Genomic DNA, 57,671 nt, shown 5'->3' on the forward strand with positions numbered 1-57,671 from the left:
ATGCTCAGCATCAGGTGGCGCAGGATGAGCAGCACGCCATAGAGCTTGTTACTCATGCCATCGCCGACGAGCGGGGCCAGGAGGTGGCTCGCGTCCGTGCGCGCCCGCCCCGGCGCGTCGATGACCACGTCGAATGTGCGGTTCCACAGGCGGCCGTAGTGCGCGCAGATGTTCCGGACATTGCGGAGGTTGTTAAGCCAGTTACTCAAGGCACCGCGGTCACCCTTGCCGTCAGCGGTGCTGATCTGGAACCGCGCGGCGAGGATCTCCTGGTCGCCCTGGGGCATTAGGTCGTAGAGACCGCTCAGGACACCGAACGACATCGCCTCCGTCGCCACCCAGATCGGCAGGTGCGGACCGTAGGTCTCGCGGAAGTGGACGACGAAGTCGCCCCGTGCACGCTTCTCATGGCGGTCATACTCCTCAAGCCATTCGCGGTAGGCAGTGGTCGGCTCAGGTGACGCGCTCGAATCAGCCGGCCGGAGCGCGCCGAGCTTCTCAGGACGCCGCTGAGCGAACCGGTCGCCCCTTCCGAGTCGGTGGCCGACATGGAACCGGAACGACGTCTCAACCATGCTGATGATGTCGCCCAGACGGGTCCGTAGCTCGTGGTCGAACTCGTATAGGGCGACCACGTGGGCCAGGCTCGTCTCGGGCACGAACGATTCCAGACGGATCTCTCGACCGTCCTTGTCGAAACGATCCGCGGGAGGCTCGGGCCTAGCTCGGTGGAGGTGCCAATATCCCGACAGCCGGTAGTAGCCGTAGCGCTCGAGGACTCCCGAAGCGAATTGATCCGGGCCGCAGTCCAAGCCGCGGGTGCGCAGTCGCCGGATTTGCTCGGGGATCGTCAGGAATGGCTTGGCGCAGGTGCTGTCCGGCGTGCTCATGTGCTTATCGTCCCCGCGTCCCCGGCGCGGGGCAGAAAGAGAACAGGCCCGCGTCTCATCTAGAGAAGCGGACCTGTCGTGTTGGTACAAGCATACGGCCTCGGTGCACGCGGGGCAAACGGATGAAGGAGGAGCACTTCACGATTCGTCGGGCTCTGAACTTGCGCTGAAGGCTGGTCATGCAACTGCAAGCCAGAGACATCTCCGCCCCCTGGGCAGACGACCCGTTCTGGCGTCTGCACCTCGACTGAACCATGGACACATGCGCCCCGACGGGCCTAAGCCTATCGGGGCGCATGTGTGAGACGCTGGAGCTAAATTCGGCCGGAGGTGTCAGCTCCTAGACAGCCTCATATTCGAGGAAATCACTTACTACCGGCAAGTTGGCGAAGCACGTACTGCAGGATGCCACCGTTGCGGTAGTAATCTGCTTCGCCTGGGGTGTCGATGCGCAGGTCGGCGTCGAACTCGGTGACCTTGCCGTCTTCGGCGGTAGCGGTCACCTTCAGGGTCTTCGGGGTGGTGCCGTTGTTCAGCTCGGTCACGCCGGCAATCGAGAAGCTCTCGGTACCGGTCAGACCCAGCGAATCAGCGGACTCGCCCTGTGGGAACTGCAGTGGCAGAACGCCCATGCCGATCAGGTTCGAGCGGTGGATACGCTCGAAGGACTCGGTGATGACGGCCTTGACACCCAGCAGTGCGGTGCCCTTGGCAGCCCAGTCACGCGAGGAGCCCGAACCGTATTCCTTGCCGCCAAGCACGACCAGCGGGGTGCCGGCGCTCTTGTAGTTCTCGGCAGCGTCGTAGACGTAAGCCTGCGGAGCGCCGTCCTGGGTGAAGTCGCGGGTGAAGCCACCCTCGACGCCGTCCAGCAGCTGGTTCTTGATGCGGATGTTCGCGAAGGTACCGCGGATCATGACCTCGTGGTTGCCACGGCGTGAGCCGTAGGAGTTGAAGTCCTTGCGATCCACACCGTTCTCGATCAGGTACTGTCCGGCCGGGGTTTCCGACTTGAACGAACCTGCAGGCGAGATGTGGTCGGTGGTGACCGAGTCGCCCAGCTTCAACAGCACGCGAGCGCCGTCGATGTCGGAAACCGGCTGTGGTTCGGCGGTCATGCCATCGAAGTACGGAGCCTTGCGCGCGTAGGTCGACTTCTCGTCCCACTTGAAGGTTGAACCCTCCGGGGTGTCGAGCGCCTTCCATCGGTCGTCGCCCTCGAAGACGCCTTCGTAGCCCTTGGCGAACATGCCTTCGTCGATCGAGGAATCGATGATTTCCTGAACCTCGACTGGCGATGGCCAGATGTCCTTCAGGAAGACGTCGTTGCCCTCGTTGTCCTTGCCCAGGGAATCGGTTTCGAAGTCGAAGTCCATGGTGCCGGCCAGTGCGTAGGCGATGACCAATGGCGGGGAAGCCAAGTAGTTCATCTTCACATCTGGGTTGATGCGGCCTTCGAAGTTTCGGTTGCCCGAGAGCACCGCGGTGGCTGCGAGGTCGTTGGCGTTGATGGCCTCGGAGATCTCGGCATCCAGCGGGCCGGAGTTACCGATGCAGGTTGCGCAGCCGTAGCCTACGACGAAGAAGCCGAGCTTCTCCAGGTACGGCATGAGGCCGGACTTCTCGTAGTACTCGGTGACGACCTTCGAGCCTGGGGCGACCGAGGTCTTGACCCATGGCTTGGAGGCAAGGCCCTTTTCGGCGGCGTTGCGTGCAAGCACCGCTGCGGCCAGCATGACCGAAGGGTTCGAGGTGTTGGTGCACGAGGTGATCGAAGCGATCGAAACCAGACCGTGGTCGATGGTGAACTTCTCGCCATCTTCCTTGGTCACCTCAACTGCGGTCGATGGACGGCCAACACCCTGGGTGTCTTCCGAGTTCGAAACGTAGTTGTGGATGTCCTTGCGGAACTGTTCCTTCGAGCCCGATAGCTCGATGCGGTCCTGTGGACGCTTCGGGCCGGCGATCGATGGCACCACGGTGGACAGATCCAGCTCGAGGTATTCGCTGAAGCGAATCTCGCGGTTTGGATCGTGCCACATGCCCTGTTCCTTGGCGTATGCCTCGACCAGGTCCACGTTCTCCTGGCTACGGCCGGTCAGGCGCAGGTAGTCCAAGGTGACATCGTCGATTGGGAACATTGCGGCGGTCGAGCCGAACTCTGGGGACATGTTGCCGATGGTTGCACGGTTAGCCAGCGGCACTGCTGCCACGCCTTCGCCGTAGAACTCAACGAACTTGCCAACCACGCCGTGCTTACGCAGCATTTCGGTGATGGTCAGCACCACGTCGGTTGCGGTTGCGCCGGCCGGGATCGAGCCAGCGAGCTTGAAGCCGACAACGCGTGGGATCAGCATGGACACTGGCTGGCCGAGCATTGCTGCCTCGGCCTCGATGCCGCCAACGCCCCAGCCAAGTACGCCCATGCCGTTGACCATGGTGGTGTGCGAGTCGGTGCCGACGCAGGTGTCCGGGTAGGCACGAAGCACGCCGTTGACCTCGCGGGTCATCACGGTGCGAGCCAGGAACTCGATGTTGACCTGGTGCACGATACCGGTGCCCGGTGGGACGACCTTGAAGTCGTCAAATGCGGTCTGGCCCCAACGCAGGAACTGGTAACGCTCGCCATTGCGCTGGTATTCGATTTCCATGTTGCGCTCGACCGCTCCGGCGAAACCGAAGGTGTCGATCTGCACGGAGTGGTCGATGACCATTTCGGCAGGTGCCAGCGGGTTCACACGGGTAGGATCGCCGCCGAGTTCCTGCACGGCTTCACGCATCGTGGCAAGGTCAACGATGCAAGGCACACCGGTGAAGTCCTGCATCAGGACGCGCGCCGGGGTGAACTGGATTTCGGTATTCGGCTGAGCCGATGCATCCCACTGGCCCAGGGCCTTGACGTGATCTGCGGTGATGTTCGCGCCATCTTCGGTGCGAAGCAGGTTCTCCAGAAGAACCTTCAAGCTGTAGGGAAGGCTGTCCGAGCCTTCGACCTTGTTCAGTCGGTAAATTTCGTATTCGGTTCCCTTGACGTCAAGTACGCCCTTGGCACCGAAACTGTCCACTTTACTCATTGGGACTCCTCTCGCCAGACACTCATTCTTCATGCATGTGCAAACATTATTCCAGTTAGGCGTTCCTAACTGAGATTGTCATGCTTGTATCGCTGCAGTGCTAAAAACAGTCTATCCGTTACTGAAAGAAAATGCCGGATCAGCAGAAACAATCCCGCAAATTCGTGTTCCAACGGACGCAAACCATCGTTTAGCGGCGCACGAACAAGCCAATTGACTCCATATGGTGGGTATGCGGGTACAAATCGTGAATCTCCATGTGATCTAATTCGTAGCCACGTGCCATCAAACGAGCCGTATCACGGGCAAAAGCAGCCGGGTCGCAGGAGACGTAACAAATGCGTGGAACGCCGCTTTCCGCCAATTCCGCGGCGGACTGCTTGTCCAATCCGGTGCGCGGCGGATCGAGGACGACCGCACCCAGGTCTGCTTCGCGGGCCAGCTGGCGCATCAGCCGTTCCACGCGTCCGCGGGTCACCGTCACCTGGCGCACCTCGGCCAGGTTCTTCTTCGCATCCGCATGGGTTCCCGGCGCACCTTCGATGCTGAACACTCGTCCGTGCTGCCCCACAGCTTCTGCCAGGGGCAGCGAGAACAAGCCTGCACCGGCGTAGAGGTCGGCAATGACCTCGCCCGGTTCCGGCTGAGTCAGGTCCAGCACCCGTTCGGTCAACAACGTGGCTGCCTGACGGTGCACCTGCCAGAATCCCTCGCCGGTGATCCGGAAAGTCTTGCCGAGCACCTTTTCGGTCAACCAGCTGTTGCCCACAATGGTCTGCAGCTCCCCCTTGCCATCGGCGGCAGAACCACCGATCTGGCTGAACGCCGCAACGTTCACCCCTTCGGGCAGCTGCTGCGCCACCCGCTTGGCCGCGCCCGGACGCAGTTCCGAGAGCAAGACCAGAACAGTTGAGTCATCCTCGCTGGAGACCGCAGCCTCCACCCGGTCGATCCCGGTGAAATCCACGGAATACAGGCCGATGGCCTCGATACCCGGATGCGCCAAGGGCATGTTGTCGATTGCGGTGAGTTCGTTGCTGCGGAATCCGCTCATCGCCAGCCGGCCGTCCTCGGTGACCGAGTAGGACATCCGGGTACGCCACCCCAGACCGGTGGAGTCGCCCGCCACGGCCTGTACCGCCGGGAAATTATAGTCTTCGGCCTTCAAGCCGCCTAAGCGCGTCAGCTGCTCGGCAGCCACCTGGGCTTTTAGCTCGCGCTGGTAGTCCAGGGACATATGGCCGAATTCCGCTCCCCCAACCGGATCGCGGTGCTTCAACGCGTCAGCCTGTTCCCAGACGTGCGCTACGCGGTGCTCGCTCGCTTCGAGGACCTCAACGACATCGGCGCGCCAGAACTTGGCGCTCTCGCCCGCATCGGTCAGGCGCACATTGACCAGTTCGCCGGGGATGCCGTGGCGGACGAAAATTACCCGTCCTTCATGGCGAGCTACGGTGTGTCCACCGTGGGCAATCGAACCTAACCGCAGCTGCAGGGTTTCGGTGGCGTTCATAAAAGTTATCCTTCGTGAGGTGTTGTATGGCGGTGTGCCGAGGATTCCTCGGTCGGACCACCGATCAGTGCTTCGGATGAGCTCAGCAGGCGCCAAGGCACCGAGGCGATGAGCACTCCAGGTTCGTAGTGCAGGCGGTTCTTCACTCGCTGCGCGGTCTGGTTATGCACCAGCTGTTCCCACCAGTGCCCGACCACATATTCGGGAATGTAAACAACGATGAGGTCGCGGGGAGATTCACGCTTAATCGAGCGAATATGTTCGATGAGCGGTCCGGCAATTTCGCGATAGGGCGAAGCAAGCGCGGTAATCGGCACGGGAATGCGCAATCGATCCCAGGCGGCCAACGTCTGCTCGGTCTTCTCCGCTTCGATGTCCACGATGATCGCTTCTAATTTGGAGGGGCGTGAGGCTCGCGCGAAAGCGAGCGCACGCAGCACCGGTTTACGCACCGTGGACACCAGCACCAGGGCATGGACACGGGCTGGCAACGCGGTCGCCGAATGCTCGTCGGAGATCGCCAGTTCGTCGTCAACCTGCTGATAGTGACGCTGCAAGGACTCCATGATCAAGGTCAACGCCACAATGCCAAGCACCGCAAGCCAGGCGCCGTGAACGAATCGGGTGGCGAGCACAATCACCAGCACCAGCAGCGAAAGAATCAACCCAATCAGGTTCAGCAGGCGCTTGCGTTGCTTGGCGGCGCGCACCTTGCGATCGGTGACGGTGATCAACACGCGGGACCAGTGCTTGAGCATCCCGAGCTGGCTGAGCGTGAAGGAAACGAACACGCCAACCACGTAGAGCTGCACCAGAATCGTCACATCACCGCTGAACAGCAAGATCAGCACGATCGCCGCGGCGCCGAGGGAAAGGATGCCGTTGGAGAAGCCCAAGCGGTCGCCACGGGTGCGTAGCTGACGCGGCAGGTAGCCATCCCCAGCCAAATGGCTGGCGAGGTTGGGGAATGAATTAAATGCCTGGTTGCCTGCGAGCAGCAAGACTGCGATGGTCAGCAGGGACACCACCACGGTGCCGAGGAAGAAGTCTCCGAAGACGGCTTGAGCCAACTGCCCCAAGACCGGGACTTGCACATAATCTTGCGCGATTGGCTGGCCGGCGAGCATCAACGAGGCCTGCGGATCGGCCACGACCTTGATTCCCGTGGCTCGGGCGAGCATCAGCGTTCCGAGCGTGAGCACCCCGGAGAGCAGACCCAGCACCAGCAGAATGCGCCCGGCGTTTCGGGCCCGGGGCTTGCGCAGGTGATGCACATTTGAAATGGGCACTTCGATACCGGTCAGCGCCGCCGAACCGGTGGAGAAGGCGCGCAGGATCAGCAAGGCGCCAAAGACGCCGTGCATGCCGGTCTCAAATTCCTGTTCCGGAATAATGTTGAACTCGGCGCTCGGCGCCAGCCCCAGATTTCCGGTCAGCGCCAGGACCCCGCCGATGGCGATCATTGCCAGCATTCCGGCGGCGAACAGGTACACCGGAATGGCCAGGGACCAACGCCCCTGTCCGCGGCCGCGGAGGTTCGCGACGACCAAGAATGCCACAATCGCCGAGGCCACCCAGGCCCGGTGCTCTTCCAAGGCGGGGAAAACGCCCGAGAGGTACTGCGCGGCCGAAGAACTGGACACTGCAACGGTGAGCACGAAGTCAACCAGGAGAGCCGAGGCCACGGTGGTTCCGGAGCGCGGCCCGAGATTTTTCCGGACGATCTCATAGTCGCCGCCGCCCGAGGGGTAGGCCTCCACCGATTGACGGTAGGACAGCACGAGCACTAGCAGCACGACAAGTACCGCCACACCTACCGCCGGCGAGAGCATTGTCGCGGCAATGCCCGCCATGGCTAGGGTCAGCAGAATTTCGTCCGGCGCATAGGCCAAAGACGATAGCGCGCTGGAAGAGAAGATCGGCAGAGCGATCTTAGGTGGGAGCGGCTTGCGTTTGAGCTGTTCGGTGCTAAACGGCCGGCCCACGAGGATCCTTTTAAGACCATCAAATAAAGCAGGCACGAGATAACGTTATCGCAGGGCGCGCCATAGGCAGTACCCTCGTCTCAGGCGCGTGGTTCGCGGCGCGCTATTGTTACTTGCGTGGCTGTGAACTGCGCAGCACACAGAAGTTGCACTGGTGGCAAGAAAACAAGGAGTTGGCGGTGGCGCACTTTGTGATCATGGGTTGCGGACGCGTAGGCGTTGCGCTGGCCCATACGCTAGACGAAGCCGGACATTCGGTGGCGATAATCGACCAAAATCCTGAGGCTTTCCGCCGGCTGGGACAAGAATTTTCGGGAACCAAGGTCGTCGGCTTGGGCTTTGACCGGGATACCCTGGTGGAGGCGAAAATTGCCGAGGCCTACGCCTTTGCGGCCGTTTCCAGCGGTGATAATTCCAACATTCTCGCCACCCGCGTGGCCCGGGAAAGCTACAACGTGCCGCATGTGGTGGCGCGAATCTACGACCCGGGACGCGCCGAAATCTATCAACGCTTGGGAATCCCCACGGTTGCAGCGGTTCGTTGGAGCACCGATCAAGTCCTGCGGCGCATCCTTCCCGAATATTCCATCCGTGGCGATTACCGCGAGCCCTCGGGACGACTGATGCTTACCGAAGTCGCCTTGCATCGAGGCTGGTACGGACACCTGGTCAAGGAGCTCGAAGAAGCTGCCGGTGTTCGGGTCGCCTACCTGACCCGTTTCGGTGAAGGAACCATCCCAGAAAGCCGCACACGCCTCCAAGGCGGCGACTTGGTCCATGTCATGATGCGCCTTGAAAAAAGCAAAGATGTGGAAAAAGTCCTTGCCAATGCGCCGATTCCAGTCAGCGACTGAAGGAGAGAGCTAAACACGTGAAAGTAATGATTGCCGGGGCCGGATCAGTTGGTTCGTCTATCGCCCGCGAGCTTGTATTAAATTCCCATCAGGTGCTCATTGTCGATCCGAAAGCCGAAATGGCTGACCGAGAAGATCTGGAAAACGTCCAGTGGCTCATCGGAGACGCCTGCGAACTGGCGGTCCTGCAGCGAGCCAAGCTCGAAGAATACGATGTGGTCGTCTCGGCCACCGGAGATGACAAAGTTAACCTGGTGGTCTCGCTGCTGGCCAAAAGCGAATTTGGTGTGCGCCGAACCGTGGGACGGGTAAACCACCCAAAGAATGAATGGATGTTCGACGACGCCTGGGGCGTGGATGTGGCGGTGAGCACCCCGCGGCTGATGACTGCCTTGGTCGAAGAGGCAGTAGAAGTTGGAGACCTGGTACGCCTGCTGACGCTCAAAAGCGGTGAGGTGCATATGGTCGAATTCACCGTGCCGCACGATTCAGCGCTGATTGGACGTACCCTGGGCCGTGTCACCTGGCCTCAAGACACCACCATCGTGGCGGTGGTGCGCGATAAGGCGCCGTTCCCGCCCAGCGATGATGACGTGATCGAGGGTGGAGACGAAATCTTCTTCATCACCACTCCCGAGGCTGAAAGCCCGTTGCGACGCACCCTGCGCGGAGCGGCCCGCTAGTTTTACTGCCGAGTCTGCTCCGGCTGGATGTCCTTGGCCGGACGGGATACCAGCCAGGCGAACCAGAGCCCAGCGGCATACAGCGGGGCGCCCATCAACGCGCGGGCAAGGCCCAGGGCCACCACATTGTCGGCGAAGTACATCGGCAACTGCACCGCGAGACGTGCAATGAATACCCCGATAATGATCCACGTCGCGACGCTGTAGCGGCGTAGCCTTGCCGGCTGGGAACGCCAAGCGGTTCCCTCGTTGCGGATGAATCCGAAGAGCACCCCGGCCAGCGGCCACTTGACGATAATCGAAATCAGCATCGCGAGCAGATAGCCGGCGCCGATAAAGAAGCCTGGAACATAGTAGTCCTTGGCTTCACCTGTGGCACGAGCCGCGAAGGCGCAGATCAGAATCCCGATGAGACCGCTGGCGGCCTGCATCAGCGATGACTTCTTCACTAGCCGCACGATCATGAACAGCACCCCGAGCCCGATCGAGGCGATCAACGCCCACGAAAGCTCTAGGCTGAGCGCGTACACCATGACGAACACGAAACCCGGGAGCACCGTCTCAACGATGCCGCGGGGACCGCCAACGCTGGCGATGACATCGATCCCGCCGTTGGCATTCTGCGCCAGCTTTGCATTCTGTCCGAGGCTCGAAGCCAACGAGTGCTCCTTGTGGCGTTGCGGCTCGTTTGGCTGTTCTTCGTTGTTCATGCTTCTCACTTCTGCCTCGGTCGCGGTGCGAGACCTGCTTATACGGCAACTATAGAACCCAAAACTTAGCGGCGGTTGACCGGAACGATCAGGTAGCGCGGGTTGAAGATGCTGGGCACATGATCGACCTGCGCAACCATGCCCGCATATCTGATTTTTACTCCGGGTTTAATCCCGGGTACCTGCTTTTGGCCCATGAACAGCAGCTTTACATGCGGAACGGTGCCACGGCGCCCACCAACTCCAGCCAACCGGTCCACCACTACGGCGGTCAGACGCGGTGGCGTGTTGGGGGCCGAGTAGCTGACCGACTGAATGTACCCGAGGTGCTCAACTCGCCCCTTTACCGGCAACTCGGACAAGGACTCCAGGCGCAGGTGTGCCGGCCTGACTTCCCTGCTGCCAAGATGGGCCTCTAAAGGGCCGGGCTCGCAGGACATGCCATTAGCCGATCTGGGTGATTTCAGGGCCGCGTTCCGGACGGGTGATTTCCGGCTCGGGTGTCTCGACGCGGGTACTGGCATTGCTCGGTACGTTCAATGGAAGTAGCTCAGCCGGCGGCAGTGGCTTATCGCCGCGGTTGATCACGACGCTACGCAGCAGTTCGTCAACGATCTGGGTAGCTTCCTCATCGGCGATTGCGGCACCGCCAACGACCGCGCGCAGGAACCAACGCGGCCCGTCGACGCCCACGAAACGCAGCGCGACGTGTCCGGCACGGCCATCAGGCAGCTGCTGCGGAACCTTGGCGAGAAGCTCTTCGCCATATTCTCCTTCGCGGGTGAAGATCTCACCCTTCTGCCCATGGATATCGCCGGTAATTTTTTCACGGATACCGGGCCATAGGGATGCCGACTTCGAAGAAGCGAAAGCCATCAGTTGGACGCGCGATTCGGCGATCTCCAGCGAAACCGCCACAACCCGCTGATTCGCCTGTTCGATATCCATGCGCACCTTCATGCCAGGGATCGGCTTGACGAGAATCGAACCGAAGTCGAGGTAGCTATCGGTTTCGGGCACGTCGCTGATGTCGAATGGGCCGCTGGTAGGGGTGGGCTCCGGAGTGCTTTCCTCGACGGTTGGCTCTTCGACCGGCTGCTCTACCGACTTCTTACGCTTGAAAAACATGATGTCCTTAAAGTTTTGCGCTCTTACACCAAGGGTACTTAGTTAGCGTTGAATCCGCCTGTTGAACCAAAACCACCGGTACCGCGAGCCGTGTCGTCGAGGGACTCGACCTGCTCAAAATGGGCTAGTTCGACTTTTTGGATAACCAGCTGTGCAATACGATCGCCACGACGTACTTCAAAGTCGTTGGAGTTGTCCGTGTTCAACAGTGTGACCATGATCTCGCCACGGTATCCGGCATCAACAGTACCCGGTGCGTTGACGACGGTAATACCGTGCTTCGCGGCCAGACCACTTCGCGGGTGAACGAGGCCGACATATCCGTGCGGGAGTGCCAAGGCGAGCCCGGTAGGGATCAATGCGCGTTCCCCCGGCTTGAGCACTACGTCACCCCGGGCATGCAGATCAGCACCTGCATCGGACGGGTGGGCGTAGCTGGGGGCCGGGAGCTGCGGATCGAGCATCTTGATTTTGACTGAAATCGTGGGCTCATTCATGAGTTTTTCTAATCTCCCGGTAAATCGATTGGTCGTTTTCTACCTGTCCAACTCTATCGCGCGCCGCCAAAGGGTTGCGCCAGTGAATCCGAGCGGTTATTCAACTCCGAAAAATTGCCTAAACTGGTTGGTATGAGTACTCCCAGCCCAGAGGCTTCAAATGTTCTATTCCGTGAAAAGCTATGGCCTTCGGTCGGCACATGGATTTGGCCTTTACTAATCGCGATCACCGCAGGCGTAGCGGTCGCCCCGATCAGTATCCCTTGGGGTATCGCAATCGGACTCATTGTCCTGGTCGGCATCGCGGTGATCTTCTTGCTTAAGGTCCCTACCCTGGAAGTCACCGAAGAAAGTCTCACCGTGGGCCGCGCTACCATTGAGCGAAAATTCGTCGGCGAGGCCATCGGCTATCGCGGCGAAGAAGCATTCAAGCAGCGTGGCCAGAAGCTGCATGGACTAGCATTCATGAACTTGCGCGGCTGGCTCGATGCGGTAGTTCGCATGGAAGTCACCGATCCGCGCGATGAGACCCCTTATTGGATCACTTCCACGCGCCGCCCCGAAGAGCTCACCGCGGCTCTGGGCGGTGTGATGTATGAATTCACCGAGGAGGCTCAGCGTGATTCCTCAGAACAGGAAGCCAAAGAGGCTATCCAGTTCCGCGCTCCGGAATCTACCGAAGAACAGGGCTAGCCCTTAGCCCCGAAAGTCTGTTTCTTGCATCGAGTGTTGGGGCTTAGCCCTCGCACTCGGTGCAATATTTTTGCCCTTGATCTTCGCGGGCAAGCTGGGAACGGTGGCGCACCATGAAGCACGAGGCACAGGTGAATTCGTCGGCTTGCTCCGGAATGATATCCACATTTGCTTCGTCTTGGCCGGCTTCTCCCCCGGGCAAAACATAGGCTTCGGCAAGCTCAGCTTCGCTTTCATCGACCAGGTTCGCGGACGCGGCGGTGCCCAATTTTTTCGCTGCGGCCAGCTGCTCGGCGCGGGACTGGTCTTGGCTGGTCTCACGTGAGGCAACATTTTCATTGGCCATGATCGTATTTCACTCTTTTCCGCTGGCGATAATCTCGATACTTGGCACTTGTTGGTAAACACCAGTACCGGCCTAAAAGTATAACGTTGAACTGCGCCGAACATTCCCGCCAGTGACACATCAGCCACAAAGTGATATGAACTTGCGAGTATTCTTGCGCCACACCCGGGGCGGTAATAGGAAATCAGGGTCATAGGTGGCAGAGTTTTACTCAGGAAATAGACCGTGTGGAGGGTAGTAATGCGTCAGCTGAGACTGGTAGGAATTCATGAAAATGGTTCCAGCCTGCAGGTCAGCAGCGACGATGGGATGAGCTTTGAGCTTTCCGTCGACGATGCGCTGCGCAGTGCAATGGCCGAAATCGCCCGAGCTCGGGCGCCGCGAAACCGCGATGAGTCTTCGGTTCATTCGCCGCGTGAGATCCAGGCACGAGTACGTGCTGGAGCTTCCGCTTACGATCTGTCCTTGGAATGGAATGTTCCGGTTGAACAGATCGTCAAGTATGAAGGCCCAGTGTTAGCAGAACGTGAGCACATCGCTGAATTGGCTCGTCGGGTAGAGGTTTCCGGGCCTCAAACCGATGCCGAGTACCGCGAGATTTTCGGCGAAGAACCGGCGGACCTTGGTTCAATGGTGACGCATCGTTTGCACCAGCTCAATATCGACGCCGAACACGCACGCTGGAACTCTTGGAAGGATCCTGAGGGCCAGTGGATCGTAACGGTGGAGTTTGATTCTCCGCTGCCATCTGAAAACGTTGAGTCGCTGGACAACGGTTCGGCGGACGGCAAGGAAAATGTCGCCAAGTGGGCTTTCACCCCGGCGCGCAAGTCCTTGAAGAACCTAAATCGTTGGGCGCAAACGTTAAGCGAGCAGCAGGCACCAGAGTATTTTCGTCCCATCGCAGCCGTAGGCCAGGCCGAGCAGCCGGCCGCACCAAGTGCCAGCGCAGACAATAACGATTCCGAGGAATTGGTCAGCCTGCTCAATTCCCGTCGTGGCCAGCGTGCCCCGGAGGATCCTGCGAAGGATGACCGGTTGAACGAGATCATTGAACGCAGCATGAGCAAGTATGAGAACGACGATGAGGAGTCATTCCCCCATCTGTCACAAGGCATCTCATCTCGGACTTCGCAGTTGATGGTAGTCACGGACAAGGAAGATTCCAACGACGCAAGTCAGGAACCCGAACTTTCCGCCGAGGATTCCTCCCCGCGCAAGCCGAAGCGTTCTTCGGTTCCAAGCTGGGATGACATCATGTTTGGAAAGCGCAAGAAGGACACCGACTCCTAAACGAGCCGCTTCCGCGCAAAACTAGAGGCACTGCACAAATGTTTTCAACTTTGTGCAGTGCCTCTTGTTTTACCGGTCTGAAAGCGACTTATCCGCGAATTACTTGGTGTGATGCGTAAATAGCGGAACGAATCGCTCGCCGGCGGTCAGCGAGCCATGCTGGCCAATCATGTCAAAGGCCATCGGAGCCACCCGCCGACCATCGTAGAAAGCGATTGCTTCGGCGGCCATGATGATCAAATCACCCATGCGAGCGGCATGGGCTTCAGAGATATCGCCGAAGTACCCCAGATCGATCGCTTCCTCGCGGCTGAGCACCCAGGCCTTCGAGCCGTAAGCACGTCGCCATGCTTCGCGTACCTGGTGGCGTTGCGCGTCGCTGGTCTTCGCGGCAAAAGATAAATGCACGCCGCGCGGTTCCCCGCTGGTGAGCTCGACTCCCTCGATGAGTTCTGGTTCGAGGCTGAAATCGATGCGCTGTGATTCAGGGACATCGACCATTCCGTGGTCACCGGTGATCAGCACGGTGGTCTCCTCCGGCAATCGGGAGACCAGCGATTTGATGACGTAGTCAATTTCCTCGAGGGTGTCGCGCCATTGGCTGGAATCCACACCGAATTTGTGGCCGACTTTATCTAGTTCATTAAAGTAGGTGTACACCAGTGCGTTGCGGTGGCTGGCAAAAATTTCTTGAGTGGCCCGGGCGCGTGCGGTAATTTGTTTGGCCGCCACAAATTTCGGCCCGCGCAAGGCGGCGCGGGTCAATGCAGAATTCGCAAAGAGGGGCAATGAAACCGAAGCCACATGGATGCCGTGTTCATGGACTCGCTCAAATACCGTGGGAACGGTCTGCCAGGATTCTGGCTTCAGATCCGCGGGCCAGCCGCCAAGTTGGTTAACTACTCGCCGACGCTCGGGATCGATCACGTCATAGCCGAGCATGCCATGCTCGCCAGGTGCCACACCTGTGGCCAGGCTGGTCAGGCTCGTCGCAGTCGTCGAAGGAAAACCGGTGCCCAGCTTCTGTGCTCGCTCAAAGAGCGAACGTAGGAATGGGGCGTGCGCCGCATGGGATTTGAACTGATTCCAACCCAACCCATCAACCATGATCAGGCTGACCCGTTTAGTGGCTTTTAGCCCCAGCGGATTGCGGTAGCCGGGAACGCCGAGTGCGTGGGCGGCGGAAGGGAGAATTTCCGACAGTGTCGTTTTCCCGTAGGCAGGGGCCGCAGGCAGCGCCTGAGGCGGCGTTGGCAACGCGGGATCGCTCAAAATTTGGCTCATACGCAATCAGATAGTTTCTTGTCGCAAACGCACCGCGAACTCGCGTGCCTTGTTGACCGCGCGCTGCCCGTCGGCCTCGGCGCTGACCCGAATCACCAAGTCCTCGGGTTGCGCGGTTCCGTTCAGCCCATGATCTGCATCGCACTGCGGATCGGTGCAGGGAGCAGGGGCGAGGTCGATTCGGCTCGTCCCGTTCCATGACATGCCGAAGGTCAGCTCACGCACCTCATCGCCTGTGCGGTAATGCTGTGGCTGGTGATAGACATAATTGGTAGCGACCGAGGCGATACGTCGCAAGGAGATCATTTCGGTCGAGACCTGAGCCACGACATTATTGCCGTGGTCATCGAGCTGCTGATCGTCTACGTGGATGATGAACAAGACATTTTCGCTGAGCACCAAAACCGTGATGTGGCGGTGAACTTCGGTGTGGTCGAAGTGCGTCTCCAGATGAACGTAGTGGTCAAGCACCGGTTGGGACATCATTGCCTCGGCTAAGACGTCCTGCACCATCTGCGGGTAGAAGCCGGCCCTGACCAGGTCGTGCTGCAATTCAGCACCAGCGGTAGTGGAATACGTTGGTGAGTTCATAACCTAATTCTACCGAGTGCAACGGACCAAATCATCCAAGCCACCCCTCAGCTCAACTTCGCAGGGCCCGCCGCACGCTATCGGTACGCTGTTCGGTATTGCCGATCTTCATGCTGACCCCCAGGACACTCAGCGAATCCTGAGCCACGCTAATCGGCGCAAAGTTCATAATCGTCACCGCTGGGTGATGATCCTTGAGCATCGAGACGCGCGTGATGAAGTCTTTCAGGGATTCCAGGTCCACCGCCGGCAGACCCTGATAGCCACGGAGCCGAACGCTGCTGCGCGGGCGTCGAATCAGGTTGTCGAGGTCTTCTGTGGTCAGTGGCGCCACCCCGTGGGCCCAATCGTCGAGCAGGTTCACCGGATCGCCGCTCAGTCCAAAGGAGATCACCGGCCCGAGCAACGGGTCTTCCACCGCCTTGATCACGCAGGCTTGACCTGCCGGTGCCATGGATTGCACTTCGAGCGAGGTCACGTCGTACGAGGCCATGAGCGAACTCATATGATTGAAGTTTGCCTCTAGGCTCTGCGCATCTGGAATGTTCAATCGAACGCCGCCCAGATCGAGGCGTTGGCGCATATCCGGATCGTTGGCTTTCAGCGCGACCGGCCAACCGAGCCGGTTGGCGGCATCCAGGGCTTGCTCGGCGGACTTGACCACCGTCGAATCGAATACCTTGATGCCATAGTAGCCAAGGAGTTTACTGGACTGTTCGTGGTTCAGCTCTTTCAGTTCGGTACCGACGATGTCGCCGACCAGCTGCTCAAGATACTCATGCGCGCCGGCAACATCCACATCTGTGGGTTCCGGCAGGGCTTGAAACGGGACGTTCATCCACTGGCTGTAGCCGTAGGCTTTGGACAGCGCGCCAACGGCCTCGCTAGGCGAGGTAAACACCGGAATGCCTTGATGCACACCCTCACGGAATTTCGGATCCGTGATGCCTGGCATGAGGGCAATGACGGGCTTGTCCTGCCCCTTGAATTCGGTCAGCACCTTGATCACCGATTGAGCGTTTATCCCGATGGCCGGAAGATGCGCCACGATCACCGAGTGCACTTGCGGATCTTGCACAAGTTCGGTCACCCGCGCACGCAATTTCGAGATCGATCGTGATTCTCCGAGCGAGTAATCCAATTCTTCACCCTGCGCGGTGGCGAACAGGTTGCGTCCCACCGTGACATCACAGACGATTTCGGCCAGGGCCAAAGAATTCGAGAGCACCGCTACCTGCGGTCCGGCAGGGGCCGGAAATACCGAGAGCAGCGAGGCGACATCCATGAGCTCCTCGATGGATCTCACCCGGATCACCCCGGATTGCCGCAACATCGCATTCAACGCCGCCGGAGGGGCTTCGCCCAAGCGCACCGAGTGTCCCGGTGGTATCCGTCGGCCCATCAGGTCGGATTTGGCCACGATCACCGGTTTGCTGCGTGCCAGGCGACGGGCGATGCGGGAGAACTTACGTGGATTGCCGAAGGATTCCAAATGCATCGCCACAACGCCGGTGCGCTTGTCATCCTCGAAATATTGCATCGCGTCATTGCCGGACACATCTGCGCGCAGCCCGGCTGAGATGGCGCTGCTTTGGCCTACCGCGCGTTGCATCGCTGCGCCTTGCAAAACAATGCCCATGGCTGCCGACTGGCTGAACAGGCCTACCGGTCCTGCCTGCGGCAATTCGCTTGCCAGCGAGGCATTGAGGCGGATCTGCGGATCGGTATTGAGTACCCCTAAGGACGCTGGGCCGATGACGCGCATGCCATTTGCCCTGGCCAGCGCCACCAGCTTGCGTTGGGCCACTAGGCCGTCGGCGGTCTCGTAGCCCGCGGTCATGAGAATCAGGCTTTTGACTCCGTGCGCGCCACAGTCCTGGATGGTTTCCAGAACCCGTTCTCGTGGCACGCAAATAATTGCCAAGTCCACCGGGCCGGGGACCTCGGTAATATTTCCATAGCTCGGCAGCCCGCCGACCTCGAAGGCCTGCTCGTTGACGGCATAGACGGTGCCGGTAAATCCCCCTTCGACGAGCCGGTCCAGCACGTCGTGGCCAATGCTCCCCCAGGCGCGGCTGGCACCGATAACCGCTACGGCGGACGGTGCTAGCACCCCGGCAACGCTGCTCGCTTCGGCCCGGTGTTCTCGCGCTTCGGTGACTTCTTTTGATTTCTCGGTGGGGCTGATGGGGAATTCCAGCATGATCACCCCATCCTCGAAGTGCCGGGCCACCGCATAGCCGGCATCCGAGAATACGGTGAGCATCTTGCGGTTCTCCGGCAGGATTTCGGCGGTGAATTTGACTATGTCGTTTTCTCGCCCGGCGGCGGCAAGGTGCTCGAGCAGGATTGAACCGATTCCGGTGCCTTGGTATTCGTCCGAGACGTTGAACGCGACCTCGGCTTCCGTTGGATCGTCCAGCCGGTCATAGCGGCCTACCCCGATGATCTTCGAACCGCGCAGCACGGTGAAGGCCACCCGGTTGCGATGGTCGACATTGGTGAACCGTTCGAGCTCTTTAGGAGTCAGCGACGACTTGTACGTAAAATAGCGTAGGTAAACCGAAGTTTCAGATTGCTGTTTGTGCATATCTTGCAAGGCTTGAGCATCTTGGGGCGTAATTGGCCGAAGATGCGCGGTCGTGCCGTCGCGAAGAACAACATCTGCTTCCCAGTGGGCTGGATATGCCGCTGAAAGTTTACGATCCACCATAGGCTTAGAATAGTCGCGCTTTCGCGTTTGCGCCCAGCTGCAACACGAAATCCGACATTTTAGGCCGTGAAGCAGCAGATGAAGGGCGAAGGCAGAGTAATGGCTCGCAAAAAAACTCCCGAGATTCCCGAGGATTTCGTCGAGAACATCGTCGATATCGATGTCACCAGCGAAATGGAATCCTCCTTCTTGGAGTACGCCTACTCGGTGATCTATTCGCGTGCGCTACCGGATGCCCGAGACGGCCTGAAGCCGGTGCAGCGACGCATCCTCTTCCAGATGGCCCAAATGGGCCTGCGCCCGGAGAAGGGCCACGTGAAGTCGGCTCGCGTGGTCGGCGAAGTCATGGGTAAGCTCCACCCGCACGGGGACACGGCGATCTACGATGCGATGGTGCGTCTGGCGCAGAGCTTCTCGCTGCGCCTGCCGCTGATCGATGGCCACGGCAACTTCGGTTCGCTCGATGACGGACCGGCCGCCCCGCGTTACACCGAGGCCCGGCTCGCCGCCTCCGCGGTGGCGATGACCGCAAACCTCGACGAAGACGTGGTGGACTTCGTCCCCAACTATGACAACCAGTTCATGCAGCCCGAGGTGCTGCCTGCGGCGTTCCCCAATCTGCTGGTCAACGGCACCACCGGTATCGCGGTGGGCATGGCCACGAATATGGCACCGCACAATCTCAACGAGGTAGTCGCCGCGGCGCAGCACTTGATCGCGAATCCGGATGCACCGGTCGAAGAACTCATGAAGTTCGTTCCGGGTCCGGATCTGCCCTCCGGCGGCACGATTGTGGGACTTGACGGCGTCAAGGACGCCTACCGCTCCGGCCGCGGCGCATTCCGCACCCGCGCCACCGTGAGCCTGGAAAAGATCTCGGCTCGCAAGTCCGCGCTGGTGGTCACCGAGCTGCCCTACACGGTAGGGCCCGAAAAAGTCATCGAGAAGATCAAGGACGGCGTCAACAACAAGAAGATCGTTGGTGTCTCTGATGTCGTTGACCTCACCGACCGCCACCATGGTCTGAAGCTTGTGATCGAGCTTAAGAACGGCTTCAACCCGAACGCCGTGCTGGCCGCGCTGTACAAGTACACCCCGATGGAAGACTCCTTCGGGATCAACAATGTGACCCTGGTGGAGGGCCAGCCGCGCACCTTGGGACTGCGCGAACTGCTGACCGTCTATGTGGAGCACCGCATCGATGTGGTCCGCCGGCGGACCGCGCACCGTCTGGCCAAGCGCGAAGACCGGTTGCACCTGGTCGAAGGGCTGCTGATCGCGATTCTCGACATCGATGACGTCATCGCAATCATCCGTTCCTCCGAGCAGACCGCCGAAGCCCGCGAACGGCTGATGACGGTCTTCGATCTCAGCGAACCGCAGGCAAGCCACATTCTGGAACTGCGCCTGCGCCAGTTGACCAAGTACTCGCGGATCGAGTTGGAGGCCGAAGCCGAGCAGCTGCGCGCCGAAATCGCCGAGCTGCGCGAAATCCTGGGCGACGATCAGAAGCTGCATGCCTTGGTTTCCGCGGAGCTCGGCCAGATGGCGGAGACCTTCGGCACGCCGCGGCGCACCAAGTTGAACAAGTCCTCCGCCCTCGAACCGCTGAAGGGCACCGCGCTGCCCGAAGAGGTAGGCACCGGAAAAACAGCGAAGCTGGCCCTGGAAGTCTCCGATTCGCCCTGCTTCGTGCTGCTCTCGGCCACCGGGCAGATCGCCCGCACCCATGACCGGAGCCCGCTGGACTTTTCCTCCGCACGCATCAAGCACGATGTGCTCTCCTCCCAGGTCCCCTCGACCGCCCGCGGGGAGATCGGCGCGCTGACAACCACCGGACGGATGATCCGCATTTCGTTGATCGACGTGCCGGTGCTGCCCGAAACTCATGGCTTCCCGCAGCTGGCCAATGGCGTCCCGGTCGGCGAATTCCTGAAGCTTGAAAAGGGCGAACGCGTGGTGGCGTTGCTGCCGCTGGACCGGGTCTTCGCCCTGGGCACGCAAAATGGCGTAGTCAAACGCGTCACCCCCGATTATCCGTTGAACCGCGAAGAGTTCGAGGTGATCACCTTGAAGGACGGCGATGTCGTTGTTTCCGCCGCGCCGGCCGAGGACTCCGATGAGCTGGTCTTCCTGACTCGCCAGGCCCAGTTATTGCGATTCCCCGCCACCGCCGTGCGCTCGCAGGGGCGGACCGCCTCGGGCATGGCCGGCATCAAGCTGGCCGGAGAGGACAGGGTCATTCATTTCGGCGTGGTGGGCCAGGCCAATGAGGACGCGGTCGTGGCGACCATAGCTTCCGGATCGCAGACCCTTCCGGGGACCTCGGGCCAGTCGGTGAAGCTCAGTTCCTTCAGCGAGTTCCCCGTGAAGGGACGCGCGACGGCCGGTGTGCGGGCACACCGCTTCGCCAAGGGCGAGGACTACCTGGCGCTGGGCTACGCCGGTTACGGGCCGGCCCGCGCCAGTTCGGCCGCCGGGGTGGTGCGCGCCTTGCCAACCGAATTCGCCAAGCGTGACGGTTCCGGCGCCCCGCTGGCGCAGACGATCAACATTCTCGGCGGTTCCCTGCCGGGCCAAGCACCTGCCGGTGCGGTGGCCGGCAGTGAGCCGAGCGCGCCTGCGCCACAGCAGAGCGACGCCGCCCCGGCCGCCAAGCCCCGGGTGAAACCAGAGCTGCATCCAGGAGAGGACACCTTGCCGTTCTCCGATGGCGGTGTGCTGCTCTAAACGGGCGGCTGCTTCTAGCTGGTGGGTGTGAGGGTTCGGTCTAAGCAGATCGAACCCTCACACATTTCGGCCAGCTTCGTCTCGTGGGTGATCAGCACGACGGTCCGTCCGGCGAGCGCAGCACGCAGCGTGCGGATTAGTTCGGCGCTTTCATCAACGCCTAGGTGTGCGGTCGGTTCATCGAGCAGGATCACCTGCTGCCCGCCGACCAGGGCTCGGGCGACCGCAAGTTTGCAGCGTTGCCCGCCGGAGAGCCGGTGCCCGCCGCTGCCGATCCGTGTATCGAGCCCGGCAGGTTGTGCCGCGTACCAGCCGGCGAGCCCCACCCGGTGCAGGATCCCGATGAGCGCTTCGTCGGACGCCGGCGCCGCGCTGTTGGCTGCCAGGTTCAGGTTCCGTCGAAGAGTGGAATCGAATAGGTGCGCCTCTTGCGGGCACCATGCCACCGAGTCCATCGCCCCTTGCTCCAGGGCACGGTAGTTGCCGTGCTCATCGATGCTTTCCAGGCGTCCCCCGCTCGCGGGCAGGGCGCCGAGCAAGGCGGTGAGCAGCGTGGATTTGCCCGAGCCTGAGGCTCCGGTCAGCGCGGTCCACTCTCCGGGGCGAATCTGCGCGTCCAGGTTGCTGATCACCGGGGTTCCGGGCACGTAGCCCAGTTCCAGCCCGGCCAGCCGGTAGCCGTGGACCGTGTAGCCAGGTTTCGGTGCGGTTGCGCCTGGTCCCGCAGTGCGTTGCTCCCCTACCCCGCGGCCGGCGAGCTGATCGGTCAGCTCGTGCAAGGCTCGCCCCTGCTGGATCGCGCCCAGCGCGCTAGCTGCCGGTTCTGCCAGGGACAAGGCCAGCAGCACGGCGAGGGCCGTGAACGATGCGCTGCTTTGCGAGAGGGACACCAACGCCGTGGCAAGCAGCACCGTGGTCAACGCGGCCAGCGCCGGGGCGGTGCCTTGGCCATAGGCATGGCGGCGAGCCCGGGCGGTATTCCGGCTTTCGGACCGGGCTAGCTTCTGCAGTACCGGGCCGAGGCTGCCGTAGGCGCGCAGTGCTTCCTTAGTGCGCAGAATCGATAGCACCAATTGGTTCAGCTGCAAGCGATGGCTCAGCGCCAGGGCCAGATGCCGCCCTTCGACTTGCTTCACCAGCCAGCGCGCCGGGAAGGCCAGGAAGAGCCCGGCGCCAAGCGCCGCGTAGCCGAATTCTGGCTGGATCTGGAAAAGCGCCGCAGTGGCCAGGGCCCACACGATCAGTGCTTGCAAGGGTGGGAAGAGCACTCGGGCGAGGGAGTCGCGTAATTCGTCGACTTCGGCGAGCAAATACCGCAGCACCACCGAGGAGCGGCTCATCATGCCCCAGCGTGCCGGGTTGGCGACCATGGCGTTCCACAGCTTTTCACGCAGGGCCCCGGCATAGCCGAGCACCGCGTCGTGGATGGCGAGCTGTTCCAGATACCTGAATACCGCGCGCCCGATGCCCAAGGTGCGCACCATGACAAAGGCGACGGTGAGGTGCAGGATCGCCGGCTGGTAGCTGGCTTCGACGATGAGCCAACCGCTGAGCCCGGCGAGCGCAACGGCGCACAGGATGGAGAGCACCCCGTAGCACAGCGCCTTGCGGGCTGCCGGATAGTTGCTCATGACTTCCCTGCGTGGGTTCCACCGGGGCTTGTCCTCTGGTTTCCCCTGGGGCGCGGCCCCGCCGCGCATCGGCACCGGGGATACCGCGTGCAGGTGATTGGGCGCTGGCTGGCGGGCGCTCAGCGCGGGACCGGTTTCGGTGATGAGCGGGTCGTGGCTGGCCACCAGCATGGCGCAATCTTCAGGTAGTTCGGCCAGCAGCCGGCGGACCGTGTCCGCGTTCTGTTCGTCTAGATGGGCCGTGGGCTCATCGGCCAGCAGCAGCCGGCAGCTGGGCACCGAGTGCAGCCGCAATAGCGCGCGCAGCACCTCGAGCCTGCGTAGTTCCCCTGGCGAGTACTCCGCTATGGCACGTGGCAACATGGCGCTTAGGTTCAGTTCGGCAGCTAGCCTTTCGGCCAGCTCCTTGGGCGCGCCTGGCGCGTCTTGTGCGATTTGCTCGGTTCCCGTCTGGGCGTTGAACTGCGGGTGCTGGCTGATGCATGCCAATTCACCGGCCACAAAGATCTCGCCGCTCACCAGCTCGGCGGCGAACTCATTGCTGCTGGTTTGCGCCTCGGCGATGAGCTTGAGCAGACTGGTTTTTCCGCTACCGCTGGCGGTGCTCAGCACCTGGCGGTCTCCGGCGCGCAGGTCCATATTAAAATCGCTATAGATCGGTTCCTGCCCCCGGTATCTAAGCGCCAGCTTTCGCACTTCGAGCACATTGGCCTTGTGCCTCGGGCCGGTTGGGGCGCGCAGCGGGCTGGCGGGAGTGCCTTGTATTTGTTTGCTGTAGCGTTCGTAGGCGGCGAGCCCGTCATCGGCCGCGTGGTAGGCCGAACCGACCTCACGCAAGGCGATGAACAGTTCGGGCGCGAGAATCAAGATGGTCAGCCCGGTGCCCAGATCCATGTTTCCGCCAACGAGTCGAACACCGATGAGTACGGCGAGCACGGCAACCGAGAGCGTTGAGATCAGTTCCAGCCAGAAACTGGACATGAAAACGGTCCGCAGGTTCTGCATGGTCGCGGTCCGGTAGCGTTCGCTCACCTTTGCGATGGCGTGCCCTTGGTGCCGGGCACGCCCCAGTCCGAGCAGCGCCGGCAGCCCCTGGGCGAGTTCGTAGAGTTGGTTGGCTAGGGCGTCGAGCTTGGCTTGCGACTGCTCGATGGTGTCTTGGGTGTGCATCCCGATGAGCGCCATGAATACCGGGATCAGCGGAATCGTCAGCAGCAGCACCAGGGCGCTGAGCCAATCGATCCGCAAGATGTAGATCCCCAGAAGCAGCGGCACAACCGTGGCGCCGATCAGCGCGGGAATGAATTTGGTGAAGTAGTCATCGAGCTTTTCGATGCCATGGCTTGCCAACGTCGAGGTCTCCGCCAGCGACAGGTCATTTTGCTGATCTGCAACGATCCCCGGGCGCGAAGCGGCGGATTCGATCAGGTTTGCGCGCATCCGCTCTTTCGCTCCGGCCCCCATACGCCGGGAGCCGGCGTTGAGTCCCCAGACTCCCGCTGTGCGCAATGCCGCCCCGCCCAGCGCCAACCAGAGCAGCAGCTGCTGGTGCGGCTGCCCGACGGACATCTGGGCGATCCACGTGGCCAACGTGTAGGCCACGAGGATTAGCCCGCTGGTTTTGAGCACCGAGAAGGCCGCCAACAGGGCAACCTGTCGGCGGGGCAGCAGGTCACGAGGCAAAAAGCGGGGCGCAGGCATGAGCGGTTCCTTTCGAACTGGCTAAACTACTTCACGACCGAGGTCACCAGGTGATCCTCCGGGATATGCTTTTCGCTGATGCGTTTGCGAAATACCCAGTAGCTCCAGGACTGGTACGCGAGCACCAGGGGCACGCCGAAGGCGGCCACGATGCTCATCAGCTTCAGGGTGTAGGGCGAGCTCGACGCGTTGTCGATGGTCAAATCAAAGGCTGCGTCAAGGGTCGAGGGAAGCACCACCGGGAAGGCTGCGACGAAGATCGCCGCCACCGCGGCCAAGAGCGTGATGCCCAGGGCTATGAAGGAGCGAGCTTCATGTCCCGACCGTGCGCTCATCCATGCGCCGCACACCGCGATCAGGGCCAGCCCAAGGAGTCCCCAGGCAATTGCCGAGCGCTGCCCGAGCAGGACGACCAGCGACCACAGCAGCAATGGGGCGATGCACAGCGGGAGCCAACGGACAAAGAGCCTGCCCGAACGTGCACGGATTGGCCCGTCGGTCTTCAGCCGCAGGAAGGCAATCGAGTGGATCCAGCTAAAGGCCACCACCGCTACACCGCCGAGTATTGCCGACCAGGTAAGCCAGGCGAAGGGCCCGCCGACCCGGTCGCCATTTTCGTTCAGCGGCAGGCCGAGGGTGGTCAGGGCGAGCATTGCACCGACCCCGAAAGCCGCAACAAGGGAACCCCAGCCCAGGGCTAGATCCCACAGTCCGCGAGTTCTCCTGCTTTCGGCTTTTCCGCGGTACTCGATGGCTACCGCACGGAAGATCAGTGCCACCAGCACGAGCGTCAGCGGGAGGTACAGCGCGGAAAACAGTGACGCATACCAGTAAGGGAAGGCCGCGAAGGTTGCCCCAGCGGCGGTCAGCAGCCAGACCTCGTTTCCGTCCCAGACCGGGCCGATGGTGTTGAGCAGCACGCGCTTGTGCTTTTCGCCGCCGCGGCCCAGACCGATCTGCATTCCGATGCCAAGGTCGAAACCTTCCAGAAACAGATAGCCGGTCCAGAGCACGGCGATGAGGATAAACCAGAGAGTAGGAAGCCAATCCATTGCTATCGCCTGTCTAATATGCGAAGGCGAGTACGTCGCCCTCGTCGTCGCTAGGGTCCTTGTCCGAAGGCTGCTCGTTATCCAGCAGTTCGGGCATGGCCGATCCGGTGCCTCCCCGGATGTATCGGGTGAGCAGCACCAGTTCCACCACCAGCAACACCCCATAAACCAAGGTCAGCGTGATCAATGAGAAGAGCATTTCTCCGGCGCTCACGGTGGGAGAAACCGAGGCGGCGGTGTACATGAACACTTGGTCCACTCCGCCCATCTGAGGGTTCGGCGCCACGGTGAATGGCTGTCTGCCCATTTCGGTGAAGATCCAGCCTGCCGAGTTCGCGCCGAAGGGCGCTGCAATGCTGAGCAGAGCTAGCCGTGAAAGCCATTTGCTGTAGGGCACCGTCCCCTTGCGGGTGAGCCACAGCGCCAGGGCTGCAGCGACCGCCGAAAGCCCGCCGAGGGTAATCATCAGCCGGAATCCCCAGTACGTTACTTCCATCACCGGAAGGTAGCTGATCTCTTCGCCTGCGTACTGCCCGAAGGCCGGGTCATCTGGGTAGTGGCTTCCGTACTTTTCCTGATATTCGGGAATCAGCGTGTTCACGCCCTTGACGGGAGTCTCAAAATCGCCGTTGGCGAGGTAGGACAAAAGCCCCGGCAGTTCGAAGACCGCAACGACGTCGTCACAAGTGGTCGCCCCTTCGGTGCTCACGTTACCGAGGGTGAGCACCGAAAAGCCGGTTCCGTCATGGCATGCTGCTTCGGCGGCTGCCATCTTCATGGGCTGCTGCTCGAACATGAGCTTTGCTTGTTCATGGCCGGACAGCGCGACCCCGGCGAAGGAGACCACGGCGATCACTGCGCCGATGCGCAATGAAGTGATCCAGACTTTGTGATCCTTTCGATCTCGCACCCGGCCCTTAGCCGGGTCCTCACCGACGACGACTCGTCCATTGGCATCAACGCTGTCGATGCCTTCCTTGCGGCGGCGGTAGAGGTGGAACCAGGAGATTCCCAGCAGGAAGCCCCCGGCGACCGCGAATGCACCAAAAATTGTGTGCGGGAAGGTCACCAGTGCGGTGTTGTTGGTGAATACCGCCCAGGCATCGGTCATCACCGCGCGCCCGTCGATGAGCTCTGTGCCTACCGGATGCTGCATCCAGGAGTTGGCAACCAGAATGAAGTAGGCCGAAAGGATCGCCGCCAGTGAGGCGCACCAGATTGTGGCTAGGTGGATCCGCGGAGGTAGTTTCTTCCATCCAAAGATCCACAATCCGAGGAAGGTCGACTCGACGAAGAAGGCGAGCAAGGCCTCCATGGCCAGGGGTGCGCCGAAGACATCGCCCACGTATCGGCTGTATTCGCTCCACGCCATTCCAAATTGGAACTCCTGGACGATGCCCGTAGCTACCCCCATGATGAAGTTAATGAGGAAGAGCTTGCCCCAGAACTTCGTCATGCGCAACCAGTGTTCGTTGCCGGTTCGGTGCCAAACCGTCTGCATCACGGCAACGGTCAGCCCGAGGCCAATGGTAAGCGGCACCATCAGGAAGTGGTACACGGTGGTAATACCGAATTGCCACCGGGCAATCTCTAATACATCCATGGATTCCTCAACTGTCACGAGAAGTCGATACTTCATTTTCTACATGTCGTAGAAAATGACCGTATTGCCAGAATAGACCAATTTCGACAGCCTGTAGAACTCGCGGCCCGTCGGAAGCGCAACAGTTTCCCGGGGATGCAAAAACCAAGATTCCTAGCATTGACACAGATTGAACTTTCTGAAACAAAAAACCCCAAGTCAACTCGAAGCAGCGCCACCACTTGACCGGCCCAAGGTGGTTATCCGCAAACCCAGTCATCACTCGATATTTTTACGCCACGTAGAAATATCGGAGAAACGCCTATATAATGAAGTTTCCAAGCAGAATGCTTTCCCCCACTATGGAGGTTGGCAGCACTGCATCAGCACTAAAGCAAGTGAGGTAAGACCTGGTGGCCAGCCTTGGCGATCTGGAACGCTCCGTCATGGACCTGCTGTGGGATTCTGCAGAACCGCTTACCGCTAACGATCTTCGTGATGCCCTAGCGGCACTCGGTACTGATGCAAAAGAACTCGCAGTTACCACGGTACTAACCGTGTTGGCACGACTGGAGAAGAAGGGACTTGTGGCGCGGGAACGCTCCACTCGTCCACATCGTTACACCGCGTCCTCGTCTCGCGAGGACCATACTGTTGGACTGCTAAACGACGCTTTGGGCACCGCTCAAGATCGCGAAGCCGTCCTCGCCCGATTTATCGGAGGAATCTCGGCTGATGAAGCAGTCTCCCTGCGTGCTATCTTGGATTCTGTAAAGACTGTCTGAGTAACATGAACTTCGGGGACTGAGTGCTTCTCACCTCATATTTCCTAGCGGCGTTGGCTATCGTCTTGGCGTGGCCGACGCCGTTGGCATTGTCTAAAGCAAAATGGACCGCGCGTGCCCCGGTGGCGGCGGTATTGCTCTGGCAAGCGATCGCTCTGGGCGGTGGCCTGTCCATGATTGGCTCAATGCTTGTCTGGGGGCTGACCCCGCTCGGCAACGACCTCATCTCCGCGCTGCATGCAGGTTGGCTTCTGGTCACCGGCGATACCAGCGTTCAGTACCCCGGCGTCGTTCACCTATTTGCGCTCAGTACGGCGTTGCTCTTCGCTTTTCATCTGGTGCTCACCCTGGTGAGAGCTTCGTGGCGCACCACCCTGCAAAGAGCCCGGCACCGCCAGCTCTTGCGATTGTTGAGCAACCCCTCGCAGACCCGGCCCAATACGCTCGTGCTCGATCATGACCTTCCGGTGGCCTATTGCGTTCCGGGCTTCAACGGATCGGTCACGGTGCTGTCAAAGGGCCTGCTGACCCAGCTCTCGGCCGAGGAACAACGCGCCGTCATCTCGCACGAGAATTCACATCTCGACCAGCGACACGATCTGCTGATTCTTGCCTTTACCGCCTGGAACGAAGCATTACCCTGGCTGCCTACCTCGCGTTTGGCACTGGATGCGGTGCGGCAACTAATCGAGATGCTCGCCGATGACAAAGCACTCGAGGTAGTGGCCCGACCGGTTCTGCTTCGCGCCATAGTGAGCGTGGCTTCCTCTATTGCCTCGGTTGGGGCACCCAAGAATGCCTCAAGCGCCGCCACCGGCGAAGTCGTAGGGATGCCCGGAGGTGAAGTTTCCTCGCGGCGGCTGCAACGCCTGTTGTCACCGGTAGCGCCGCTGAATCGATTGCAGAATTTTGTGGTTCTTTCCTGCACGGTGCTGCTCTTGGTATGCCCCACGGTCTTGCTCATCGCCCCGCGTTTGCTGTCCTGGTAACTAGCCAACGCAGGCGGGCGCATGACAGCGCTCAAGCTACGACAAAGCCCTCCCGGGCTTGCGATTAGGCAGGCATCCCGGGAGGGCCATCTCGTGCATAAATATCAAGGCCGACTACATGTCGATGCGGTCCCGTTCAAGGTTCTCGGCGCCGGCAATGATGAAGTTCTTGCGCGGAGCGACGTCCGAGCCCATCAGCAAGTCGAAGACTTCCTCGGCCGCCTGAGCGTGTTCAATGCCCACGCGCCGAAGCATCCGATGCTGCGGATCCATGGTCGTCTCGGCCAACTGGTCAGCGTCCATCTCGCCAAGTCCCTTGTACCGTTGGATCGGTTCCTTATAGCGTTTACCTTCGGCTTCAATCTTGGCCAGCAGGGCAGACATCTCGGCCTCGGAATAAGTGTAAATTACCTCGTTCGCCTTCGACCCCGGGTTGATCACCTCAATACGATGCAATGGCGGAACTGCTGCATAGACGCGGCCGTGCTCGATCATGGGCCGCATGTACCGATAGAACAGCGTCAACAGCAGCGTTCGAATATGCGCCCCATCAACGTCGGCATCCGTCATCAAGATGATCTTGCCGTATCTGGCCTGCTCGATATCGAAGCTTCGCCCCGATCCGGCGCCAATCACCTGAATCATGGCAGCACATTCCACGTTCGAGAGCATGTCCGAAATGGAGGCCTTCTGCACGTTGAGGATCTTGCCTCGAATTGGCAGTAGCGCCTGGAACTCGCTGGAACGCGCCACACGCGCAGTACCCAATGCGCTGTCACCCTCGACGATGAAGAGTTCAGAACGCCCGACTTCTTTGCTCCGGCAATCAAGCAGCTTGGTTGGAAGCGAGGAAGACTCGAGCGCGGTTTTGCGACGCTGAGTTTCCTTATGCATCCGAGCCGAAACCCTGGACTTCATTTCATTGACGACTTTTTCAAGAAGCGTCGACGCTTCGGCCTTTTCATTGCGCTTGGTGGATGCCAGGCGCTCGTTCAGCGCCTTTTCGACAACCTTCGTGACAATCTGCCGGACCTGCGAAGTACCAAGAATTTCCTTGGTCTGTCCTTCGAATTGGGGCTCGGCAAGGCGCACCGTGAGCACTGCGGTCAGCCCGGCCATCACATCGTCTTTCTCAATTTTGTCTTTTTGACCAAATTTGAGTTTGCGAGCATTGGCGTCGACATTCTTGCGGAAAGACTTCAGCAGTGCCTGCTCGAAGCCGGAAATATGCGTTCCGCCCTTAGGCGTGGCAATGATATTCACGAAGCTTTGGATGGTGGTGTCATATCCAATCCCCCAACGCAACGCGACGTCGACCTCGCACACGCGCTGAACGTCTTCGATATGGCTCCGCCCGTTCTCGTCGATTACCGGAACCTTCTCGTGGAATGAACCACTGCCATGGACGCGCCACACGTCGGTGACCGACGAATCGCTGCTCAGGTACTCGACGAACTCGCTAATGCCGCCGTCGTGCTGGAAGACCTCCTCATAGGGTCCTTCGGCTCCCGCGGTTCCGGCCAGCGCACGTTCGTCGCGCAAGGTGATCCGCAGTCCAGGAACTAGGAAAGAGGTCTGGCGGGCGCGATTCTGGAGTTCTTCATATGAGAATTTTGCGTCCGACGTGAAGATATGGTCATCTGCCCAGTAACGGATACGGGTACCGGTCACCCCGCGCTTTGCTTTGCCGATGATTTCCGGAACGGTTGCTTTTTCATGAGCGGCGAAGGGGGCATCGGCTTTGGGCCGGCCACGATCAGCGAATTTGCCTGGCTCACCACGGCGGAACTGCATCGAATAGGTTTTGCCGCCGCGATCAACTTCGACGTCTAGTCGAGCAGAAAGAGCGTTGACCACCGAAGCGCCTACCCCGTGCAAGCCGCCGGAAGCCCCATAGGAGCCGCCGCCGAATTTACCGCCGGCATGTAGTTTGGTGAAGACGACTTCCATGCCGCTCAGACCGGTCTTCGGCTCGATGTCAACGGGAATGCCACGCCCATCATCATGCACCTCGACCGAACCATCGGCATGCAAGATGACATTGATGGATTGCCCGAAACCGCCTAGCGCCTCGTCGACGGAGTTATCAATGATCTCCCACAGGCAGTGCATCAAGCCACGAGAATCGGTTGACCCGATGTACATGCCAGGCCGCTTGCGTACCGCTTCGAGCCCCTCAAGAACGGAGAGATGACGTGCATTGTAATTATCGGCTGAGGCCACGGGGCTGCAATCTCCTACTGACGCGGGAAAAGAATGAACTAGATATCATTCTACTCGTTTATGTGTTCGAACTTGGTGCTATCGCCCGGACGGTAATTCTCCCGAGTCGTCATCGAAAGTTCTCCACAAACGCTACGCGGTGAGCGAAAGCACCTCGATTTGGGGATAAAGTCAAGGCCAAAGCTGGTTGTATAGATTGAACATCGATTTAAGGAGGCTGGCAATGACTACTACTACCACTAGTCGTGAACTAAATGCCCTCGACCGGTGCGACCGATGCGGCGCACAGGCTTATGTACGGGCTGTGCTGGCTTCGAACAGCGGAGAATTACTCTTCTGTGCCCACCACGCACGCTCCGTGGAACCCAAGCTGCGCCCAATCACTTCGGTCTGGCAGGACGAGTCGGCACGACTTTACGAAAAGCCAAAGGTCGACATCAACGACTAAACAACTAGGACCTAGGTCCTATTCAACAGAAGGGTGATCCAGCCGATGCTGGATCGCCCTTCTTGTTTTAAGCGCTTCCTCCCCGCGCTACAGCTTAAAAAGAAATGCGGTCGCAGTATCCTCCATTGGGATATTGCGACCGCATGACGTCAAAATTTAGTCTAGGTAGTCACGCAGAACCTGTGAACGCGATGGGTGGCGCAGCTTCGACATGGTCTTCGACTCGATCTGACGAATACGCTCACGGGTGACACCGTAAACCTTGCCGATTTCGTCTAAGGTCTTCGGCTGACCGTCGGTCAGGCCAAAGCGCATAGCTACAACGCCTGCTTCACGTTCGGACAGGGTGTCCAGAACCGAGTGCAGCTGTTCCTGCAACAAGGTGAAGGAAACCGCATCGGCCGGAACGACCGCTTCGGAGTCTTCGATCAAGTCACCGAATTCAGAGTCGCCATCTTCACCCAGCGGGGTGTGTAGCGAGATTGGTTCGCGACCGTATTTCTGAACTTCAACAACCTTTTCAGGGGTCATGTCCAGTTCCTTGGCCAACTCTTCTGGAGTCGGTTCGCGGCCCAGATCCTGAAGCATCTGTCGCTGTACACGCGCCAGCTTATTGATGACTTCAACCATGTGGACCGGGATACGAATGGTACGTGCCTGGTCGGCCATGGCGCGGGTAATGGCCTGGCGGATCCACCAGGTCGCGTAGGTGGAGAACTTGAATCCCTTGGTGTAGTCGAACTTCTCGACCGCACGGATCAGACCCAGGTTACCTTCCTGAATCAAGTCCAAGAAGAGCATCCCACGCCCGGTGTAGCGCTTTGCCAGCGAAACAACGAGACGAAGGTTCGCCTCAAGTAGGTGATTCTTTGCGATCTTGCCGTCGTGGATGATCTGCTCGTAGTCCCAGCGCAAGCGCTGATCGATTGAGCCGTCATCTTTGGAAAGCTTATCGGTAGCGAAAAGCCCTGCTTCGATACGCAGAGCCAAGTCGACTTCCTGCTCTGCGTTCAGCAGCGCGACCTTACCGATCTGCTTCAGGTAGTCCTTGACCGGGTCGGCGGTTGCACCTGCAACCATGACCTGCTGCTGCGGAGCATCATCATCGGCGGAAGACAAGGTGAATCCCTTGGATTCCTCTTCCGGCTTTGCCGAGCCGTCCTTGGCGCCAGCTGCGTCAGTGGCACCCGACTCAGCATCGTCTTCGGACTCTTCAGAACCCTGCTCGACGTCCGACTCCTCGGAAGTTGCAGTCTTCTTTGCGCGAGGCTTAGCCTTCGCACGGGTAGCGCGCTTTTTCGCGACAGGAGTTTCTGCCGTTTCCTCGGCCTCTGCGGCCTCAGCCTCAGTAACCTTACGATTAGCGTTCGTCTCAGAAGATGACACGAATAACCTTTCTAACGATGCGTTCCGGATGCACCTGCCGGTAACACCACTATGACCCTGTCAAGTCCGAATGCGCTGTATCAGTGACTCAACGCGACGGCGGGTACATTGATAACAACGCACCAACCACGTCTAATGTTCCCAAAAACTACGTTTCTGGAACCTAGACAACTCGAACCTAACCGGGTCTGTTTTTTCATTATCCACTAATTCGCCCACAGACACCACTTGACCCGGTCACCCGCGCGTCCGCTAACCCAGCTGGGCACGCCAGGCACGTAGTTCGTCCGTCGCCCATTCGGGCATCGATCCGCGATTCATCAGCTCTCGAAGGAGCTGGGCTAGCCGGTAGTCTCCCTGCTCGCTTAGGACTCGATCGAGCAAAGCGATGGCCATGGTGCCTCGCCCGCGAGCCCATTCGATCCAAGCCAGGATACACATCAAGGCGTGACGTTCACCGTCAATCGCAACACCGAGCAGATCGCGAGAAACCAACCATAGCCGTTCCAATCGTTTCCAGTCCGGGCTCTGCCACCCTCGTCCCAAGAGAAAATCTGCCAAGGGTTTAACCTGCTCGCCCTCATTGCCAACGCACAATTGTTTGGACATTTCTATGGTTTGCGCCGCACCGACACCAGCAAGAAAAGGTAGTAGATCACGTACGAGACGAATTCTCAGGCCGGCCAGCATGCGTGCGCTGCTCAGCGAACTCGAATGAATGCGTTCTAGTGCTTCTTCATCGCTCAGGTTCAATACTTCTGCCCAATCGTCGAGGCTGTCCACCAGGTCATCGCCAAATGCGCCGGTGAGCTCTTGGACTTCTGCCGCGTTAGCCCACGTTGCTATTCCGGTTCCGTCCCAAGGGTGGTCCAACGGAGCAGAACCGGCAAGGACCAGCGACAGGTTGGTTTCTCCCAGCGCGATGTCTGGCCGCGGGAAAGCTACACCGACGTCGCCGTCGTCGTAGTCCCAGACTTTTTCGCGGCAAAGGCACCAGGCTTGTCGCAGTTGAATGCCCTGCGGGTCAAAGGCTTCTTCGAGTTCGCAGATCATTTGCTGATAGGGAATCTCCTCTGCGATTTTGATGTCTCCCGGTGCGTATACCACTGCGACAACACTGCGCACCTGCGGAAGTCGTCGAAGCAAGCTGAGCACCTGCGCGACCCACGGCTGGCGGTCAACTTCATGAATTTCGCTGGGCAGGTCAACACGAAGCGTCGCTTCGAGGCGTTGGCCGACGATCAGTAGGAGCACCATCGACTTTTGCGGGTGAAAGCCAAGGGCATGAGGAATATAGGCGAGTACGTCATCGCAATCAGACAACGAGAGGGGCTGCCGTTCGGGTGTAGTAGTCATAACCCCACGATGCGTCCCAACAACCATTCCGGCCTGCAGTTCAGCGCGCGCTGTGGAGAAGTGTACCTACAGGATGTTGGCCGGCTGCCGTCTGGCCTTGCGCCGTTCGATCAGCATGAACGTCACCCCGATCGCCGCCATGACAAATTGCACCGACAACGCAATGCGGAAGGCCGGCAAATTGTAGAGCTCGCCCACCGACCCATTGGCCACATAAAGCCAGTCCATCACGACGCCGACCAGGTAGATGGTGACGAACCCGCCGAAGAACCCACCGGTATTGACCAGCCCAATGGCGGTACCCATGATGTTTGGTGGGTTGAAGGTCCGGGCAAAGTCGAACGCGATAACCGATGAAGGGCCACCAGCCGCCACCGCAACGAGCAAAATGATCAGCACCCATAACGGCGCTGCACCAGGCCAGAACAACACCACCGCCCACATGAACACCATGGCTCCAATAACGCCCAGGGCAAAGTTCGAGCGCTTTTGCGGATATCTGGCCGTCAATGCTCCGAGCAGTGGCCCGTATAAGACCGCAACCGCCACGAAAATCGACATCAACCCGGATGCGAAACCACCCTCGAGCCCCTGACCTTGAACTAGGAATGGGTACCCCCAGGTCAGCAAGAAGACATTGAGCATAAAGGAGGTGGTGAAGTGTGTCCAGAACCCAAGCCGGGTTCCGGGTTGCTTCCACGCGGTGGTTAATCGATCACGGGTACGCATCGGTGCGCTCTCGCTCAGATGCGCCCAGCCCGGACCATTGCGAATCAGCGATATCGCGATTAGCAAGCTTGCTAAAGCCAGACCGGACATAATTGAAAATGCCGGCGTCCATCCAAACTGCACCAAGATCAGATGAAAAGGAAAGAGGCTGACCAGTTGTCCGGCCTGCCCAAAGGTTCCTACCAGTTGTGTTAGTACGGGAATGCGCGAGCCGGAGAACCACAACGGCAGCAGCTTGAGTACCGAGACGAACACCATCGCGTCGCCCGACCCGACCAGGATTCTCCCGCCTAGCCCCATTGGAACGCTCGTTGAAATAGCCAAGAACGCTTGACCCATAGCCATCAACACCGAACCGGTGATGATCATGATGCGCGGTCCAACCTTGTCCAGCAGCAGTCCTACCGGAACCTGAGCGCCAGCGTAGACAACAAGCTGAACCACCGAAAATGACGCCAGGATTTGAGCGGTGGCGTCAAATCTTTCGGTGGCCTGAAGCCCTGCAACACCAAAACTTGTTCGTTGGGACACGGCCGCCATATAGGTAAATATTCCGGCACAAACCACCAACCAAGATCGCGCCGAGTTTAGGTGAGATTGAATCACTGGTCAGGGTCACCCGATGCGGAGTCCGCTCCCCCGGACTTTCCGTTGGCGTTCAACCAGTCGGCGCTGTCCTCGATTGTGGCCAGGAAGTCTTCAACACTTGCCCCCAGCTCCTCGGCATTTGGCATTTTTTCGTCTTCGTCCAACAGCAGCGAACGGCGCTCGTGGTCTTGCGCGTGCTCGTCAAAGCGCTTTTCAAAACCGAGCACCATTTGCTTGACTTCGTTGCTGCCTTCGATCTGTTCGGCAAGCTGAGATTCGATCAACCGGGCCGCTTCGCGCAACTTCTCCGTGGGAAGTGCCAGCTTCAGCGCGGCACCCACATGCTCCAAGGCAGCCACGGCAACCGCCGGATATTCGGATTCGGCCAGGTAGTGCGGGGTGTGCAACGAATAGCCTACGACGTCGCGGCCCGCGTCATTCAGGCGGATCTCCAAGAGCGCCATCAGCCCCGATGGGGTTTCGGCAGTAGGGGCCCACGTGGAGATATTTTCGGTGAGATCCTTGCGGTTTCCGTGTGCTGTCACTCCCACTGGGCGGGTGTGTGGCACAGGCATAGGCAGCGACACGGTGCCGGTCACCAATTGCACGTTGAACGCGTCGATAAAGTTGAGCAACTCGGCGATGGTGCGTTCCCAACGCAGATCTGGTTCGACTCCGGTGAGGAACCAGAACTTCCGGTCCAATGCGTCGGTCATCAGGTAGATTTCGATGCGCGGCTCTTGATAGCCGGCGAAGTGGTCGCCGAGGAAAGACACCCGCGGGCGCTGGGCGCTGTAGACAACAAGCTCATCCGCGTCAAAACTGGCATAGAGTTCAGAATTCAAATTTCCGAAGAGCTCATTGCATACCAAGTCATGGGCATGGCCCGCGTCAGATACGCCACGCAACGAAACGTACATCCCTAGACCCTGCAGACTCGGATCGTCCAAGTTAGTGCTGACCAGAGTCATCAACGGATCCTTGGACATTCTCACCTCAATCGTTTTCGGTACCGCCAAACAGAGGCGATTACTTAAAGCTCAAGAACTTATCCTATCCGTTCAGCCTTTCGCTCGCTGTGAAGTATCGCACGCCGAGCTCAAACCTCGGCTAACATCGGGTGTAGGAAACACTCAGCTCACCGGCACCATCCACCGGTTATTCTCGCGGGCTGAACCGTCCTTAGACCCTACAAAGGCATAGAAGGAATGATTTTGTGATCAACTCCAGTGATCTCACGTTGACCGCCATTGGTGCAGACATCAAACGTAAAAACGCCGACGCCCTCATTTTGGGCGTGCTGAAAAACGGCGACAAGGTATCCATCGCCGCTTCACCCCTCGCGGCAGAAACCACCACCGCTCTGGAACAGTCGCTGGCCGCGCTGAACGTTGCCGGTTCTGCCGACGAAGCAACCGTGCTTCCAGCAATTGACGGCATCAAGGTCAAGACGATCATGTGCATCGGCTTGGGAGTGAAGGATCTCTCCGAGCTCAACGACGAGAAGTTGCGTCGCGCCGCCGGATCGGCAGCACGCCAGCTTTCCCACGCCAAGACCGCGATCTTCGCCTTGCCTGCCGACACGCTCGAGCAAGTTTCAGCAGTGGCCGAAGGCGTAGCCCTGGGCGCATACCGCTTCGAGAACTTCCGTTCGAAGAAGAACGACAAGCCAGTCCTTGGCGAGGCATTCATCGCCACCGCGGTCGCAACCTCCAAGGATCTGCCAGCCCTGCTCAAGCGCGCCGCGGTTATCGGCCGCGCCGTGCGTGGCACCCGAGATCTGATCAACACCCCGGCCAATATCTTGTACCCGGAAACCTTCGCCACCGCGGTGAAGGACTACTCCAAGTCACTGCCGTTGAAGGTCACCATCTTTGATGAGAAGCGCCTGACCAAGGAAGGCTTCGGCGGACTGATGGGCGTTGGTGGCGGCTCGGCCCGCCAGCCGCGCATGGTCAAGGTCGAGTATTCCCCGGCCAAGGCCGCCAAGCACCTGGCACTGGTGGGCAAGGGCATTACCTTTGACACCGGTGGCATCTCGATCAAACCAGCCGCGGGCATGCACGCGATGAAGTCCGATATGTCCGGCGCCGCGGCAGTTTTCCACACCATCGCCGCGGTATCGGAGCTTGGCCTCGACGTGAAGGTCACCGCGTGGCTGTGCCTGGCTGAGAACATGCCAGGCGGTGCTTCGACGCGTCCCGGAGACGTACTGACCATGCTCGGCGGGAAGACTGTCGAAGTGCTCAACACCGACGCCGAAGGGCGCCTGGTCATGGCCGACGGTTTGGTAGCGGCCAGCCAGGAGAATCCGGATGTAGTGATCGACATTGCCACGTTGACCGGTGCACAGATGCTCGCATTGGGCCTGCGCACCGCCGGTGTCATGGGCAACGAGCAGGTACGTAACGATTTGGTCGCAGCCTCGGATGCAGTGGGCGAGCTCGCCTGGGGTATGCCGCTTCCGGAAGAGCTCCGTCCAAGCATCGATTCCCAGGTCGCCGATCTGGCCAACATTGGAGAGCGCATGGGCGGGATGATGACCGCTGCGGTCTTCCTGGAAGAATTTGTGGGCGAAACCGACGGTCAGAAGATTCCTTGGGCGCACATCGACTTTGCTGGTCCGGCCTTCAACGAGGGTTCGCCATGGGGCTACACCCCTAAGAACGGCACCGGCTCGCAGGTCCGCACCTTGGTCGCCTACGCCGAGAAGATGTCTGGCACCCGCTAGAAATGCCTTTTTCGACACATCCCGGTGCGTGCGATGTCATAGCCCAATGCGCCGGGATGTGTGCCAAAATACGAGATATGGCCGACTTTTAGCCAGCTCAAGATGACTCTGGTGCTTTGGCGGTACTAAGGTAAGTTTTGAAACATCACCGGTGAATTAATTGGCTCGCGCCCCGTGCGAGAGTTAGTCCAGTTCACCACCCGATCTCCAGGTCGGCCATGGCCGACCTCACTTAGCTATTACGAGGGAGCGTTCACGTGGCCGATTCGGCAGCAACGCAAGAATTTGATGTCCTCATCCTCGGCGGTGGTTCCGCTGGATACTCGGTCGCTTTACGCGCCATCCAGTTGGGCTTCACCGTTGGATTGATCGAGAAGGAAAAGGTCGGCGGCACCTGCTTGCACACCGGCTGTATCCCAACCAAGGCGTACCTGCACGCAGCAGAGCTCGCCGAAAACGCTCGCGAAGGTGCCAAGTACGGCATCAACTCCTCCCTCGAGTCAATTGACCTGGGCGGAGTACGCAAGTACAAGGACGGCATCGTCGCCGGCAAGCACAAGGGTCTTCAGGGTCTACTGAAGATGAAGAAAGTCAACGTTATCGAAGGTAGCGGACGACTGGTCTCCAAGGACACTATCGAGGTTGATGGCGTTCCGTACAAGGGCAAGAACATCGTTCTCGCGACCGGTTCGACCTCCAAGACCTTCGGTCTGGAAATCGGTGGACGCGTGCTGACCAGCACCGAAGCGCTGAACATGGTTGACATGCCAAAGAGCGCCATTGTGCTTGGTGGCGGTGTTATCGGTGTTGAGTTCGCCTCCGTCTGGAAGTCCTTCGGCGTCGACGTGACCATTGTTGAGGGCCTACCTTCACTGGTTCCAAACGAAGACCCAGCAATCATCAAGAACCTCGAGCGCTCCTTCAAGAAGCGCGGCATCAAGTTCAACACCGGTGTCTTCTTCGAGAAGGTCGAGCAGGATGCCGACGGCGTCAAGGTCTCCCTAGCCGACGGCAAGACCCTCGAAGCCGAGATTGTCCTCGTGGCCGTCGGCCGTGGCCCGGTCACCGAGAACATGGGCTTCGAAGAGCAGGGCATCACCCTCGATCGCGGTTTCGTGATCCCTAATGAGCGCCTGCACACCGGCGTGGGCAACATCTACGCCATCGGCGATATGGTCCCTGGCGTTCAGTTGGCACACCGCGGTTACCAGCACGGCATCTTTGTCGCCGAAGAAATCGCTGGCCAGAACCCAACCATCGTCGAAGACATCAACATTCCAAAGGTAACTTTCTGCGAGCCAGAAATCGCCTCGGTCGGCTATTCCGAGCCTGCCGCAAAGGAGAAGTTCGGCGAGGACCAGATCGAAACCACCGAGTACAACTTGGCTGGCAACGGCAAGTCCTCGATCTTGGGCACTTCCGGCCTGATCAAGATGGTCCGCGTCAAGAACGGCCCAATCGTGGGCGTTCACGGCATCGGCGGCCGTATCGGCGAGCAGATCGGTGAAGCACAGCTGATCGTGAACTGGGAAGCCTACCCGGAGGATGTTGCACAGCTCATCCATGCACACCCAACGCAGAACGAGTCGCTGGGCGAAGCCGCAATGGCTTTGGCCGGCAAGCCACTTCACGGCTAATTACGCTGTTGGTCACCGGGTAGTGCGTTCACACACACCCTACCCGGTGCACTAAGCTCGGAGGCAACGCCTCCATTCATCGGTTTTGGGTGTTCAACCGTTTAAATTGCGCACCCAAACCACACTTCAAGCTTTATTTAAGAGGAGATACGGGAAGATGTCTGAGACCGTAAACCTGCCCGCACTGGGTGAAAGCGTTACCGAGGGTACGGTAACCCGTTGGCTGAAACAGGTCGGCGACCGCGTTGAGGTTGATGAGCCGTTGGTGGAAGTTTCCACCGACAAGGTCGATACCGAGGTTCCATCACCTGTCGCTGGTGTTATCGAAGAAATTTTCGTCGCCGAAGATGAGGAAGCCGAAGTAGGCGCTCCTCTGGTTCGTATCGGTGATGGCTCAGGTTCCGACGCCGCGGCGCCGGAGGCTCCTGCAGCTGAAGAGGCTCCGGCCGCCGAAGAGGCGCCTGCGGCCAAGGAGGAAGCTCCTGCTGCTCCAGCAGCCGACGAAGCCCCTGCAGCAGCACCTGCTGCAGCAGACTCCGCTTCGGGCACCGAGGTCACCCTCCCAGCTCTGGGCGAATCGGTCACCGAAGGTACCGTTACCCGCTGGTTGAAGGAAGTTGGCGAAGAGGTCGCTGTAGACGAGCCACTGCTCGAGGTCTCCACCGACAAGGTAGACACCGAAGTTCCTTCGCCAGTTGCCGGCACCCTGCTGGAAATCCGTGTTGCCGAAGACGACACCGCCGAAGTTGGTGCCGTTCTCGCAGTGATCGGTGCTGCGGGCGCTGCTCCGGCCGCCAAGGAAGAAGCACCTGCCGCTCCAGCACCAGCTGCGAAGGAAGAAGCTCCAGCCGCTCCAGCACCAGCTGCGAAGGAAGAAGCTCCAGCCGCTCCAGCACCAGCTGCGAAGGAAGAAGCACCAGCCGCTGCTCCTGCTCCTGCTCCTGCTGCCGCCGAAAACAACAGCGACGCTGGCTACGTCACCCCACTGGTGCGTCGTTTGGCCAACCAGCACGAAATCGACATCGCTTCCGTCAAGGGCACCGGCGTTGGTGGACGTATTCGCAAGCAAGACGTCCTTGACGCAGTAGCTGCCAAGGAAGCCGCCGCCCCGGCTGCTGCCCCTGCCGCTCCTGCGGCCGCTAAGCCGGCCGCCCCGGTTGTCGAGGCATCCTCGTTGCGCGGTACCTCCGAGAAGGCTCCACGTATCCGTCAGGTAATCGCCCGTCGTATGCGTGAGTCCCTTGAGGTCTCCACCCAGCTGACTCAGGTTCACGAGATTGACATGACCCGCGTGGTCAAGCTGCGCGCTTCTGCCAAGAACAATTTCAAGGCAGTCAATGGCGTCAACCTGACCTACCTGCCATTCATCGCCAAGGCAGTTGCCGAAGCCTTGAAGGCTCACCCGAAGCTGAACGCCGAGTACAACGAAGAGACTCAGCAGATCACCTACCACAATGCCGAGCATCTGGCGTTTGCGGTAGACACCGACAAGGGCCTGCTGGTTCCTGTTGTGTCGAACGCTGGCGATCTGAATCTGGCTGGCATGGCTTCGCGGATTGCTGACGTCGCAGAGCGCACCCGCACCAACAAGATTGGTCCGGATGAGCTTTCCGGTGGCACTTTCTCGATCACCAACATCGGCTCGGTCGGAGCACTGTTCGATACCCCGATCATCAACCAGCCGCAGGTAGCAATCCTGGGTACCGGTGCGATCGTGAAGCGCCCAATGGTCATCACCGATGCCGATGGTAACGATTCGATCGCCATCCGTCACATGATGTACCTCTGCCTGACCTACGATCACCGTCTGGTTGACGGCGCCGATGCAGGTCGATTCCTGCAGACGCTCAAGGCCCGCCTTGAGGGTGGCGCTTTCGAAGGCGACCTGGGTCTGTAAAGTCGTCGATCGACTTTCGCAAGCTAGGTAAACGATCGCCCCTTCCGTTCATTCGGGAGGGGCGATCGTCGTTTCTACAATTCGTCGAAAATCAATTAGGCTGGAGTTATGGACTTCCTAACTCTTATCCTTGTTTTCTTGCATATTCTCGGTGCGGCAGCGATCTTCGGTGGCTGGCTGGCAAACTTCAAGACCCCTACCGTGAATGTTTGGCAGTGGTATGGCGCGATTGCTCAGCTAATTACCGGTTTGGCTCTCGTTGGCATGGCCGAAGCAGGTGATGGCGACGTGAATCACATGAAGATTGGCGTCAAGGTTGTCATCGCCATCGCCATTCTCGTAGCGGCATTCATCGGTCGCAAGAAGGTCAAGGCCGGCGAAGAGGTTTCGACCGGGATTGCGCACGCAACCGGCGGCCTGGCATTGATCAATATCGCGATCGCGACTCTCTGGGTCTAAGCTACGAGGCAGTCTTGTAGCTCCAGGCAAAGGCGAGGCACCCCGAAGGCAATTCGGGCTGCCTCGCCTTTGTCATGCCTCGCGGCTGAGCAGCTTTCCAATTTTCCAGTTCCCCTCAATCAGCTTCAGTTCCACTTCGATACGTTCCCGCATGCCACGGGCCACCTGATGGACCACACGGTTCGCTGAATCCACATAGTCGTAGGCTTCCTGAGTGGATGTCGCACGTAGTATCACGGTGTCTGGTTGCGCACGGGCAGTCACCGAGATATCTTCCAAGCGGGTAGCTAATCCATTGATTCCCAGCTTCAGTGAGTCCAAGCGTTCAAGCGTTTGCTGGTCCCTTTGGAATTGCTCGGAGGCGGGCGGATAAATCGCTGACAATGCTTTGAGGTCCTCGGTCTCTAAGGCCGCATCCCGTTCGCGTGAAAGCTTGATGAAACTGGCTATCACCGTCTCAGCGGAGAACGCGCAGGCAGGAACCACGGCGCCGTCCAGGATCCGGCATGGTTCACGACGCTCCTGTGTTTGCGACAGAGTCCCCGACTCCGATTGCCCGCGCTCCCCCACGAGATTTACACCGAGGAAGCTCACGCCCACGAGCGCTACCCCTCCAGCGACAGCCAGATAGACCTTGGCGCGCCCTGGGGTTCGGCGTAATTCATGCATACGCCATTCGGGTGCGGCATAGTCTTTTTGACCCTTCTCAGCCTGGGGTCTTCTTGACCGCCTGCGCCGACGCCTACCGCGCACCTCGCTAGGGTGAACTGTGGCCATGAGATGAGTCGACTCCACCGGCGTGCACTGTTCCCAAGTGATGGCTTCAGCCTGCGCCGCAGCGAAGAGCGTCCTGGCGAATTGCTCCGCTGTCGGCCTCTGCACCGGATCTTGGTGCAGAGAATCAAGCAGGAGCTCATGGACCAGCGTGGGCACCGACGGGAAGATGACCGTGACAGGTGGACGCATATTCGGTTCTGGAGGAGCGGTTCCTTCAAGCAGGAACCAGAGGCACGCACCTAAGGAGTAAACGTCCTGCTCGCCGAGGCGTCCCTCAGGTTCGCGAGCGGAAACCTCAGGCGCCATAAACCCGGGAGTACCCGACCCGGGTGTCTGATCGATACCGGTTCGACTTTCTTGGAAATCGCCTAATTTCGGCATTCCATCGGCTGTCAACAACACATTGCCAGCCGAGACGTCGCCGTGGACTTGCCCAGTGGAGTGCAAGGCTGCCAGGGTTTGGGCTACCGGTGCCAAGGCCGTGACGCACTCTCCGAGAGAAAATGGTGCTCGTTCTTCGAGAAGTTGAGCCAAGCTTCCGCCGGGACAGTACTCCATCAGAATCCCCTCGCCCAACTGTGTCGAAAGGGTGCCGTAAAAATCTATGACATATTTCCTTGCGGATTCGACCTGCTTCTGACGCAGCGAACAGATACTTTCGGCGTTCGAAGAAAGTTTCAACACCATGTAACTCTGATCCGAGTCACGACGCATTAACCAAACTTTGCACGGTGACTTGGCCTTTAACGGACGAACCGTCACATATCCGGGGCAAGTTGGCCAGGCCAACAGATTGTTTGAATCATTCATGTTCCAGTTCTAACGCAAAGTACAGATTCTCGCCCCGGCTATCCACAGCTCAGCGCTTCTCAGCCAATTAGCGGGGCCTGTTGCAAAAGGCGTATGGTAACCACTATGGCGATCGAATTCGAACGAGTCGGACTCGGCACGGAGCTAATTCCATATATGCAAGCATGGGATTACCAGCAAAAATTGCACGATGCTGTAGCGGCCGATGAACAGACCCCGCGAGTCCTGTTTCTTGAACATGAGGCGGTCTATACCGCCGGCAAAAGGACCGAACCTGAAGACTTACCCCTAGATGGCACCCCCGTTGTTGACGTTGACCGTGGCGGGAAACTGACCTGGCATGGCCCCGGACAGCTCATCGGCTACCCGATCGTGAAGCTGAAGAAAATCAGTGCGATACGTTTGTACGTGGAGACCCTCGAAGAAGCGTTGATTAACGTTATAGATGAAATGGGCATCCCCACCGTTCAGGTCAAGGGGCGTTCAGGCGTTTGGGTCCCAGGCAAGGACGGCGAAGAAGACCGAAAGATAGCCGCCATTGGCATCCGCATCACCCGTGGAGTCACCATGCACGGTTTTGCGCTCAATTGCTCAAACGACCTGACCGCTTACGGCCAGATCATTCCCTGCGGAATTACCGATGCCGGCGTAACCACGATCTCCGAAGAACTAGGCCAGACGGTCTCCCCCAACGATGTCGTTGAGCGGGTGCAAGAGGAACTTGAACGTCTCCTCTCGCCACAAGTCGTCTAAGCAAAATATTACTAACGTAGAAGGACCCTCTAATGAGCATTGAACCTGAAGGCCGTCGACTGCTGCGCGTCGAAAAGCGCAACGCCCAGACGCCAGTTGAGCGTAAGCCCGAGTGGATCCGCGCCGAACTCAAGATCGGTCCCGAATATGTGGGCCTGAAAAATTTGGTGCAGTCCGAAGGCCTCCACACAGTATGTGAAGAAGCTGGCTGCCCCAATATTTTCGAGTGCTGGGAAGACCGCGAGGCATCGTTCCTTATCGGCGGTTCCGAATGCACCCGTCGTTGCGACTTCTGCCAGATTGACACCGGAAAGCCTGCTGCACTAGATCGTTCAGAGCCATTCAAGGTGGCCATGAGTGTGAAGAAGATGGATCTGCGTTACGCAACCGTCACCGGCGTGGCCCGCGATGATCTCGAAGATGAAGGCGTCTGGCTGTACGCCGAGACGGTACGCCAGATCCACAAGATGAACCCGACCACCGGAGTCGAGCTGCTCATCCCCGATTTCTCCGGAAAACCGGATAACCTCGACGCCATTTGCGATTCGAAGCCTGAAGTCTACGCACACAATGTGGAAACCGTCCCGCGTATTTTTAAGCGCATCCGTCCGGCTTTCCGCTACGAACGCTCCATGGATGTCATCACCCACGGTCGGAACCGCGGTTTGATCACCAAGTCGAACCTGATTCTGGGCATGGGCGAAACGCGTGAGGAGATTTCCGAAGCAATGCGCGACCTGCATGAGGCAGGCTGCGATCTGCTGACGATCACCCAGTACCTACGCCCAACCGAACGTCACCTTCCGGTCGATCGCTGGGTCAAGCCACAGGAATTCTTGGAGCTGCAGCAAGAAGCCGAGGAACTCGGTTTTGCCGGCGTCATGTCCGGGCCATTGGTTCGTTCCTCATACCGCGCGGGACGACTCTGGGCTGGCGCCATGCGCAAGAAGGGTCGCGAGATCCCAGAATCCCTTTCCCACATCGAATCCTCGGGTACCACCCGTCAGGAAGCTGCTTCGCTGCTTAACCGCTGAGCCCAACGACATGTTCAAGCGTTCGGATCCAATAGCCGTAAAACCCGGCTGTTGGGTCCGAATTCATGTTGTGCAGCGCACCGCGCGAACCCTCCGGATTCGCCCGGAATTCCTCCGAAGAAAAATAAGCCAGCCGGATCGCGTAGAATTGAAGCACTATGGCCAAAAACTCCGATAACGATGCGGCCGCGCAACAGAAGCGTGGTCTGTTTTCGCGTAAACCAAAAGCTGAAAAACAAAATAAAGAGCCCGGGCGCCTAAAGCAAATGGTGCAGGTCTTCCAGATGACCCGCCGCAACGATCCGATGGTCGTTTGGTGGATGGTCCTGGCCTTCCTTGGCGTCATTGCCGTTGGACTGGTCATTGGTATCTTGATCAACAACTGGATCACGTTGCTGATTATCGCGATCCCGCTTGGCTTGCTCGCCGCCCTGTTCATCATGTCCCGTCGAGCCGAGAAGGCCGCGTTCGCGCAGCTTGAAGGCCGTCCGGGTGCCGCTAGCGCGGCGATGAGCGTACTGCGTCGCGGCTGGATCTTAAAGGATGAGCCAGTCGCGTTCAACCGCCACCAGGATCTGGTGTTCCTGGCGGTTGGCCGTCCCGGCGTTGTCCTGGTCACCGAAGGCCCAAGCAGCCGCGTGCGTGATCTGGTGGCGTCCGAACGCAAGCGTATTGCTCGCGTTCTGCCGAATGTTCCGATCCACGTGATCAACGCCGGCCAGGACGAAGACCAGACCGATCTGGTAGAAGTCAGCAAGAAGATGAAGAAGCTTCCGAAGGCAATCACCAAGCTGGAGATCAGCGCGGTAGACAAGCGACTAACCACGCTCACCGCCAACCGCCTGCCGATTCCCAAGGGCATCGACCCAAACCGAGCACGCCCTAACCGCCGAGCTCGCTAATCAGGCACAAAGAAAACCGCACTAGTTCGCTAGTGCGGTTTTTTTATGCCTGGATTCTTGAACGCGGACTAGCGGATATTCACCAGTACGCTTTTTCCTGCCCGGTCGTGGAAGCCGCGCTGATCCGCGTCCGAGAACAGAACCGGAATCACCAAGCACAACAGCACCGATCGAATGACCCCGGTGAGCGGCTTGATCGCCGTGCCATCCATGGATTGGACTTGCAGCCCAAAGGTCCGATGCCCAATGCTGTGGCCGGTGAAGCCAACGGCAATCATCTGGCCGGCACAGAACAATGCGAGCGTGGCGAGGTCGTTCAAGTTGAACAGCCACCAGCTCAGCAACATGGATAGTCCCCAGTCCGCGCATAACGCGCCGAGCCGACGCGGCAACCGGCCGATCGACCCAGGCCCTTTTTCCGGGCGTCCTAAGCGCTGGCCCGGCCATTCTTGCGAGTTTAATTGCGGGGGGCCTTCGAGCCACGAGCTAAAGTCTTTGCGTTCCACATAACTAGTGTATCTGGGCGATCTGTGTGAATCTCATCAGTTTGTTACGCATCACAAAGCCACTACTGACCCGGTACGACGCGCCCGTACTTGCGCTTTGTAACGTAGCCGAAACAATCGAGACACCATTCAGAAACGGTTTCTAGGTAGGATTACTTGGTAAGCAAGAGAACTGATCAGATCAATTCGTATGATCGTTCCGTTTACCAAACCAATAACTCAACAGGGAGTCACCTGCACATGTTTACCAGCCCAGAAGAAGTCTTGGCATATATTGCCGAAGAGGACATCAAATTCGTTGATATCCGCTTCACCGATCTACCAGGCGTCCAGCAGCACTTCAACGTTCCGGCGAAGTCCGTGGATGCAGACTTCTTCGTCAACGGCCAGCTCTTCGATGGTTCATCCATTCGTGGTTTCGCTGGCATCTCTGATTCCGACATGCAACTGATCCCCGACGTCACCACCGGCTTCGTCGATCCGTTCCGTATCGAAAAGACCTTGGCCTTCAACTTCTCGATCATCAACCCACGCACCGGTGAGCCTTACCACCGCGATCCGCGTGGCGTAGCCGAGCGCGCCGAGGCTTACCTGGAATCGACCGGCATCGCCGACACCGCATTCTTCGCACCAGAGGCCGAATTCTTCATCTTCGAAGACGTCCGCTACGAATCCACCCCACAGGGTGCCTTCTACAAGGTCGACTCGGACGAGGCGCCTTGGAACACCGGCCGCAAGGAAGAGGGCGGCAACCAGGGGTACAAGACCCCTTACAAGGGTGGCTACTTCCCAGTGTCGCCAACCGATAAGCAGGCCGACCTGCGCGATGCGATCTGCGTCGAGCTGGACAACGTTGGCCTCGAAGTTGAACGCAGCCACCACGAGGTTGGCGCAGCCGGTCAGGCTGAGATCAACTATAAGTTCAACACCATGGTCCACGCGGCCGACGAGCTGATGCTCTTCAAGTACGTCGTGAAGAACGTTGCCGATGCTTGGGGCAAGTCCGCCACCTTCATGCCAAAGCCGGTCTTCGGCGATAACGGCTCGGGCATGCACGTGCACCAGTCGCTGTGGGCCAACGGCGATCCGCTGTTCTACGACGAAAAGGGCTACGCCGGCCTGTCCGATACCGCTCGTTGGTACATCGGCGGCCTGCTGAAGCACGCTTCTGCCGTGTTGGCATTCACCAACCCGACGGTGAACTCCTATCGCCGTCTGGTCAAGGGCTACGAAGCACCGGTCAACATGGTTTACTCGCAGGGCAACCGCTCCGCAGGTATCCGTATTCCAATCACCGGATCGAACCCTAAGGCCAAGCGCATCGAGTTCCGTGCACCGGATGCTTCCTCGAACCCTTACCTCGCATTCGCGGCTCAGCTGATGGCCGGCCTGGACGGCATCAAGAACCGCATTGAGCCTTCGGACCCAATCGACAAGGACCTCTACGAGCTTCCTGCCGAGGAAGCCAAGGACATCCAGCGCGCTCCAGAAAGCCTAGAAGAGGCTCTGAAGGCGTTGGAGGCCGACTACGAGTTCCTGCTCGAAGGTGGGGTATTCACCGAGGACCTGATCCGCACCTGGGTTGAGTACAAGCGTGAAAACGAAATCAAGCCACTGAGCCTGCGTCCGAACCCATACGAGTTCGAGCTCTACTACGGTTGCTAATTCCGTAACGGCTCTACGGAACCGCTAAGAATTCAAAACCTGTCCCGCGGACCTCTTGGTCCACGGGACAGGTTTTTTTCGTCTCGTCATTGCCACAACGGATCAATAGCCGATATGGCTGATCCGGTCTAGCCTTGTGCTATGGATACTTCGAACTGGCTCCCCGTCAAACGTGCCGATGGGGAAACCGTAGGATACCTAGAACCACTTGTTGCGTCCTACGATCGGGTCTGCCCGAGATCGGTATTGGGCCACCCTGTGATGGATTCATGCGACTATTTCCAGGGCGAAGAGTTGTTGACCGAGCGTGGCATCGGCGAGCTCATGAACCATTGGATGCTCCGCAATGCCGCTTCGGATAGGCACGGGCCGCTGTCTATTCTCGAAGTTTCCCCAGCAGGTATCGTCGTGGCCGATGCGCTGCTGACCAAGGCGCTGATGCCAACCGAAAGAATTCACCTGGCATGGCCCGATGTTGATGCCGCTCTGGTTCCCTACCCGCTGGACTAGTAGCTCGTCTTGTCTTCTTTGTCGGCCCATTCGGCGAAGACCGATGCAGCATCGGCCGAGGGAACATGGGTGAAGGGGATCAGTCGTTGACCCATCGGTTTGTCCAGTTCCGTGTAAATAAGTTCGTCGTCAAATCCGATACGAGCGGCATCTTGGCGCGTGTTTGCGTAATACACATGTTTAAACCGCGACCAGTAAATCGCACCGAGGCACATGGGACATGGCTCGCAACTGGTATAGAGCTCACATTCCGACAGGTCGAAGCTTTTAAGCTTCGCTCCGGCGTTGCGGACCGCGATCACCTCGGCATGGGCTGTCGGATCATTCAGCTCGAGCACCATGTTATTGCCCGTCGCAATCACCTCACCGTTGAGAACGACCACTGCCCCGAAAGGCCCTCCCTGGTTGGCTTGCATACCCTGACGCGACAGAGCGACCGCCTCGTCGAAAAATCGTTCGTCCATAGTTGCACCGCTTTCTACCTGCTTGAACCGCGCCATTTCCCGAATGTTGCATCCAACGGTGGCCCAATTGCCAGTCTAGGGAGGTTCACCGGCTATTGGTAGAGCCGGTCGTTCTGCTGCCGCCCGCGCGCGAGCTTCCAGGCGTTCTGAGCGCCTTGAAGTACCGGTAGCGGGCAATCAGTTGGGCGGCTCTGAGCAGGGGGAACAGTCCGCGCCAAGGCTGCACGTCGGAAGGTCTGGTCAATGACCTGATCGTGAGGAAGTTTCCGCCCGTACGTTGTTCGATGACAAAGCACTCTTCGCCGCTAACCGGATGCCCCGCCAAGGTCCGATAAGCGAAGCCGACTCGCTGAGTCGTTTCAACCACGGAGATCACTTCCACGGGTTCAAGGATCCTCGCCCCCGGCAAATTGACCCTGATGACCGGGCGCTGTCCCACGGCAACAGGAAGCGCAGGAATCACGCTAAATCCGCTGCGGGTTTTGATCCCCCAGCGCAGCACGTGCTCCGAAGCCCAGCGCCAATGACGCTCCCCCGAACCAATCCGCACCGTTTTCTCCCAGCGCAGATGGCCAAAATCTCCGGCTTCCCAGATCTGGCTCTCGGGAGACGTCAACGACGCGGGAACGGGTGCGTCCGAGCCCGCCATTAGTCCTCAAAACCGTAGAAGAGCTGTTCAAAGATTGCCCGCGAATGCCTGGTGGCTCGCAGGTAGTCCTCTTCCAGCGCGGGACCTTGATTGGCCTCGTAGCCGCACCAGCGTGCCACTGCCTCCATATCCCTCGCCGAGCGTGGCAGCACGTCGCTAGAACGCCCGGAGGTAATAATTTCTGCGCTTCTAATCCGTGTCGCCAAGGACCAGGTGAAGTCCAAGAGCTCGGCTTCCTCCTCGCTGATCAGCTCCAATCCGGCCATGGCATCCAATGCCTTGCGCGTGGCCGGAGTGCGTAGCGATGGATGTTTCCACGCGTAGCGCAGTTGATAAAACTGAACTAGCCATTCGATGTCGGAAAGCGAGCCCCGGCCAAGTTTCAGATGCCGGTTAGGATCGGCACCGCGCGGCAGTCTTTCGGACTCGACGCGAGCCTTGATCTTTCGAATGTCCTTCATCTGGCCCTCGTCGAGGCCCTGGCCGTAGCGTACCGGTTCGATAAGCTGGATGAAGTCCGCGGCAAGTTGCGCATCGCCGGCAAAGGGGCGGGCACGTTGCAGAGCTTGGCGTTCCCAGACTTCCACCCAACGTTCGTAGTACTGGGCATAGGCGTCAAGCGAACGAACCAGCATTCCGGCTCGCCCCTCGGGACGCAGATCGGAATCGACCTGAAGTTTCACTTCGGCAGGAATGGCCGGTTTAAGCGGCTTATTGCTCCAGGAGGTCAACTCGGTCACCACGCGCAAGGCCTGTTCCTGAGATTCTTGGGCACTGGTGCCGTCCACGGGACGCTGCACGAAGAGCACGTCGGCGTCTGAACCGTAGCCGATCTCCTCCCCACCTTGCCGCCCCATGGCGATGACGGTGATGATCGCATGCACTCCATGCTTTTGCTGGTCCGCCGCGAGCAGCACCTTCAAAATTCCATCGATCATGTTTCCGTCGATATTCGACAGGGCCTCGCCGACTTGCGAGACGTTCAGAAGACCCGCTCCGTCCGCCAGCGCAACGCGCAAGAACTCGCGACGGCGCACCAAACGGATTTGCCGGATCGCCGCCTCGGGCTGTTTGGTGCGCTGGATGATCGAGGCGTTCTGTTGCTGCAGGCTCTGGTAGGTCTGCGGTGCCAACGCGCTGTTCGAGCCCAGCCATGCGGCGGCCGCCGGCTCATTGGCCAGCAAATCGGTCAAGAACCGTGTGTTTGACAGCAGGTGGCTCAACCGCTCGGCCGCCGCATTGGTATCACGCAACATGCCCAAGAACCACGGAGACTTCCCTAAGGCCTCGCTGAGTCTGCGGAACCCCAACAGGCCGGCGTCCGGGTCCACGCCCCGGGCGAACCAATCCAGGAGCACCGGCAGCAGTTGCCGCTGCAGCGAGGACCGGCGCGAGACTCCCCCGGTCAGCGCCTCGATATGGCGCATCGCCGCCTTTGGATCCAGATAGCCCAGGGCACGCAGGCGTGCCTGAGCGGATTCCGGGGTCAGGCGCACCTGGTCTGCCGAGAGATTCGAACTGGTGACCAGCAGCGGGCGGTAGAAGATGCGTTCGTGCAGCGAACGAACGAGTCGTTTGGTCTCATTCCACCGGCGCAAAAGCTTTTCGGGGTTCGTGGCCTGCAGGTCGCCGGCTCCGCGCACTGCCCGGGCCAGCACCCGTTGTGCCCCCTCAACGCGTGGCATCAGGTGCGTACGGCGCAGCTGGCTAAGTTGGATTCGGTGTTCTAGCAGGCGCAGGTAGCGGTAAGACTCGTCAAAGTTTCTCGCGTCTTCGCGGCTGATGTAGCCGATCTCGCTCATCGCCCGTATCGCCAGCGTAGTCGTCGGCACCTGGATCTCGGGATCCACGCGTCCATGGACCAATTGCAGAAGCTGCACGGTGAATTCCACGTCGCGCAGTCCGCCAGGCCCCAACTTGATTTGCCAAGGAACTTCTTCCTTGTCGATGTGGTCGCTCACCCGCCGACGCATGGACTGCACGGATTCAACGAAGCCTTCGCGCTCCGAGCTGGACCAGATCATCGGGGAGACCATGCGCTCGTAAGAACGTCCAAGTTCCGGGTCCCCGGCAATGGCTCGCGCCTTGAGCAGCGCTTGGAACTCCCAGGAGTGCGCCCACCGGTTGTAATAGGCTTCATGTGACGACAAAGTCCGGGTCAGCGCCCCGTCCTTGCCTTCCGGACGCAAGTTCGCGTCCACTTCCCAGAGCATCGGTTCGGGGCCAGGGACCATAATTGCACGGGCCGTATTGCCGCACAGTACGGTGGCGATGGCCGATGCGAGGTCCTCATCCAGGTTCGGGGTGCTGCCGTGCACATAGATCACGTCTACATCTGAAATGTAGTTCAGTTCCCGAGCACCACATTTGCCCATGCCGATAATGGAAAGCTTGACGCTGTCTACATCTTCCGGGGTGTACTGCTCGGAGGCTTCGGCGCGTGCGATTGCCAGTGCACCTTCGAGCACCGCACCAGCCATATCAGCGAGTTCGGCGGCGACGAAGGGAAGAATTTCCTGCGGGTCCGCGGCGCCAAGGTCTCGGTACGCCAAAGACAGCAGCGCCTTGCGGTAACTCGCACGTAATTTCTGCCGTGCTTCGGCCCCAATGCACGATGATATCCAGTGTTCGTTGGCGGTGCGCGTGGCGCCGACCGAGTCGAGCATGGCACTGCGTAGGGATTCGAGACCGACTGGCCGAAAGGTTTTGCTCGGCGCCTGGTTGACTACGGCCAAGGCCTCGGGGCAGCGGATCAAGAACTCGCCCAGGGCCGAGGAGCCGCCAAGCAGGCGCACCATTGCCAAGCAGGTATCCGGCTCCCGGAAAATCTCTGCGGCTTCGGGATGACGATCCACGAGCCTGAGCGCCAGCAGAAGGGCCTGGTCGGGATCTGGCGCGTGCGCCATCATCCTCACGATGAGAACCGGATCAACGTTCGCCAGTTCTTCTGCTTCAAGGAACTTCTTGGCGCGTTCGGTATCGCTGAATCCAGCGTTGATCAGTGCCCGTGAGGATACTTCTGCCATATTCTTCGTGTGTCTCCCACTTGCCACCACGTCGTGGACGTGGCGTACTCCTTAGAGGATTCCCAGATACTTGTTGAGCTCGTAGGGGGTGATGACCTGACGGTACTCTTCCCACTCGGCTCGTTTATTGGCCAAGAAGGAGTTGAAAACCTGTTCGCCAAGCACCTCTGCCATCAGCTCGGATTCTTCCATAGCCTTCAGCGCATCGTGCAGCGTGCCAGGCAGCGGGACGTGGCCCGAGGCACGGCGTTCTGCGGTGGACAGTGCCCAGACATCGTCCTCGGTCGGCTCCTCCAGTTCGTATCCCTCACGGATGCCCTTCAGCCCGGCGCCAAGCAGGGTTGCGTAGGCCAGGTAGGGGTTGGCGGCGGAATCGATGCCGCGGTATTCCACGCGGGCGCTTTGTCCCTTGCCTGGCTTGTACAGCGGCACGCGGACCAACGCGGAACGGTTGTTGTGGCCCCACGAACGGTAGCTTGGAGCTTCACCGCCGCCCCAGAGTCGCTTGTAGGAATTCACGTACTGGTTGGTGATCGCGGTCATCTCGGGCGCATGGTGCAAAATGCCGGCGATGAATGAACGAGCTACGTCGGAGAGCTGGTACTCGCGGCCGGCCTCGAAAAATGCATTCGCGTCGCCCTCGAACAGCGAGAAGTGAGTGTGCATTCCGCTGCCTGGCTGGTCCGAAAACGGCTTGGGCATGAAGGTGGCGTGGATGCCCTTCTGCATGGCCATTTCCTTGATGACGGTGCGGAAGGTCATAATATTGTCGGCGGTCTGCAGTGCATCTGCATAGCGCAGATCAATTTCGTTCTGCCCTGGCCCGGTCTCATGGTGCGAGAATTCGACCGAAATCCCCAAGGCTTCCAGGGTAGTCACCGAGGCGCGACGGAAATCTTGGCCCACACCATCGGGCACGTGGTCGAAGTAGCCGCCATTGTCTATCGGCTGCGGGCGGCCCTGCTCATCGAGCTTGCTGTTCTCCAGCAGATAGAACTCGATTTCAGGGTGCGTGTAGCAGGTGAATCCCATGTCGGCCGCTTCGGTCAGCTGGCGTTTAAGCACCTGTCTAGGATCCGCGCTGGAAGGCTGGCCTTCGGGGGTGAGGATGTCGCAGAACATGCGGCTGGTGGGCTCGACTTCGCCGCGCCATGGCAGAATCTGGAAGGTCGCCGGATCTGGCTGCAGAAGCATATCTGATTCGGAGATGCGCGACAGCCCGTCGATCGACGAGCCATCAAAACCCAAGCCCTCTTCGAAGGCGTCTTCAACTTCGGCCGGGGCCAACGCTACAGACTTCAAGGAACCGACGACGTCGGTAAACCACATACGCACGAACCGAACATCACGTTCTTCAATGGTGCGCAGCACGAATTCCTGCTGACGATCCATAATTCACCGCCTCAAAATCTTTGATTCCGGCACTGATCACAGCCGGGAGTTAAACAACCTGATGCAAGACTATACGTTTTGAGCCTCAAACTCTGCCACGCACCGCTGGGTCCAAGTGCGATAAGGTTTTTCTATGCCCCAACCATATCTTTCCGACCCTGACAAAGGTCCTTCCCGCATTAGGGTTCACCATTTACAGCAGGCAAAAGAGCATGGCGAAAAATTCGCCATGTTAACCGCATATGACGTCATGATGGCCGAGATCTTCGACCAGGCAGGCATCGAGCTGCTTCTGGTAGGCGACTCAGCCGCCAACACCGTTGTCGGCTACGACTCCACCTTGCCTATTACCGTGGACGAAATGATCGTGTTCACCAAGGCCGTTGCCAATGGTGCCAAGCGCGCTCTGGTCGTAGCCGATCTCCCATTTGGCTCCTACGAGCAGTCCCCGCAGCAAGCGGTAGCCAGCGCGGTTCGGCTCATGAAGGAGGGCGGCGCCCAGGCCGTGAAGGTTGAAGGCGGCCATCAGTTCGCCGAGCATGTTCAAGCGATGGTGCTTGCCGGAGTTCCGGTCATCGGACATATCGGATTCACCCCGCAATCCGAGCATGCCCTGGGCGGCTACCGTGTTCAAGGACGCGGAGACGCCGCCGCGGAGATGATCGCGGATGCCCAGGCGCTAGAGCGTGCCGGAGCTTTTGCGGTCCTCATGGAAATGGTGCCAAGCCCTGTGGCGGGCAAGGTCGATGCGGCCCTGCGGGTGCCAACCATTGGCATCGGCGCGGGAAACGCGACCACCGGTCAGGTACTTGTCTGGCAGGACCTCCTCGGGCTGGGTGCCCACCGCACCCCGCGATTCGTGAAGAAGTACGCCGATCTTCGCTCGGTGATTTCCACGGCCGTCAGCGAGTACCACCGGGACGTGGTGAGCGGCGCATTCCCCTCGGCCGAGTACGAATTCAAGGACTAACAAGTTCCACGGCCACCACATTGGACCCGGGTGCAAGGAATCAATTTCCCTGCACCCGGGTCCAGCTGGTTATTCGTCCTCTTCGTCTTCGGCATCCCAGGCTTCGTTGCGGGCCTGCACCTTGGACATCGCGTTGCGTGCCTCGTCCTCGGTATCGTAGGGGCCGAGAAGCTGGGTCCAGTCGGACTGCGGTCCCTTCTCGATTCCGCCGGTCGATACGTTGTACCAATATTTGCCTTCACCGGGGGTGGCGCTCTGGCTCACGGTCAGCTCCTAGGTTCGTTTGCTGTTGCTGACTCCACGCTAGCTCAATCTCACGCACATCGGTGGCTTCAGAAACGCGATGTTGGGCTAGCCCCTTAGCTAGAATGTTTATATGGCTACTGTCGCAACTGCACCACTTGGAACCCTGACCCCTGGCACGATCTCACCGGAGCTCTTCGTCCCGGCGCATATCGAACGACCCGAATATGTGGGCAAGAAAGAACCGGCAAAAAGCACGGCCTCGGAAGTTAAAAGTCCTGAAGTGATCGAGCGAATCCGCATTGCCTCACGGATCGCGGCCCAAGCGCTGGCCGAAGTTGGCAAGGCCTGCCAGCCGGGCGTGACCACAGATGCGCTTGATCGTCTGGGTCACGAATTCTTGATGGATCACAACGCCTACCCATCGACTCTCGGCTATCGGGAATTCCCCAAGTCGCTCTGCTCCTCGCTCAATGAGGTCATCTGCCACGGCATCCCGGACAGCACCGTGTTGCAGGATGGCGACATCATCAACATCGATATCACCGCGTACATCGGCGGGGTGCACGGGGATAACAATGCAACGTTCCTCGTGGGCGACGTTGACGAAGAATCCCGGCTTTTGGTGGAACGCACCGAAATGTCCTTGAAGCGGGCGATCAAGGCAGTGATGCCGGGGCGTGAAATCAACGTCATCGGGCGCATCATCGAAAGCTACGCCAAGCGCTTTGGCTATGGCGTGGTCCGTGATTTCACCGGCCACGGGGTCGGCGAGGCATTCCACACCGGGCTGATCATTCCGCACTACGATGCGGCGCCGGCCTACGATACCTTGATCGAGCCTGGCATGGTCTTCACCATCGAGCCGATGCTGACCCTGGGCACCATTGAATGGGATATGTGGGCCGATGACTGGACGGTGACCACGCGCGACAAGAAGCGCACCGCACAGTTCGAGCACACTCTGCTGGTCACCAACGACGGCGCCGAGATTCTCACCCTTCCGTAGCGGCTCGAATACTCGATTGTCGGCAAGGAACAAGGCCGGGCCCCGAACCGTCATGGTTCGGGGCCCGGCCTTGAAACTATCTGCCTACGGCTGGGAAGCGTTGGCCACTAGTCTGCGGTAAGCGGACGCTGGTTTCCCTGCGGGGTCTTGGCCCGGCGGTCGCGCAGCTTCGCGATCGCAGTTTCGAAATCCGTGAGCGACTGGAAATTGTGATAAACGCTAGCGAAACGCAGATAAGCGACTTCGTCCAGGCGCGACAGCGGCTCGAGAATCGCCAGCCCAACCTGATGGGCCGGGATTTCTGCGGCCCCGGAAGTCCGGACCGCTTCCTCAACCTCTTGAGCCAGGATGGCCAGATCGTGATCGGTCACTGGGCGTCCTTGGCAAGCCTTGCGCACACCATTGATGACCTTGTGGCGCGAGAATGGCTCCACGGCACCGGACTGCTTCAAAACGCTCAGCGAAGCGGTTTCCGTGGTGGTGAAACGGCGCGAACACTCGGTGCATTGACGACGGCGTCGAATGGACACGCCATCGTCGGCGACTCGGCTATCGACCACACGCGAATCTGCGTTGCGACAATAAGGGCAATTCATGGCACCTCCAACTTTTTGCGACCGTGGTGTCTACCGAGGCCTACGGCGTACAGAAATCCACACACGTCACCTAATAGTTTAGCTTCTAAAGCGCCTGACGGACCGCGACTGCATCGCCGTGCGCTGGAAGGTCCTCCGCATTGGCCAGATTGATCACGTGAGCGGCTACCTCAGCGAGCGCGCGCTT

Annotated in this window: 48 protein-coding genes (2 of these 48 cut by a window edge); 19 read left to right on the forward strand and 29 right to left on the reverse strand. The window is 59.4% G+C overall.

Translation table 11 applies throughout. The annotated features are described in order from the left end of the window. The 4 genes from CQ017_RS02765 to CQ017_RS02780 all read right to left on the reverse strand — a co-directional run. Positions 1–890, reverse strand: the 5' portion of a protein-coding gene (locus CQ017_RS02765; protein ID WP_105552381.1) for an Abi family protein. The gene continues 637 nt to the left of window position 1, outside the view; 890 of the gene's 1,527 nt are visible here — the first part of the coding sequence; its start codon is at positions 888–890; its stop codon lies off the left edge, out of view. Between the two features lie 365 nt (positions 891–1,255). Then, on the reverse strand, positions 1,256–3,964 hold the full coding sequence (acnA, locus tag CQ017_RS02770; RefSeq protein WP_105552382.1) for an aconitate hydratase AcnA: 2,709 nt from the start codon (positions 3,962–3,964) through the stop codon (positions 1,256–1,258). Between the two features lie 190 nt (positions 3,965–4,154). Next, positions 4,155–5,477 carry a class I SAM-dependent RNA methyltransferase gene (locus CQ017_RS02775; RefSeq protein WP_105552383.1) on the reverse strand — a complete coding sequence of 441 codons (1,323 nt, stop codon included), beginning with the start codon at positions 5,475–5,477 and terminating at the stop codon, positions 4,155–4,157. A 5-nt stretch (positions 5,478–5,482) separates the two neighbouring features. Then, a complete protein-coding gene (locus tag CQ017_RS02780) occupies positions 5,483–7,498 on the reverse strand; it encodes an APC family permease (RefSeq protein WP_105552384.1) in 2,016 nt (671 codons plus the stop codon). 143 nt (positions 7,499–7,641) lie between these two features. Between CQ017_RS02780 and CQ017_RS02785 the strand changes: the two genes are divergently transcribed. Then, on the forward strand, positions 7,642–8,316 hold the full coding sequence (locus tag CQ017_RS02785; RefSeq protein WP_105552385.1) for a TrkA family potassium uptake protein: 675 nt from the start codon (positions 7,642–7,644) through the stop codon (positions 8,314–8,316). A 17-nt stretch (positions 8,317–8,333) separates the two neighbouring features. Continuing rightward, complete coding sequence (locus CQ017_RS02790) at positions 8,334–8,999, forward strand: TrkA family potassium uptake protein (protein WP_105552386.1); 666 nt, start codon at positions 8,334–8,336, stop codon at positions 8,997–8,999. Positions 9,000–9,001: 2 nt separating this feature from the next. On the opposite strand, the gene CQ017_RS02795 is transcribed toward CQ017_RS02790, so the two are convergent. From CQ017_RS02795 to dut, 4 genes are all read right to left on the reverse strand, one after another. Continuing rightward, on the reverse strand, positions 9,002–9,709 hold the full coding sequence (locus CQ017_RS02795; RefSeq protein ID WP_105552387.1) for a DUF3159 domain-containing protein: 708 nt from the start codon (positions 9,707–9,709) through the stop codon (positions 9,002–9,004). A gap of 65 nt (positions 9,710–9,774) precedes the next feature. Further along, complete coding sequence (locus CQ017_RS02800; protein ID WP_105552388.1) at positions 9,775–10,149, reverse strand: hypothetical protein; 375 nt, start codon at positions 10,147–10,149, stop codon at positions 9,775–9,777. Positions 10,150–10,153: 4 nt separating this feature from the next. Further along, on the reverse strand, positions 10,154–10,837 hold the full coding sequence (locus CQ017_RS02805; RefSeq protein WP_105552389.1) for a DUF3710 domain-containing protein: 684 nt from the start codon (positions 10,835–10,837) through the stop codon (positions 10,154–10,156). Between the two features lie 38 nt (positions 10,838–10,875). Next, positions 10,876–11,334 carry a dUTP diphosphatase gene (gene dut, locus CQ017_RS02810; protein ID WP_105552390.1) on the reverse strand — a complete coding sequence of 153 codons (459 nt, stop codon included), beginning with the start codon at positions 11,332–11,334 and terminating at the stop codon, positions 10,876–10,878. 132 nt (positions 11,335–11,466) lie between these two features. On the opposite strand from dut, the gene CQ017_RS02815 reads away from it, so the two are divergent. Further along, the gene (locus tag CQ017_RS02815; protein ID WP_105552391.1) at positions 11,467–12,027 is read left to right on the forward strand and encodes a DUF3093 domain-containing protein; all 561 of its coding nucleotides are present in this window, start codon (positions 11,467–11,469) and stop codon (positions 12,025–12,027) included. 43 nt (positions 12,028–12,070) lie between these two features. On the opposite strand, the gene CQ017_RS02820 is transcribed toward CQ017_RS02815, so the two are convergent. Continuing rightward, the gene (locus tag CQ017_RS02820; RefSeq protein ID WP_105552392.1) at positions 12,071–12,373 is read right to left on the reverse strand and encodes a DUF4193 family protein; all 303 of its coding nucleotides are present in this window, start codon (positions 12,371–12,373) and stop codon (positions 12,071–12,073) included. 240 nt (positions 12,374–12,613) lie between these two features. On the opposite strand from CQ017_RS02820, the gene sepH reads away from it, so the two are divergent. Next, positions 12,614–13,666 carry a septation protein SepH gene (sepH, locus tag CQ017_RS02825; protein WP_105552393.1) on the forward strand — a complete coding sequence of 351 codons (1,053 nt, stop codon included), beginning with the start codon at positions 12,614–12,616 and terminating at the stop codon, positions 13,664–13,666. Positions 13,667–13,765: 99 nt separating this feature from the next. Here sepH and CQ017_RS02830 read toward each other — a convergent pair whose 3' ends face one another. Genes CQ017_RS02830 through CQ017_RS02840 form a run of 3 tightly spaced genes read right to left on the reverse strand, consistent with a single transcriptional unit; the run spans position 13,766 to position 18,254 of the window. After that, complete coding sequence (locus CQ017_RS02830; RefSeq protein ID WP_105552394.1) at positions 13,766–14,950, reverse strand: alkaline phosphatase family protein; 1,185 nt, start codon at positions 14,948–14,950, stop codon at positions 13,766–13,768. A gap of 6 nt (positions 14,951–14,956) precedes the next feature. Next, positions 14,957–15,541, reverse strand: a complete 585-nt coding sequence (locus CQ017_RS02835; protein WP_105552395.1) for a DUF5998 family protein — start codon at positions 15,539–15,541, stop codon at positions 14,957–14,959. Between the two features lie 52 nt (positions 15,542–15,593). Further along, positions 15,594–18,254 carry a GNAT family N-acetyltransferase gene (locus CQ017_RS02840; RefSeq protein WP_105552396.1) on the reverse strand — a complete coding sequence of 887 codons (2,661 nt, stop codon included), beginning with the start codon at positions 18,252–18,254 and terminating at the stop codon, positions 15,594–15,596. 99 nt (positions 18,255–18,353) lie between these two features. Here CQ017_RS02840 and CQ017_RS02845 point away from each other — a divergent pair, with 99 nt between their 5' ends. Beyond that, positions 18,354–20,984, forward strand: a complete 2,631-nt coding sequence (locus tag CQ017_RS02845; RefSeq protein WP_105552397.1) for a DNA topoisomerase (ATP-hydrolyzing) subunit A — start codon at positions 18,354–18,356, stop codon at positions 20,982–20,984. A gap of 14 nt (positions 20,985–20,998) precedes the next feature. On the opposite strand, the gene cydC is transcribed toward CQ017_RS02845, so the two are convergent. Genes cydC through CQ017_RS02860 form a run of 3 tightly spaced genes read right to left on the reverse strand, consistent with a single transcriptional unit; the run spans position 20,999 to position 26,971 of the window. Then, complete coding sequence (gene cydC / locus CQ017_RS02850; protein ID WP_105552398.1) at positions 20,999–24,316, reverse strand: thiol reductant ABC exporter subunit CydC; 3,318 nt, start codon at positions 24,314–24,316, stop codon at positions 20,999–21,001. A 26-nt stretch (positions 24,317–24,342) separates the two neighbouring features. Then, positions 24,343–25,368, reverse strand: coding sequence for a cytochrome d ubiquinol oxidase subunit II (gene cydB, locus CQ017_RS02855; RefSeq protein WP_105552399.1), 1,026 nt, complete (start codon positions 25,366–25,368; stop codon positions 24,343–24,345). 13 nt (positions 25,369–25,381) lie between these two features. Next, positions 25,382–26,971, reverse strand: coding sequence for a cytochrome ubiquinol oxidase subunit I (locus tag CQ017_RS02860; RefSeq protein WP_105552400.1), 1,590 nt, complete (start codon positions 26,969–26,971; stop codon positions 25,382–25,384). Positions 26,972–27,363: 392 nt separating this feature from the next. Between CQ017_RS02860 and CQ017_RS02865 the strand changes: the two genes are divergently transcribed. Continuing rightward, a complete protein-coding gene (locus CQ017_RS02865) occupies positions 27,364–27,735 on the forward strand; it encodes a BlaI/MecI/CopY family transcriptional regulator (RefSeq protein ID WP_096286417.1) in 372 nt (123 codons plus the stop codon). A gap of 23 nt (positions 27,736–27,758) precedes the next feature. Next, complete coding sequence (locus CQ017_RS02870; protein WP_105552401.1) at positions 27,759–28,724, forward strand: M56 family metallopeptidase; 966 nt, start codon at positions 27,759–27,761, stop codon at positions 28,722–28,724. Between the two features lie 114 nt (positions 28,725–28,838). On the opposite strand, the gene CQ017_RS02875 is transcribed toward CQ017_RS02870, so the two are convergent. Continuing rightward, a complete protein-coding gene (locus CQ017_RS02875) occupies positions 28,839–30,947 on the reverse strand; it encodes a type IIA DNA topoisomerase subunit B (RefSeq protein WP_105552402.1) in 2,109 nt (702 codons plus the stop codon). Positions 30,948–31,170: 223 nt separating this feature from the next. Here CQ017_RS02875 and CQ017_RS02880 point away from each other — a divergent pair, with 223 nt between their 5' ends. Then, complete coding sequence (locus CQ017_RS02880; protein ID WP_096286423.1) at positions 31,171–31,395, forward strand: hypothetical protein; 225 nt, start codon at positions 31,171–31,173, stop codon at positions 31,393–31,395. Positions 31,396–31,551: 156 nt separating this feature from the next. Here CQ017_RS02880 and CQ017_RS02885 read toward each other — a convergent pair whose 3' ends face one another. From CQ017_RS02885 to CQ017_RS02900, 4 genes are all read right to left on the reverse strand, one after another. Further along, the gene (locus CQ017_RS02885) at positions 31,552–32,781 is read right to left on the reverse strand and encodes an RNA polymerase sigma factor (RefSeq protein WP_105552403.1); all 1,230 of its coding nucleotides are present in this window, start codon (positions 32,779–32,781) and stop codon (positions 31,552–31,554) included. A 252-nt stretch (positions 32,782–33,033) separates the two neighbouring features. Continuing rightward, complete coding sequence (locus CQ017_RS02890) at positions 33,034–34,137, reverse strand: DUF4192 family protein (protein ID WP_181148230.1); 1,104 nt, start codon at positions 34,135–34,137, stop codon at positions 33,034–33,036. Positions 34,138–34,203: 66 nt separating this feature from the next. Then, on the reverse strand, positions 34,204–35,472 hold the full coding sequence (locus CQ017_RS02895; RefSeq protein WP_105552405.1) for a nitrate/nitrite transporter: 1,269 nt from the start codon (positions 35,470–35,472) through the stop codon (positions 34,204–34,206). Beyond that, positions 35,469–36,425 (reverse strand): proteasome assembly chaperone family protein, encoded by a 957-nt coding sequence (locus CQ017_RS02900; RefSeq protein WP_258133466.1) that lies wholly within the window; start codon positions 36,423–36,425, stop codon positions 35,469–35,471. Before CQ017_RS02900 ends, CQ017_RS02895 begins: the two co-directional genes overlap by 4 nt. Positions 36,426–36,670: 245 nt before the next feature. On the opposite strand from CQ017_RS02900, the gene CQ017_RS02905 reads away from it, so the two are divergent. From CQ017_RS02905 to CQ017_RS02920, 4 genes are all read left to right on the forward strand, one after another. Then, positions 36,671–38,185, forward strand: coding sequence for a leucyl aminopeptidase (locus tag CQ017_RS02905; RefSeq protein WP_105552407.1), 1,515 nt, complete (start codon positions 36,671–36,673; stop codon positions 38,183–38,185). A gap of 257 nt (positions 38,186–38,442) precedes the next feature. Next, entirely contained in the window at positions 38,443–39,822 is a 1,380-nt protein-coding gene (gene lpdA, locus CQ017_RS02910; protein ID WP_096286435.1) for a dihydrolipoyl dehydrogenase, read from the forward strand. 157 nt (positions 39,823–39,979) lie between these two features. Next, a complete protein-coding gene (gene sucB, locus CQ017_RS02915; protein ID WP_105552408.1) occupies positions 39,980–41,719 on the forward strand; it encodes a 2-oxoglutarate dehydrogenase, E2 component, dihydrolipoamide succinyltransferase in 1,740 nt (579 codons plus the stop codon). 108 nt (positions 41,720–41,827) lie between these two features. Continuing rightward, on the forward strand, positions 41,828–42,178 hold the full coding sequence (locus CQ017_RS02920; protein WP_096286439.1) for a hypothetical protein: 351 nt from the start codon (positions 41,828–41,830) through the stop codon (positions 42,176–42,178). A 72-nt stretch (positions 42,179–42,250) separates the two neighbouring features. Here CQ017_RS02920 and CQ017_RS02925 read toward each other — a convergent pair whose 3' ends face one another. Then, entirely contained in the window at positions 42,251–43,765 is a 1,515-nt protein-coding gene (locus tag CQ017_RS02925) for a serine/threonine-protein kinase (protein ID WP_105552409.1), read from the reverse strand. A 105-nt stretch (positions 43,766–43,870) separates the two neighbouring features. Here CQ017_RS02925 and lipB point away from each other — a divergent pair, with 105 nt between their 5' ends. The 3 genes from lipB to CQ017_RS02940 all read left to right on the forward strand — a co-directional run bounded on the left by lipB (position 43,871) and on the right by CQ017_RS02940 (position 46,454). Continuing rightward, complete coding sequence (lipB, locus tag CQ017_RS02930; protein WP_105552410.1) at positions 43,871–44,518, forward strand: lipoyl(octanoyl) transferase LipB; 648 nt, start codon at positions 43,871–43,873, stop codon at positions 44,516–44,518. A 32-nt stretch (positions 44,519–44,550) separates the two neighbouring features. Then, a complete protein-coding gene (lipA, locus tag CQ017_RS02935) occupies positions 44,551–45,552 on the forward strand; it encodes a lipoyl synthase (RefSeq protein ID WP_105552411.1) in 1,002 nt (333 codons plus the stop codon). A 158-nt stretch (positions 45,553–45,710) separates the two neighbouring features. After that, positions 45,711–46,454 carry a DUF4191 domain-containing protein gene (locus CQ017_RS02940; protein ID WP_105552412.1) on the forward strand — a complete coding sequence of 248 codons (744 nt, stop codon included), beginning with the start codon at positions 45,711–45,713 and terminating at the stop codon, positions 46,452–46,454. Between the two features lie 68 nt (positions 46,455–46,522). Here CQ017_RS02940 and CQ017_RS18300 read toward each other — a convergent pair whose 3' ends face one another. Beyond that, on the reverse strand, positions 46,523–46,801 hold the full coding sequence (locus CQ017_RS18300; RefSeq protein ID WP_258133467.1) for an RDD family protein: 279 nt from the start codon (positions 46,799–46,801) through the stop codon (positions 46,523–46,525). A 399-nt stretch (positions 46,802–47,200) separates the two neighbouring features. On the opposite strand from CQ017_RS18300, the gene glnA (CQ017_RS02950) reads away from it, so the two are divergent. Beyond that, positions 47,201–48,625: a type I glutamate--ammonia ligase gene (glnA, locus tag CQ017_RS02950; RefSeq protein ID WP_105552414.1), complete on the forward strand. Its 1,425-nt coding sequence runs from the start codon at positions 47,201–47,203 to the stop codon at positions 48,623–48,625. A 141-nt stretch (positions 48,626–48,766) separates the two neighbouring features. Further along, positions 48,767–49,135, forward strand: a complete 369-nt coding sequence (locus CQ017_RS02955; protein WP_146112412.1) for a hypothetical protein — start codon at positions 48,767–48,769, stop codon at positions 49,133–49,135. On the opposite strand, the gene CQ017_RS02960 is transcribed toward CQ017_RS02955, so the two are convergent. The 4 genes from CQ017_RS02960 to glnA (CQ017_RS02975) are packed head-to-tail and all read right to left on the reverse strand — an operon-like array spanning position 49,132 to position 54,666. Further along, complete coding sequence (locus CQ017_RS02960) at positions 49,132–49,635, reverse strand: nucleoside deaminase (protein WP_258133468.1); 504 nt, start codon at positions 49,633–49,635, stop codon at positions 49,132–49,134. The two genes, CQ017_RS02955 and CQ017_RS02960, sit on opposite strands and share 4 nt — an antisense overlap. 49 nt (positions 49,636–49,684) lie before the next feature. After that, positions 49,685–50,248, reverse strand: coding sequence for a DUF1990 family protein (locus CQ017_RS02965; protein WP_105552416.1), 564 nt, complete (start codon positions 50,246–50,248; stop codon positions 49,685–49,687). Next, on the reverse strand, positions 50,248–53,274 hold the full coding sequence (locus tag CQ017_RS02970; protein WP_105552417.1) for a bifunctional [glutamine synthetase] adenylyltransferase/[glutamine synthetase]-adenylyl-L-tyrosine phosphorylase: 3,027 nt from the start codon (positions 53,272–53,274) through the stop codon (positions 50,248–50,250). Before CQ017_RS02970 ends, CQ017_RS02965 begins: the two co-directional genes overlap by 1 nt. Positions 53,275–53,325: 51 nt before the next feature. Next, positions 53,326–54,666 (reverse strand): type I glutamate--ammonia ligase, encoded by a 1,341-nt coding sequence (glnA, locus tag CQ017_RS02975; RefSeq protein WP_105552418.1) that lies wholly within the window; start codon positions 54,664–54,666, stop codon positions 53,326–53,328. 133 nt (positions 54,667–54,799) lie between these two features. Here glnA (CQ017_RS02975) and panB point away from each other — a divergent pair, with 133 nt between their 5' ends. Next, positions 54,800–55,636 (forward strand): 3-methyl-2-oxobutanoate hydroxymethyltransferase, encoded by an 837-nt coding sequence (gene panB / locus CQ017_RS02980; protein WP_105552419.1) that lies wholly within the window; start codon positions 54,800–54,802, stop codon positions 55,634–55,636. Positions 55,637–55,705: 69 nt separating this feature from the next. Here the strand turns inward: panB and CQ017_RS02985 are convergent, their stop codons facing one another. Continuing rightward, positions 55,706–55,900, reverse strand: coding sequence for a hypothetical protein (locus CQ017_RS02985; protein WP_105552420.1), 195 nt, complete (start codon positions 55,898–55,900; stop codon positions 55,706–55,708). A gap of 112 nt (positions 55,901–56,012) precedes the next feature. On the opposite strand from CQ017_RS02985, the gene map reads away from it, so the two are divergent. Beyond that, entirely contained in the window at positions 56,013–56,888 is an 876-nt protein-coding gene (gene map, locus CQ017_RS02990) for a type I methionyl aminopeptidase (RefSeq protein WP_096286467.1), read from the forward strand. A gap of 107 nt (positions 56,889–56,995) precedes the next feature. Here map and nrdR read toward each other — a convergent pair whose 3' ends face one another. Next, the gene (gene nrdR, locus CQ017_RS02995) at positions 56,996–57,484 is read right to left on the reverse strand and encodes a transcriptional regulator NrdR (protein ID WP_096286469.1); all 489 of its coding nucleotides are present in this window, start codon (positions 57,482–57,484) and stop codon (positions 56,996–56,998) included. 85 nt (positions 57,485–57,569) lie between these two features. Beyond that, positions 57,570–57,671, reverse strand: partial view of a histidinol dehydrogenase gene (hisD, locus tag CQ017_RS03000; RefSeq protein WP_105552421.1) — the 3' end only. Its footprint extends 1,251 nt past the window's final position; the window shows 102 of its 1,353 coding nt (coding positions 1,252–1,353); the start codon falls outside the window, past its right edge; its stop codon occupies positions 57,570–57,572.

It is taken from the genome of Arthrobacter sp. MYb224 (assembly GCF_002975455.1).
Taxonomy (GTDB): Bacteria; Actinomycetota; Actinomycetes; order Actinomycetales; family Micrococcaceae; genus Glutamicibacter.

What these genes read in the sequence shown, in the direction of transcription:
- glnA (WP_105552414.1), top strand. Translation starts at nt 47,201, where the DNA reads ATGTTTACCAGCCCAGAAGAAGTCTTGGCATATATTGCCGAAGAGGAC.
- CQ017_RS02815 (WP_105552391.1), top strand. Translation starts at nt 11,467, where the DNA reads ATGAGTACTCCCAGCCCAGAGGCTTCAAATGTTCTATTCCGTGAAAAG.
- cydC (WP_105552398.1), bottom strand. Translation starts at nt 24,316, where the DNA reads ATGCCTGCGCCCCGCTTTTTGCCTCGTGACCTGCTGCCCCGCCGACAG.
- sepH (WP_105552393.1), top strand. Translation starts at nt 12,614, where the DNA reads ATGCGTCAGCTGAGACTGGTAGGAATTCATGAAAATGGTTCCAGCCTG.
- CQ017_RS02965 (WP_105552416.1), bottom strand. Translation starts at nt 50,248, where the DNA reads ATGGCGGGCTCGGACGCACCCGTTCCCGCGTCGTTGACGTCTCCCGAG.
- CQ017_RS02775 (WP_105552383.1), bottom strand. Translation starts at nt 5,477, where the DNA reads ATGAACGCCACCGAAACCCTGCAGCTGCGGTTAGGTTCGATTGCCCAC.
- CQ017_RS02845 (WP_105552397.1), top strand. Translation starts at nt 18,354, where the DNA reads ATGGCTCGCAAAAAAACTCCCGAGATTCCCGAGGATTTCGTCGAGAAC.
- CQ017_RS18300 (WP_258133467.1), bottom strand. Translation starts at nt 46,801, where the DNA reads ATGTTGCTGAGCTGGTGGCTGTTCAACTTGAACGACCTCGCCACGCTC.
- lipB (WP_105552410.1), top strand. Translation starts at nt 43,871, where the DNA reads ATGGCGATCGAATTCGAACGAGTCGGACTCGGCACGGAGCTAATTCCA.
- panB (WP_105552419.1), top strand. Translation starts at nt 54,800, where the DNA reads ATGCCCCAACCATATCTTTCCGACCCTGACAAAGGTCCTTCCCGCATT.
- CQ017_RS02940 (WP_105552412.1), top strand. Translation starts at nt 45,711, where the DNA reads ATGGCCAAAAACTCCGATAACGATGCGGCCGCGCAACAGAAGCGTGGT.
- dut (WP_105552390.1), bottom strand. Translation starts at nt 11,334, where the DNA reads ATGAATGAGCCCACGATTTCAGTCAAAATCAAGATGCTCGATCCGCAG.
- glnA (WP_105552418.1), bottom strand. Translation starts at nt 54,666, where the DNA reads ATGGATCGTCAGCAGGAATTCGTGCTGCGCACCATTGAAGAACGTGAT.
- CQ017_RS02795 (WP_105552387.1), bottom strand. Translation starts at nt 9,709, where the DNA reads ATGAACAACGAAGAACAGCCAAACGAGCCGCAACGCCACAAGGAGCAC.
- CQ017_RS02925 (WP_105552409.1), bottom strand. Translation starts at nt 43,765, where the DNA reads ATGAATGATTCAAACAATCTGTTGGCCTGGCCAACTTGCCCCGGATAT.
- lipA (WP_105552411.1), top strand. Translation starts at nt 44,551, where the DNA reads ATGAGCATTGAACCTGAAGGCCGTCGACTGCTGCGCGTCGAAAAGCGC.
- CQ017_RS02800 (WP_105552388.1), bottom strand. Translation starts at nt 10,149, where the DNA reads ATGTCCTGCGAGCCCGGCCCTTTAGAGGCCCATCTTGGCAGCAGGGAA.
- CQ017_RS02970 (WP_105552417.1), bottom strand. Translation starts at nt 53,274, where the DNA reads ATGGCAGAAGTATCCTCACGGGCACTGATCAACGCTGGATTCAGCGAT.
- CQ017_RS02840 (WP_105552396.1), bottom strand. Translation starts at nt 18,254, where the DNA reads ATGGTGGATCGTAAACTTTCAGCGGCATATCCAGCCCACTGGGAAGCA.
- CQ017_RS02805 (WP_105552389.1), bottom strand. Translation starts at nt 10,837, where the DNA reads ATGTTTTTCAAGCGTAAGAAGTCGGTAGAGCAGCCGGTCGAAGAGCCA.
- sucB (WP_105552408.1), top strand. Translation starts at nt 39,980, where the DNA reads ATGTCTGAGACCGTAAACCTGCCCGCACTGGGTGAAAGCGTTACCGAG.
- acnA (WP_105552382.1), bottom strand. Translation starts at nt 3,964, where the DNA reads ATGAGTAAAGTGGACAGTTTCGGTGCCAAGGGCGTACTTGACGTCAAG.
- CQ017_RS02830 (WP_105552394.1), bottom strand. Translation starts at nt 14,950, where the DNA reads ATGAGCCAAATTTTGAGCGATCCCGCGTTGCCAACGCCGCCTCAGGCG.
- CQ017_RS02960 (WP_258133468.1), bottom strand. Translation starts at nt 49,635, where the DNA reads ATGGCGCGGTTCAAGCAGGTAGAAAGCGGTGCAACTATGGACGAACGA.
- CQ017_RS02860 (WP_105552400.1), bottom strand. Translation starts at nt 26,971, where the DNA reads ATGGATGTATTAGAGATTGCCCGGTGGCAATTCGGTATTACCACCGTG.
- CQ017_RS02890 (WP_181148230.1), bottom strand. Translation starts at nt 34,137, where the DNA reads ATGACTACTACACCCGAACGGCAGCCCCTCTCGTTGTCTGATTGCGAT.
- CQ017_RS02880 (WP_096286423.1), top strand. Translation starts at nt 31,171, where the DNA reads ATGACTACTACTACCACTAGTCGTGAACTAAATGCCCTCGACCGGTGC.
- cydB (WP_105552399.1), bottom strand. Translation starts at nt 25,368, where the DNA reads ATGGATTGGCTTCCTACTCTCTGGTTTATCCTCATCGCCGTGCTCTGG.
- CQ017_RS02835 (WP_105552395.1), bottom strand. Translation starts at nt 15,541, where the DNA reads ATGAACTCACCAACGTATTCCACTACCGCTGGTGCTGAATTGCAGCAC.
- CQ017_RS02920 (WP_096286439.1), top strand. Translation starts at nt 41,828, where the DNA reads ATGGACTTCCTAACTCTTATCCTTGTTTTCTTGCATATTCTCGGTGCG.
- CQ017_RS02955 (WP_146112412.1), top strand. Translation starts at nt 48,767, where the DNA reads ATGGATACTTCGAACTGGCTCCCCGTCAAACGTGCCGATGGGGAAACC.
- map (WP_096286467.1), top strand. Translation starts at nt 56,013, where the DNA reads ATGGCTACTGTCGCAACTGCACCACTTGGAACCCTGACCCCTGGCACG.
- CQ017_RS02820 (WP_105552392.1), bottom strand. Translation starts at nt 12,373, where the DNA reads ATGGCCAATGAAAATGTTGCCTCACGTGAGACCAGCCAAGACCAGTCC.
- nrdR (WP_096286469.1), bottom strand. Translation starts at nt 57,484, where the DNA reads ATGAATTGCCCTTATTGTCGCAACGCAGATTCGCGTGTGGTCGATAGC.
- CQ017_RS02900 (WP_258133466.1), bottom strand. Translation starts at nt 36,425, where the DNA reads ATGACTCTGGTCAGCACTAACTTGGACGATCCGAGTCTGCAGGGTCTA.